The sequence below is a fragment of the Streptomyces sp. NPDC085944 genome (assembly GCF_040686295.1).
Lineage (GTDB): Bacteria > Actinomycetota > Actinomycetes > Streptomycetales > Streptomycetaceae > Streptomyces > Streptomyces salinarius.
Genome location: NZ_JBFBJX010000005.1, coordinates 1 through 57,003, shown reverse-complemented (window position 1 = coordinate 57,003; position 57,003 = coordinate 1). Strand labels below are relative to the sequence as shown.

Below are 57,003 nucleotides of genomic sequence, written 5' to 3'. Positions count from 1 at the left end.
GACCCAGATCGTGTGGTCGAACGGCGAGGTGCCGTCGGGGGCGTCGGGGTCGAACAGGCCGCGTTCGCGGCGGGCGGCCGCCGCCATCCCGACCGCGTTGGCCAGTCCCTGTCCGAGCGGTCCCGTCGTCACCTCCACGCCCGGGGTGTGCCCTCGCTCGGGGTGGGCCGGGGTGAGGCTGCCCTCGCGGCGCAGGGCCTTGAGGTCGTCGAGGCCGAGGGCGTAGCCGGTGAGGTGGAGCTGGATGTACAGGGTGAGGACGGCGTGGCCGCAGGACAGCACGAAGCGGTCCCGGCCGGCCCACTCGGGGTCGGCCGGGTCGTGCCGCAGCAGCCGCTGGAAGAGCAGGTGGGCCGCGGGGGCCAGACTGATGGCCGTGCCGGGGTGGCCGTGCCCCGCGGCCTCCACCGCGTCGGCGGCCAGTGCGCGCGCGACGTCGGCGGCGCGGCGGTCCGCGTCGGTCCATACGGGGGCGGCGGCCAGGGTTTCGTCGTACTCGGTGACGCTTGCGGTCATGGTCTCTTCCTCGGTAGAGACCGCTCGCCCCGTCGGGTGGGGGCGGGCGGCGGCGGTCCGGCGACGGCGGGCCGGCGGTCGGGCAGCAGGGCGGCGGCGTGGGCCGCCGAGGCGAGCGTGATGTGGCGGTGCCAGCCGGCGAAGGACCGGCCGTCGAAGTCGTGCAGGCCGTGACGGCGGCCGGTGACGCAGACGTCCCGGTCGATCTCGTCGGGGGCGGCGGCCAACCGCAGCAGTGCGGTGCTGGGCAGGGTCGTCAGGTCGGTGAGCCAGTACGCGGTGCGCTCCGGGTGGTACGGATCGTGCCGGGCCAGCAGGAGCTGGCGGCGGCGAGGACCCGGCGGCGTGTCGTACGCCCGGCAGGGGACGCGGACCACGTCGTACGGCCCGTCGGCCGCACCGGGCGGGCGCACCCTGCCGTACGAACCGGCCGCCGGGCCCGTCGCCAGCCGGCGGGCGGTGACGACGCGGGCGGCGTCCCGGCCGTCGGCGGCGAGGGGAGTGACGGGGTGCGAGGCGGCGATCCGCAGCAGGTAGGGGAAGCCGCCGGCCTGGAGGCGGGCGGCGACCCGGCCCGCGGGGGCGTGCCGGGCGTCCAGCAGCACCGGCGCGCGGTGCGGCCCGGCGGTGGCGGCGGTCGCGCGGACCATGTCGAGACCGGCCGCGACGGCGTCCACGGCGGCGGCGTCCGCGGGGAGCCGGGCCCGTGCCCGCAGTTCGGGGTCGTCGAGCCAGCGGGGGGTGAGCCAAAGGATCCAGTCGACGGGGCAGGCGCCGTGGTCGGTGACGGCCCACAGGCCCACCGCGCGCCGGGCGTTGACGCGCCGTCCGGTGCGCGGGTCGGTGAACCGCTCGACGCCGACACCGCCTCGGCCCGCCCGGGGCAGTGTGACGGTGTGCACCACCCAGGCCCGGGGCGGGGCGAGGGCGCCGACGTGGTGGGCGAGCGCGGCGCGTACGGGGCGCCAGCGCCAGGTGGAGTCGCTGATGAAGTGGTGCAGCCGTTGCGCGTCGGCGGGGACGCCGGTCTGCGCGGCGATGTTGCGGATGCTCTTGCGGCCGGTCGCGGCGAGCAACCCCCGGATGTACAGCTCGCCGCTGCGCCGTTGATCGCTGCGGGCGAGCGAGCCCAGCACCCGTCGGCACAGCTCCCCGACAAGATCGTCCCCGGCCCCGCCGCCCGGACCGTCGGGGCCGTCGAACACCGCCGGGCGGAAGTCGCCCTCGGCGAAGAGGGCGGCGACGGTGCCGGCCACGGGCGCGGTCCCGGGCCCGGGGGCGATCCGGGCCGCCCCGGGGGTGATCGGGGCGTCGGGCGCGGGGGCCGGCTCCCGGAACGCGACCCGGCCGGTCACGCGCGCCGCCGGGAGCGGCGCCGGGACGGCCGCGTGGGGTCCGGCCCACCCACACCCGGGCCGGACGAACACGAGCCGGACGGCCACGAGCCCGCGGCCCCACCCACACCCAGGCCGGACGAACACGAGCCGGACGGCCACGGGCCCGCGGCCCCACCCACGCCCAGGCCGGACGAGCACGAGCCGGACGGCCACGAGCCCGCGGCCCCACCCACACCCAGGCCGGACGAACACGAGCCAGACGGGCACGAGCCCGCGGCCCCACCCACGCCCAGGCCGGACGAGCACGAGCCGGCGGCGATCCGAAGACGCGCACTCACGACACGGCGCGCAACCCCCGGGTGCGAGCGCGCCGCCCGTCCCGTTCGCGGGGTGGCGGCGGGCCTCATCGGACGGTGAGGTGGGACAGGTAGGCGCGGTGGTTGCGGGCGGTCTCCGGGACGCTGTCGCCGCCGAACTTCTCCAGCGCCGCGTCCGCCAGGACCAGCGCGGTCACCGCCTGGGCGACGACCGCCGCGGCCGGCACCGCACACACGTCGGAACGCTGGTGATGGGCGACGGCCGCCTCACCCGTGGCCGTGTCCACCGTGGCCAGCGCCCTCGGCACCGTGGCGATCGGCTTCATCGCCGCCCGCACCCGCAGCGGCTCCCCGGTCGACATCCCGCCCTCCACACCGCCCGAGCGGGCGGTGGCCCGGCGCACCCCGTTCGCGCCGGGGAGGATCTCGTCGTGGGCGAGGGAGCCGGGCACACCGGCGAGGGCGAACCCCTCCCCCAGTTCCACGCCCTTGATGGCCTGGATGCCCATGAGTGCCCCGGCGAGCCGGGCGTCGAGCCGGCGGTCCCCGTGCACATGCGAACCCAGCCCCGGCGGCAGCCCGTACGCCACCACTTCCACGATCCCGCCGAGCGTGTCGCCGGCGCCGTGCGCGCGGTCCACCTCGGCCACCATGGCCGCCGACGCGCCGGGGTCGAGGCAGCGCACGGGGTCGGCGTCCAGCCGCCCGGTGTCCTCGGGTCCCGGCAGCTCCGGCGAGGTGGAACGTGCCGCGCCGAGCGCCACGACGTGGGCGACGAGCCCGATGCCGTACGCCTGTCGCAGGAACGCCTCGGCGAGGGCGCCCAGCGCCACCCGGGCGGCGGTCTCGCGGGCGCTGGCCCGCTCCAGGACCGGTCGGGCATCGTCGAAGCCGTACTTCTGCATGCCGGCCAGGTCGGCGTGGCCGGGGCGGGGCCGGGTGAGGGGTGCGTTGCGGGCCTGCCCGGCCAGGGCGTCGGCGGGAACCGGGTCGGCGGCCATCACGGTGCGCCACTTGGGCCATTCGCTGTTGGCGATACGGACGGCGACCGGTGACCCGAGGGTCTGGCCGTGCCGTACGCCACCGGCGAAGGCGACCTCGTCGCGTTCGAAGGCCATCCGGGCGCCCCGGCCGTGGCCCAGCCTGCGGCGGGCCAGGGCGTCGGCGACCTCGTCGGTGGAGATCCGCACACCGGAGGGGAGCCCCTCCAGTACGGCGGTCAGGGCGGGCCCGTGGGACTCGCCGGCGGTGAGCCATCGCAGAGCAGACATGCGGATCCTTCGCAGGGAAGCGGGAGCGGACGGCGGTGAGCGACGACCGTTCGACGGTGAACGCGAAAAGGGGAACGGAGAACGGACGGGGAAGAAGGGAGGGGGAGACCGAGAGGCCTCGGCTCAGGCCGCGGTCCGGGCGCCCGTCCGGTCCCGTCGGGCGGCGGGTCCGGTACGGCGGGACGGTGTGCGCGGGGCGGAGTGGTCGGCGACGCGCTGGACCCGCCAGCCGCAGTCCTTCAGCCGCTGCGCCATGCCGAGCGCGGCGGTGGGCGACACCATCAGCTCGACCAGTCCACTCGGCTTGTCCGGGGTGTGGTCGATGGACATGTCCTCGATGTTGATGCCCAGCTCGGAGGCGGTGCCCAGCAGCCTCGCCAGTTCGCCGGGCTGGTCCCCGATCCGGATGCGCACCGGCACGCAGGTCAGGTCGGGCGTCTTGTGCTTCCCGGCGATGGCGCCGCGCCCGGCCAGGCCGCGGGTGAGCAGGTCGGCCAGCCGGGCGGTGCCGCCGGCGCGGGCGCCGGTGTCCTCGCCGGCCAGGGCTCGCAGTGCCGCGACGGTGCCGGCGAGGTCCCCGGCGATCTCCTCCAGCACGTCGGCGACGGCGGTCGCGTTGGACTCCAGGATGTCGCTCCACAGCCGTACGTCGCCGTCGGCGATGCGGGTCACGTCCCGCACGCCCTGCCCGGCCAGCCGCACCGCGTCCGGGGAGAGGTGCTGGAGGCGGGCCGCCATCAGCGCGGCGACCACGTGCGGGGCGTGCGAGACGACGGCGACCGCGCGGTCGTGCGACTCGCTGTCCATCAGCACGGGCACGGCGCCGCAGAGCGCGACCAGTTCCAGCGCCCGGTTGAGGGTGTCGCGGCCGGTGTGCGCGGACGGGCTGAGCACCCAGGTCCGCTCCTCGAACAGGGTGGCGCAGGCGGCCAGCGGCCCGGACCGCTCCCGGCCCGCCATGGGGTGGCCCCCGATGAAGACCGCCGCGTCGGCGCCGGCCGCGGCGACCTCCCGCTCGGGTCCGCCCTTCACGCTCGCCACGTCGGTGTAGCAGCGGGCGAGCCGGCGCCGCTGCTGCTCGGCGAGGACGGCGCCGACCCGAGCGGGCGGCACCGCGAGCACCGCGATGTCGGCCGGCACGGGCGGACCTCCGACCAGTCCGGCGCCGAGCGCCGCCGCCGTACGGGCCGCGGAGACGTCGGCGTCGGCCAGGTACACGGTGACGCCGTGCCGGGTCAGGGCGAGCGCGATGGAAGTGCCGATCAGACCCGTGCCCACCACCGCGGCGGTACGGATCATCCGTCGGCCTCCCTCGCCGCCAGGTCCCGGCGCAGCGCCGCGGCACCGCCCAGGTAGACGTGCTGGATGGCCGGCTTGGGCCGGTCGGTGTCGGCGTGCGCGAGGATGCGCACCACCCGGGGCAGCGCCCCCTCGATGTCCAGTTCCTGCGCGCACATCAACGGCACGTCGGCCAGGCCGAGTTCGCGGACCGCGACGGCGGGGAAGTCGCTGTGCAGGTCGGAGGTGGCGGTGAAGATGACGCTGATCAGGTCGTCGTGGACGAGTCCGTTGGCGTCGAGCATCTGCTGGAACAGGTCTTTCACGCTGTCGCGCAGGTGGAGCCGGTCGTCGCGCTCCAACTGCACCGCGCCGCGCACTGCTCGCATCGTCATGGCGCCTCTCGGTCGGTTCGGGCGGTCAGGCCGCAGTGGCGATCGGGGCGGGCTCGCGCCGCAGCGGGGTGGCGCGCGCCCGGTACAACTCGGCGACCTGGAAGGCGAGGTCGAGGGACTGGTAGCGGTTGAGCCGGGGGTCGCAGGCGGTCTGGTAGCGCTGGTGCAGGTCGCCGACGCCGATCCGGTCGCCGCCGCCGACGCATTCGGTGACGTCGTCGCCGGTCAGTTCGATGTGGATGCCGCCGGGGTGGGTGGCGAGCGCCCGGTGCACCTCGAAGAAGCCCCGCACCTCGTCCAGCACGTCGTCGAAGTGGCGGGTCTTGTGGCCGCTGGACGCCTCGAAGGTGTTGCCGTGCATCGGGTCGCACAGCCAGACCACCTGGGCGCCGGAGCCGGTGACCTTGGCGACCAGTTCGGGCAGCACGTCCCGGACCTTGTCGCGGCCCATGCGGGTGATGAAGGTCAGCCGGCCCGGCTCGCGCTCGGGGTCGAGGCGGTCGATCAGGGCGAGCGCCTCGTCGGCCGTGGTGGTCGGGCCGAGCTTGACGCCGATGGGGTTGCGGACCGTGGAGGCGAACTCGACGTGGGCGCCGTCGAGGCGGCGGGTGCGCTCGCCGATCCAGATCATGTGCGCGGAGACGTCGTAGGCGAGGTTGGTGCGGGAGTCGGTGCGGGTGAGGGCGGTCTCGTAGTCGAGCAGCAGCGCCTCGTGGCTGGAGAAGAACTCCGCGGAGTGGAACTCCCGGGGGTCGGCGCCGCAGGCGGCGAGGAAGGTGAGCGCGTCGTCGATGGCCCGGGCGAGGTCCTCGTAGCGCTCACCGATCGGGGAGCTGGCGACGAAGTCGCGGTTCCACTCGTGGACCTGGCGCAGGTCGGCGTAGCCGCCGGTGATGAAGGCGCGGATCAGGTTCAGGGTGGCGGCGGAGGCGTGGTAGACGCGCTTGAGCCGCTCGGGGTCGGGGGTGCGGGCCTCCGGGGTGAACTCCAGGCCGTTGACCGAGTCGCCCCGGTAGACGGGGAGTTCGACGCCGTCGCGGATCTCGGTGTTCCGGGAGCGGGGCTTGGCGTACTGGCCGGCGATGCGACCGATCTTCACGACCGGCACGGAGGTGGCGTAGGTGAGGACCGCGGACATCTGGAGCAGGGTCTTGATCTTGTCGCGGACCTCTTCGGCGCCGACCGCGTCGAGGGTCTCGGCGCAGTCGCCGCCCTGGAGGACGAACGCCTCGCCGCGGGCGACCCGGGCGAGCCGTTCGCGGAGCAGGTCGCACTCCCCGGCGAAGACGAGCGGCGGGTAGGAGGAGAGTTCCGCGACGACGCCGTTCAGGGCATCGGTGTCGGGCCAGGCGGGCTGCTGGTCGGCCGGCAGCCGGCGCCAGGAGTCCAAGGCGGTCACGGTGTGGTCAGCAAGCATCGGAAGGACCTCGTTCTCGTCCGAAGGGCTCGTGCGGGGCGGAAGGTGCGGGTGCGCGGGGCGCCCGGAGGGCGGGTGCCGGGACCCCGGGTGCGGGGCCGGGCACGGCCCCGGGCGGGCGGTGCGCAGGACCGGAGGGCGGTACGCAGGACCGGGAGGGCGGTGCGCCGGTCACTCGTCCAGGAGGTCGGGCTGCTCGGCGACGATCTCGTTCCACAGGAGCTGGAAGCTGAACCGGCCGAGCTGCTCGTCGCCGAAGCCCTCGCGCGCGGCCAGGGCCTGCTCGTGCGTGAAGGCCTGCGGGGTGCCGGCCGCCTGGGCGAGGAGCTGCACCTGGGCGCAGCCGTCGTAGGTGAAGAACCAGTGCACGGCCTCCTCCAGGGAGCCGCCCACCGTGATCAGTCCGTGGTGGCGCAGGAGCACGGCCCGGTTGTCGCCGAGTCGTTCGGCGATGTCCCGGCCCTGGGCCACGGAGACGGAGGGGCCCTCGTACTCGCCGTAGAGGACCTGACGGCCGTAGAAGGCGGCGGACTCCTGGTCGATGGGCTCCAGCAGCCTGCCGAGCGCGCCCAGTGCGCGGGAGTGCGGGGTGTGGCCGTGGGCGGCGGCGGTGGCGCCGGGGTGGAGTTCGTGGATCTGCGAGTGGATGACGAATGCGCTGGGGTTGACCTTGTGCCGCCCGCTGACGACGCGGCCGGCGGAGTCGACGCAGATCAGGTCGGCGACCCGGACCTGGTTGAAGGAGACGCCGAACGGGTTGACCCAGAACCGGTCCGGGTGCTCGGGGTCCCGCACGGAGATGTGACCGGAGATGCCTTCGCCGAAGCCGTACTTGCCGAACAGGCGCAGCGCGGCGGCGAGCCGCTGCTTGCGGTGGCGCCGGGCGTCCTCGTGGGTGGCGAACTCGGGGTCGCCGGGGATGGGCAGCCCCGTGGCGGTGTCCGCGAGGTAGGCGGGGCGGGCGTCGGTGCTGATGCTCATGCGGTGGCCTTCGCTGTGGAGGGGCGGTCAGGGGATGACGGTGCGCGACGCTGGGGCGCGGTGCGCGACGGCGGGCTCACGCGGCGACGGCCGTGGCCTCCTGCCGCACCGCTTCGACCGTCGAGGAGTGTTCGAGGATCGCGTGGACGATGTCCTGGCTGCGGTCGACCAGCGAGGGGATGCCGAAGGTGAAGAACAGGGCGCCGGCGGCGATGTTGCCGAGCCCGTAGAGGCGCGGGTCGGGGCGTCCGTTGCTGGTCAGCCGGCTGGTGGCGCGGGCGAGGTGCAGTCCGCCGTGCGGGTGCCGGGCGACCGCGCGGGCCTCCACCAGCGAGGTCACCAGGGAGAGCGCGCCGGTCGGGATGCGCCCCTCGGAGGCGTTGATGGCGCTGATCACCCGGTCGGCGCGGAACTGGGTGCCGTCGGCCGCCAGGACGTCGAAGCCGCCCTCCTCGCCGGGGACGACGTCGAGCAGTCCCGAGAACATCTCCAGCTGTCCGGCCTGCACCAGTTCCAGCAGGACGGAGGCGCTGCTCGGCGGCATCGGGCAGCACAGGCTCATGATGGTGCGGTAGTGCGCCCGCAGGATCTGCACCTTGTCCTCCTCGCGCAGCAGCGGCCACACGTCGGGACCGGCCTCGGGGACGGCCCGCTGGAGGATGCGCATGCCCATCTGCGGGGAGTCGACCTCGTCGATCTGGCGGCGCAGCCGGTCCACCGGGTCCTCCAGGTCGACGCGGATGATCTCCTCGACGACCGCGTCGAGGTCGGCGCCCGCGTCGCGGAACTCGGCCCGCAGTACGGCGGCGACGTCCTCCACGGCGAGTTCGGTGCGGTCGCGGGCCGTGGTCCGGATGCGCTCGGGGGTCACGTGGCGCAGGGCGAAATGGACGGGCCGCTGCCGCACGCCGGGCAGCACCCCGCGCCGGGACAGCAGGCTGACGGGGCCCTGGTGGCCGCGGGCGGCCAGGGAGAGAACGATGTCGACGGCGGTCAGGCCGCTGCCGATGACGGCGACGTGCTCGTCCTCGCCGATGTCGTCGAGGGCGCCGGCGACCGGATAGGGGTCGCCGACGAAGCCGGGGGTGCCGCCGAGCCCGTACACGTCCTTGGGGCTGTCGCCGCCGACGCTGAGCACCACGTAGTCGAAGGCGCGGGACTGTCCGGGGCCGGTGCGCAGCAGCACCTGGTTGGGCAGCCGGGCGGCGGAGGTGACGGCCTCGCCGATGATGTCGACGCGCCAGCCGCGGCGGCGCAGCTCCCCGAGGGCCGCGTACGCGGACTCCTCCAGGTACTCGCCGTACTGCGGGCGGGGCGCGAAGCGGGCGCCGGAGATGCGGTCGACGCCGCTCGCGACGCCCGTGACGCGGTCCCGGGTCTCCAGCCAGCGCTCGAAGTGGCCCAGGTCCCCGGCGCGTACGGACATGTCGTCGGGGGTGGCGTTGACCCGCAGCGTCTCGCTGTCCACCTGGTAGGCCCGGCCGCGCCACAGATGGGGCGAGGGCTCGAACACGGTGAGGCTGCCGGGGTCGCCCTCGGTCCGGGCCAGGGCGTCGATCAGACAGACGGCTGCCGCGCCGCCGCCGACGACGCCGATCGAGATTCCAGGGGGCATGAGTCAGTCACCTATCGGTATGCGGAGGCGGACAGGGGGGCGCGTGCGGGGTCCGGGCCGGGGTTCGGGCGGGTCCGGAGGGGCGTGCGGAGTCGGTGCGCGGGGCACTGCGAAACGGGTGCGGAGGGAGCCGTGGGTGCCGGGGGTGCTCCGGAAGCGGCCGGGAGAGGCGCGCCGGGCGCTCCGCATCGGCGGGGGCCGCCGGTCCGCGCAGGCGCGTCAGGTCTGCGGGGGCTCGAAACGGTGGAAGCCGCCCTGGAGGAAGATCAGCGGCGAGCGGGTGCCGCGCACGCCGAGCCCGACGACGTCACCGATGACCATGACGTGGTCGCCGGCGACGACGTGGTCGCGGTAGCGGCACTCCATCCAACCGGCCGCCTCGAAGAGCAGGGCGCCGGTGTGCGGGCCGGGTTCGGCGGGCCGGGTCCGCACCGCCTCGTCGCGTTCGGCGCGCGGGCGGGCGAAGAGCCGGGCCAGCTCCTCCGAGCCGCCGTCGAGGATGGAGATGCCCCAGACGCGGGCCTCCATCAGGTCGGTGAGGAAGCTGGAGTCGCTGCGGAAGCTGACGGACACCAGGGGCGGCTCGAGCGACACCGAGGTGAGGGAGTTGACGGTGACGGCGCTGTGCCGCAGGCCGTCCTCCTGCTGCCGGTGTGTGCTGACGACGCAGACGCCGGTGGCGAAGTGGCGCATGACGGCGCGCAGGTCGTCCGGTGCGTCCACGGCACCCGTCGTGTGATCTGCTGCTGGGGCCTGGCCCATGGTCGATCCTCTCCGGGTCTCGGACATGAGGCGAACGCGAGTCCGAAAGACACGGACAACGGTTCGACAGCAGCGACTCTAGGAACGGGACCGCCCCCGCAATTGCCGTGCAGCGCACCGGCATTGGCGGAATCACGCGCCCCGGTTGGCGCAAGAACCACCATGGACCGGCGGTCGCCCCAAGAGCCCCGCACCCGCCCCACACACAGGCGTCGGCCGGCCCCAGGACGGGGACCGGCCGGCGAGGTGCGCAGGGGCCTGGCACGAGGAGGGCGGCGCCCTCTCCGCTCAGAGCAGGGACGTCGGCTGCCGTTCCCGGTGCCGGCGCGGACGACGGACGGTCTCGGCGACCTCGCGCCGGGCGGTCTCGGTCATCTCGATGATGCGCTCGGCGTGCGGCAGCAGCCGCTGCCCGGCCTCGGTCAAGGTGAGCTGGCGCCGGGTGCGGTCGAACAGCTCGGTACCGACGGCCTCTTCGAGGTTCTTTATCTGCGTCGTCACGGTCGACTGGGCGTAGTGCAGGTTCTTGGCGGCCTGAGTGAAGCTCAACTCGGCCGCCACCTCTCGGAACGCGCGTAACTGCTGGAACTGCATGACAGGGCCCTCCCCTCCGGTCCCCTATAACATACCGGCTTGCGTGTATTTTTCACCGGTCGGTGCGGCGGCTTCCTCAGTCCGCCATCGCCATGGGCGACATCAGATCCCGGGCGATCTGCGGCAGCACCTGGTCGAGGAGTTGGCCCTCCCGCACCGCCCCGTCCGCAGTGCGCGGCACCTCGTCCACGGCCACGGCGTGCGCGTAGTGGGCGGGCAGGTTGCGCAGACAGGCGGCGAGCACGGCCCGCCGCCCGGCGACCTCCTGCTCGGGCGCGAGCGGCACGAACGCCACGACCACCGAGGAACCCAGCTCGGGCAGTTCGGTGGCGACGACCGCGCACTCGCGCACGCAGGCCAGTTCCAGCAGTTCACCCTCGAGCACGAAGAAGTCGCGGGCGAAGCGGGCGTCCCGGGCACCGCCCTCGACACCGCCCTCGGCGGCGGCGCCGGCCCCGGTCTCGGTGACGGTCATGCGGAGATCTCCTGATGCACGGTCTGCTCCAACTGGAGGTTGAGGGTGAGGATCGGGACCACGGCCCGCAGCAGTTCGGCCGTCCTGATCCGCCCGGTCGGGCTGTAGGGGATGTGGTCCACCGCGATGACGTGCGCCGGGATGGACGGCACCCGGCGCGCGCACGCCGTGCGCAGGGCGGCGTACCCGGTGGCCTCGCGGCCGACGGCCACGGCGATGAACGGCACGACGAGGGCGTCGCCGAGCGTGGGCAGGCTCACCCGGACCACGGCGGTGTCGCGCAGGCAGGGCAGGTTGAGGAGGTCGGACTCCAGACGGAACAGCGCGGCGTCGACCGCGCGGTCGCGCACCGCCGCCCTGACGCCGCAGGCCCGCCCGGTCAGGGTGAACCGGCCGTGCTCGTCGAGGACCCCGAGGTCGTCGGTGACGAGGAAGCGGTGCTCCCCCGCGTCCTCGCCGACGGCGGACCCCGCGCCGGTGACCGCGCCGGTGCCGAGGGTGCGGAACTCCGCCTCGCCGTCGAGGTAGCCGTCCATCACGTGCGGGCCCGCGAACGCGAGGCGGCCGGGCCGGCCCGCCGGGAGCACCTCGCCCTCGTCGCCCAGGACGACGACGGTGGTGCCCAGCACCGCCCTCCCCGTCCGCGCCCGCGTGACCTGGGACTCCTCCGGGGTGAGCAGGCCGGCGAGCCCGGTCTCGGGCGAGGTGAGGGCCAGGTGCAGCACCGGCCCCAGTCGCGCCCAGGCGGCGTCCACCGTCCAGCGGCCCAGGTGCCGCCCCGGGGTGATCACGCAGCGCAGGCGGCCGGCGCGGCCCGGCGCCGCGGAGTCCGGGTGGACCAGCAGCCGGCCGAGGGCGCCCGGTTCGATCATGGTGGTGGTGACGTGTTCGGCGGCGATCAGCGCGGCCAGGACCTCGGCGTCGCCGGTGTCGTCGAGTACCAGCGCGGCGCCCACCGTGAGGAGGGTGCGCGCCAGTTGCAGCGAGAGCGGCTGCCACAGCGGGGCGGCCACCAGGTGGGTGTCGTGGGCGTCGAAGCCGAACTCGTCGACCAGGTCGATCAGCGCCCGTCCCTCGGCGGCGGAGCCGCGCACGGTGACGCGCGGCCGGGATCCGCCGGGCACCACGGCGAGGGACTCCTGGTGCAGGGGCTCGGGCAGGCGGCGCGGCGAGTCGCTCGCCAGGAGGTCGTGGAAGGGCCGGACCGGCTCCTCGGGCCCTGGGCCGGGGCGCCCGGCGAACTCCGGCCGCCCCGCGGCGTGGTCCGCGGGCGCCGGGGATGCGGTGGCGCCCGCGGCCCGGGGGGCGTCCACGTGAGCGCCGGGCTCCGGCCGGCCGTTCGGGCCGGCCGCCCCGCCCGCGGTGTCCGCTCCGGAGGGCCGCGTGCTCTCGGCGGGCGGGTCCAGCGGGACACGCAGCAGCTCGCGCGCGCCCGTGCCCAGCGCCGCGTCGAGCACCGGCGCATGCTCCGCGGAGACGATGGCGATCGACGGGCCGAGCAGGTCGAGCGTGCGGGCGAGCCGGTCCGTGTCCTGCGCGGGGTCGAGTCCCGTGCACGGGATGCCGAGCGTCGCACAGGCCGCCAGGAGCACGGCCAGTTCCCAGCGGGGCCCGGACAGGAACACCGCGCGGACCGGGCGGGCCGGGCGCTGCTCGGGCAGCTGCTCCGTCAGGCCGGCCGCGCACCGTCCCACTGCGTCGGCGAAGTCCGTCCAGGAGAGCCGGACCGGACCGTCCACGAGGGCGGTCGCGTCGGGCCGTGCGGTCGCGTGCCGACGGATGTGCTCAATTCTGATCATGTGGCTTCTCCGTGGTCGGTGAGCCGGTGCGGAAACCCATCTCAGCGAAACAAACCCGCATGCGGGTATCAACATCTATCGAGAAGTGTGATGCCAGTGCGCCGGCGTGTCAGGTCGCCCGTCCGCGGGCGCCCCCGCGCGCCGACGATTCGACTGCCGCGCTCCCCGCCCCTCACCCCGGAGGCTCCGTTGACCGACGCCCGGTTCCCCCCGGCCCTGGGCCCCGCCGAGGCGCCCGACCCCGCTCTTGGCCTCGCCCGGTCCCCCGGCCCCACCTTCGCGACCGCTCCGCGCGTGCGTTGCTCGGCGGTGCTGGTGGGCCTGCCCGGAGCGGGAAAGTCGACGGTGGGAAGGCTGATGGCCGACCGTCTCGGCGTCGCCTTCCGGGACACCGACGAGGACGTCGAGCGCGTCACCGGGCGCACCGTGGCGCGGATTTTCGCCGACGAGGGTGAGGACCGGTTCCGGGTACTGGAACGGGCCGCGGTGCGTGCCGCGCTGGACGGGCACGACGGCGTGCTGGCCCTGGGCGGTGGTGCCGTCCTCGATCCGGTCACCCGCTCCTGGCTGACCGGCGGCCCTGTCGTCCACGTCGACGCCGGGGTGGACGAGATACTCGGCCGCCGCGGCGGCGTCACGGGCCGGCCGCTGCTCACCGGCGACACCGCGGGCCGGCTGCGGCTGCTGTCCGAACGGCGGGCGCCGCTCTACCGCGAGGTGGCCCGGGTCACGGTCGCGACCCGGGGCCTCGATGCCGCGGAGGTCACCCGGACGGCACTGCTCGCGCTGGGTCTGGAACCGACCCGCTGAACGTCGTCGGGCGTCCGCCGCCGGCTCCCCATTCCCGCGGCGGACCCGTTCACCCGCCCACCCTCTCCCTCGCGCGGTCGTCGGCCTCCGCCACGACGCGCGCCATGAGCCGCTTGCCGCGGTCGGGAGTGATGTCCAGCTGCGCGACCACCTCCGGGGTGGCCACGGCACGGGCGAGGCCGCGGTAGAGCACCGCGACCCGTTCCTCCAGGTCCTTGCGGTCGCTCATCACCTCGGCCATCAGCTGCACACCGCTGAACGCCCCGACGATCATCTCGGCCGCGTCGTCCAGGTCGGCGCCGGGCAGCAGTTCACCCCGGGCCTCCGCCTCGGCGAGGAGGCTCCTGTGCACGTCGATCCACGCCCGGTAGGGCACCCGGCGGTCGATCTCGTGGCCCTGGTCCACGGCGAGCCGGATGCTGCCCTGGAGCATCCGGTCGAAGGTGAGCCGGTGGCCCACCAGCAGCCCGATGTCCACGACCTCCTGGAACTTGACGGCATCCCCGGTGAACGGGACCTCCAAGTAGGCGATCTGGCCGCTGACCTGCTCGTCGAGCACGGCCTGGGCCAGTTCCACCTTGGAGGAGAAGTGAAAGTAGAAGGCCCCCTTCGTCACCCCGCACCGGGTGTAGACGTCAGAGATCGTAGTCCCCGCGTATCCGTGTTCGGCGAACACCTCTCCGGCTGCGCCCAGGATCGCTTTCCTGGTCCTGACCGCACGCTCCTGTCGCGCCACGCGGCCTCCCCTCTGTACCCGGCCGCTCGGAGGGAACGGCTCCATTTGTCTGTCTTCGCGAGCTTGCGTCATCTCATTGAAAAACAAACCCGCACGCCTGTATCTTACCGACCGCGGGGGGAGATCGGCCATACCCCACGTCGTCCTGCACCTTCACCTTCGACAGAAGAGGCAACGACCTTGCGCGCTATGGCTTCGACGATCCGGGACGTCCACAAAGAGGCGCACCGCGCCACATTCCCGGAGATCACAGCAGGGGGACCGCTCAACGCTCCGGCGCTTCCGGTGGAGAAGACACTCGTCCACCGGGCCCGGCTGCGCGACGTACTGCCCACACAATTGACACGTCATGACGACACGCACTTCACGGTTTCCGCACGCAGACCGCGCACGCACCGGCTGTTCGTGACCGCCGAGGGGCAGAGCACGGCCTCGCTGGTGCTGGAGACGATCCGGCAGAGCACGCTGCTGGTCTCGCACGCGGAGCTGGGGGTGCCGCTCGGCCACCACTTCGTCATGCACGACCTGTGCCACCGGCTCGACACGCGGCTGCTCACCCGCGCCGCGGCCGACGACCTCACCCTCGACGTGCACGTCGCCGGCCTGCGCAGGCGCGGGGCGGTGCCGTCCTATGTACACCTGGAGATGCTGCTGCGGTCGGGGGGCCGGCTCGTGGGTTCGGGCTCGATCCGTTTCCAGCTCACCTCACCCGCCGCCTACACCCGAATACGCGGGCACCTGCCCACCAGCGCGGCGGGTGCGGGCGTCGAGGCGGGCGCACCGGTGGACCCGGGCGGCGTCCACCACACCCAGGCGTGCGACGTCGCGCTCTCCCCGGCCGGGGAGCCGGGCGGCTGGCTGCTGCGCGCCGACCCGGCCAACGAACTCTTCTTCGACCGGGTCAACGACCACGTCCCGGCGATGGTCCTGGTCGAGGCGGCGCAGCAGGCCGCCCATCTCAGCGCCCCCGAGGGGCGGTTCACCCCGTCCTCCTCCGAGATGCGCTTCAGCAGGTACGTCGAGTTCGGCAGCCCCTGCCGGATCACGGCGCACGCCTCGGAGAACGCCGACGGCACGGCCTCGGTAAGCGTCACCGGCCACCAGGACGGCCAGCTCGCCTTCGTGGTGCGATTCGGCGGGAACGCCGCACAGTAGGGCACGCCCTCCGGACCGTCCGGAGCCGCGGAGCGCGGCAGGCCCTCGTCGCAGGCTCTTCGAGCAGGGCTCCCCCCACGCCGCCCCGCCCCGGGTTTCCCTCGGGAGACCGGGCAGCCCGCGCGTCATCGACCGCCGGCCCCGCCCGCACTGGTACCCGCCCCCACCCGGACCCGTCCGGCAGGCGGAAGGGGCATGTCCCCCTTCCCCGTCCGCTTCCCTCTCTCCCCTCTTCCCGGCCCGGTCACCGGACCGTCCACCCGCCGTCCACCGGCAGCGTGGCGCCGATGACGAAGGAGGCCCGGTCGCTGCCGAGCCAGGCCGCGGCCTCGGCGATCTCGTGGGGAGCGGCGATCCGCGGCAGTGGCGCCGCCGCCCGCAGCAACTCCTCCGCCCCGGGGTCCTCTTCGAGCCAGGCATCCACCATCTCGCTGCGCGTCGAACCGGGCGCGAGGGCGTTGATGCGGATGCCGTGCGGGGCGTACTCGGCCGCGGCGGCCTTGGTCAGCCCCAGTACGGCGTGTTTGGAGGCGATGTAGGGGGCGGCCACGGGAGTGGCTACCAGGCCGGCGGTGCTGCTGGTGTTCACGATGGCACCGCCTCGGGGCAGCATTGCCGCGATCTGGTGCCGCATGCAGTTCCACACCCCCCGCACGTTGGTGTCCATGATCGTGTCGTACAGCTCGTCGGCCATCACGTGCAGGGGGACCTGGGCGGCTCCGACCCCGGCGTTGTTGAAGGCGACGTCGAGCCCGCCGAAGCGGGCCAAGGTCCGCCGGACCGCCTCGGCCACCTCGGCGGCACGCCTGACGTCGGCGACGGCGTAGTCGGCCTGGTGGCCCTGGTCCAGCAGTTCGCGGGTGAGGGCGGCCAGTTGGTCCTCGCGGCGGGCCACCAGCATGACGGCCGCACCTTCACGGCAGAACACCTGTGCGGCGGCGGCTCCGATACCACTGCTCGCTCCACTGATGAAGGCGGTTTTACCTGCGAGAAGGCCCTGGTGCGTCATGATCCCAAGCTACTTGGGCGGGGTCCCGGGCCGTCGCTCGGGCAAACAGTTGGCCTGATCCCTCCCGTGTCCCGCGAGCGGGGCACCCCCGCACGCCGGCCGGTGGGTTCCAGCGGCCCGCGCAACGGCGCGACACACCCGGCGTGAGCACGGCGTCCGGCCGCCCTCCCCTGATTACTCGAACTGTCTCGCACATGGCTGAAAGGGACGAGCGACATGGCAGTACCTCGCATTCTGATCACTGGTGGCACGGGCTTCGTCGGCGCCCGTGTCGCCGAGTTCCTCGCCTCCGACGGACCGCGGGCAGACCGGCCCGCGCTGCGGCTGCTCGCCCACCGCTCGTGGCCCGACGCCCTCTCGGGCCGGGCGGAGGTGCGGACCGGCAGCCTGACCGACCCCGCCTCCTTGCGCGGGGTGTGCGACGGCGTCGACACGGTCCTCCATCTGGCCTCGCAGGTCGGCGGCGGCCCCGAGGCGTGCGGGGCGGTCAACGACGCCGGCACCGGCGCGCTGCTCGCCGAGGCGAAGCACGCCGGGGTCCGGCGGATCGTCCAGCTCGGCACCACTGCGGTGTACCGGGACGGCCGGCATTTGGGTTCCGGGGAGGGCGAGTTGGAGGTGGGGCCGACCTCGGCGACGAGCGTCTCCCGGCTCGCCGGGGAGCAGCGGGTGCTGGCGGCGGGCGGTCTGGTGGTGCGTCCGCACCTGGTGTACGGGCCGGGCGACGTGTGGGTCGGCCCGGCGCTGGCGGAGTTCCTCACGGTGCTGCCCCACTGGGTGGACGGCGGACGGGCGCTGATGTCGGTGATCGGCGTGGAGGATCTGGCACGTGTCCTGGCCGCTCTCGCCGTGCGGACCTCGGTGCCCCGGGGCGCGGTGCTGCACGCCGGCCGGCCTGCGCCGGTCCGCGCGCGCGAGCTGATCACCGCCACCGCCCGCGCCCTGGACCTGCCGCTGCCGGCCGGGGAGGTGACGTACGAGCAGGCGCGCGGCTGGCACGGCGCGCAGGGCGACCCGGGCTGGCATCGACGGCTGTCGCTGCTGGCGATGGACCACTGGTACGACACCTCCCGGCTGTGGCGGCTCCTCGGCATCGCACCCGGTGGGAGCTTCGCGGCGGACTTCGCGGCAGGCGCCGACTGGTACCGCGCCCGTCTCGGCACCGGCCCGTCCGTCCGGGTCAGTGGCCCCACACGTACTGCCGCCCCGGCGCGATCCTCAGCATGATCCGCGCCGAGCCGATGTCCTGCGGCGGGTAGGGGCGGCCGTTGTACTTCAGGGACAGTTCGTCGATGTGGGCGCGGGCGGCGGGACCGGTGGTCTCGCCGGTGACGCGGCCGCGCACCTCCACGTACCGGTAGGGGTTGTCCCGCTGCCAGATCATGAGCGTGGCCCGCGGGTCGCGGCGCAGGTTGCGCACCTTCTGCCGTTCCACCTCGCTGTTGACCAGCAGATGGTCGCCGTCGGCCGAGACCCACACGACCTGGGTCTGCGGGGTGCCGTCCGGCATGAGCGTGGTGAGCGCGGCGAAGTGGGGTCCGTCCGCGAGCGCCCTGACCTCCGGGCGCAGCGCGAGCGTCTCGGTCGTCATCGTGGGACTCTCCTTCGTGATCGTGGCAAGGGACGCGATCGTGGTGGAGGCGCGGTCCGCGGGGCGGGGGTGCGCGCCGCCGGGGTGGCGGGTGGGGTGGTGGCCGGGTGCGGTCATCGACCGAGGATCACCTGCGGGTCACCGGTGAACCAGAGGTTGTCGACGGTGATCCGCCGGGCCAGCCAGCGGTCTCCGTCGCGGACCAGCGCGACGTCGTACACGTTCTTCAGCAGCAGGTGCCGGCTGTGGTCGGCGCCGGGCAGGTGCTGCGCCTCGACCAGCGCGGTCAGCAGGGCCTCGTCCCCGGTGATCCGCGCCCGGCAGTTGGTCACGGTGTGCGAGGTGTCCAGGCCGGCCTCGGGGTCCATGACCACCTGGGTGATCACGTCGACGCCGTGCATCACCGGGAACTCCAGTCCGATCCGGGCGCCGACGGGCCGGAAGTCGAACTCGGCGTCGTGGGTGAAGGCGGAGCGGAAGAGGTCCGGGTCCTTCAGATCCCGGCCGAGGGCGAAGCGGTGGAGGACGTCGACGATCTCGTGGCGGTCGGTCAGTTCCCGGACGGCGTCGGCGATGGCCGCGTCCGTGGCTTGATGGCGTTCCGTCAGCTGCATGGTGAGGGCTCCTCGTCGGGCGTGTCGGCGGGACCGGTGTCCCGGGCGGGGATGAGGGCGCGCAGACGGGCGCGCCGGGGCTTTCCGGTGGGAGTGCGGGGGATGTCCGCGAGGTCGAGCGGGACGACGTGGGCGACGTCGACGCCGAACCGGCGGGCGACCGCGGCCCGTACCTCCCGTGCCGCCCGGTCGGCGGAGGCGTCCGGGGCGAGCGAGCAGAACACGGCGAGGGTGCCGTCGGCGGCCGTACAGGCGACGGCAGAGCCGGGCAGCAGGCCGTCGAAGCCGGCCAGGAGGTGTTCGATCTCGTGGCCGTGGCAGGAGGACTCGCCCTGCCGGACCAGGTCGTCGGCGCTGCCGGTGACGGTGAGCGCCCCGTCCGCGACGAAGGCCATGTCGCCGGTGCGCAGCCAGCCGTCGGCGGTGAACGCGGCCCGGGTCTCCTCCTCGGCGCCGAAATATCCGCAGGTCGTGGTGGGGCCGGTGACCTGGAGCCGGCCGAGGGTGCCGGGCGGCACCGTCCGGTCGTCCTCGTCGACGACCCGCACCGAGACGCCGGGGTGCGGGACGCCGACCGGCACCCAGCGCGCGCCCGGGTCGAGGCGCCGCGCGTCGAGCCGGCGGTCGACGACGCCGGAGGCGGTCTCCGACATGCCCCACCCGGGGCGCATCGCGCTCGCACGCAGTCCGTACGGGGCGAGGGCGGCGGCGAAGCGGCGCACCGTGCGCGCCTTGACGGGGGCGCCGCCGTTCATGACGTAGGCCAGGGCGGACAGGTCCCACCTGCGGCCGGCCGCGGTCCCGTCCTCCACCCGCGCGGCGACCCGGTCGAAGAAGGAGTCGGCGGCCCAGGCGACGGAGACGCGGTGGCGGTCGATCACGTCGAGCCAGCGCAGCGGGTCGGCGAGCACCCATTCCTTGCGGGCGTGGATCTGCGTGGCGGCGGCGTACACGTCCCGCACGTGGAACATGACCAGCCCGCTGACGTGGTCCAGCGGCATCCAGTTGAAGGTGACGCACGCGTCGTCGACGCCGTTGGCGAGGGCCGTGCCCGCCGAGCGGCTGATGATGTTGCGGTGACTGAGCATCACCGCCTTGGGCGCGCCGGTGCTGCCGGCGGTCAGGACCAGTACGGCGAGGTCGTCGCCACGGCCGGGGGACGGCGTGACGTCCGCGCCGACCGGGTCGGACAGGTGGGCGGCGCCGCCCAGCCAGTGGGCGCGAGGGCCGTCCGCGAGCGCGGCGCCGGTGGCCTCGTCGGCGACGATCCACGGGCCGCGCAGGGTGTGCCAGGCGGCGGACAGCCCGTCCGGTCCCTCGCGCGAGGCGACCGGGGCGGGGACGAGGCCGCCGAGCACGCAGGCCCAGAAGGCGGTGAGCAACTCCCGTTCGTCGCCCAGGTGCAGCAGCACCCGGTCCCCATGGACCACCCCGGCGCGGCGGAGGCCGCCGAGGAGGCGGGAGGCGTCCGCGAACAGTTCGCCGTAGCCGGTCCAGGCCTCGCGGCCCTCGGCGTCGAGGTGGCAGACGGCCGGGCCGGTGCGGCGTGCCACGGCCCGGCGCAGCACGTCGGCCAGGCTCGCCGGTCCCGGGTCGGTGAGGGGCGGACCGGTCAGCAGCGAAGTGACGGGGGTCGTGGCGGCCGCCGGGCCGCCGCCGGGTCCGGGGCTGCGCGTGCTCTCCAGGGGCCCCAACGGACCTCCTCCTTCGGCTGTTACGACGGACGGCACCGGTGTGCGGACCGGCGGGGCGGTGTGGGCGCGGGTGTGTGGGCGGGGGGTGCGGGGGTGCGGGCGCGGGGGTGCGGGCGGGGAGCCGGGTGCGGCCGGGAACCGGGCGCGGCCGGCGGCGGGACCCCGGGCGGGGCTCCGCCGCCGGCCGGCTCGGGAGCCGGAGGTCAGACGCCCGCCGTCTCCTCGGCGAGCGCCCGTGCGGCGCGCTTGCGGGCGGCGCCGCGCACCGCAGAGACCAGCGCGAACACCATGGTGAGCGCGGAGATGCCGGTGATGACGTACATCCCGTTGTGGAAGCCGTCGAGCTGCTCCGCGGCGGAGGGCCGCTCGCCGCCCGCCATCGTCGCGGTCACGATGGCGAGGACCACCGCCGCGCCCACCTGGTAGCCGGTCTGGAGCACACCGGCGGCGGCGCCCTGCTCGGACTCGTCCACCCCGGTGGTGGCCTGCACGTAGGAGCCGGTGAAGGAGAACGGGAAGGCGATACCGATCAGCAGCATGGTCGGCAGGATCACGGCGGCGTAGCCGGAGGTCTCGCCGATCCGCCAGAACAGCACGTACGCGGCGGTGTAGGCGACGAACCCGGCGAAGATCATCCAGGCGGCGCCGAAGCGGCCGACGAGCTTGCCGGCGCGCGGGGCGACGGTGGCGATGAGCAGCCCGCACGGCAGGAAGGCCATCGCCATCTCCAGCGGCGACCAGTCCCGCAGCGACTGCATGTACAGCGCGCCGACGAACTGGAAGCTCATGTAGGTGCCGAGGATGGCCGCGGCGGCCAGTGACGCGCCGACCAGCGTGCGGTTGGTGAGCAGGCCGAGGCGGATCAGCGGTTCGGGCGTGCGCTTCTCCACCGCGACGAACAGCGCGGCCAGGGCGACGGCCACGGCGAATCCGGCGATCGTCTCGGCGCTCCCCCAGCCCGCCTCGGGGGCCTGGACGATGGTGAAGACCAGCAGCAGCATCGCCAGCGTCACGGTGACGGCGCCGGCCACGTCGTACTTGCGGCGGCCGGTGCCGCGGGCGGGGTCGCGGGGCACCAGGGCGAGCGCGCCGAGGAAGACGCCGACGGCGACCGGCACGGGCAGCAGGAAGGTCCAGCGCCAGCCGATCTCGGTGAGCAGGCCGCCGAAGATCAGGCCCATGGAGAAGCCGGCCGCGCCGCAGGCGGTGTAGATGCTGACCGCCTTGTTGCGCTGCGGTCCCTCCGGGAACGTGGACATGATGATGGCGAGTCCGGCCGGGGCGGTGAAGGCCGCGCTCACGCCCATCACGAAGCGGGCCGCGATGACCAGGGCCCCGTCGGTGGCGAGACCGCCGGCCAGGGAGGCCAGGGCGAACACCGCGACGGCGACCAGCAGGACCTTGCGGCGGCCGAGGAGGTCGGCCATGCGTCCGCCGAGCAGCAGGAAGCCGCCGAAGCCGAGGACGTAGGAGCTGACGACCCACTGCACGGAGGCGGTGGACATGCCCAGGTCGGACTGGATGGGCGGGACGGCGATGCCGACCATCGCGTTGTCCAGGGCGTCGAGGAACATGGCGCCGCACAGCACGATCAGGGTGCCCCACAGGCGCGCGCCCCAGCCGGAGCGGGGTGCGGCGGAGTCGGGCCGGCCGGAGTCGACGTCGTCCTTGAGGAGGGGTGGTTCGGTGGAAGTGGCCATGAGAGCTGGTCCTCGTTGTCGGTGTGGTGTGGCGTGCGGGGGTGGGGGCGCGTCGCGGGGCAGGCCCTAGAGGACGACGCCCACGCTGTAGGCGTTGTGCGGGGCCCCGCCCAGCAGGTGGGCGCCGGCGGACTGGACGACCTGGTCCTGGGCGATGACGTGCTGGCACATGGTGTTGAGGTCGCGCAGGGCGCGGTCCAGCACCGAGGGGCGGTAGACGGCCGAGGTCGCCACCGTGTCGAAGAGGGAGGCGACGACCGAGCGGGCGGTGCGGAAGGCGTTGACCCGGGCGAGGACGGTGGCCACCTGCTCGTCGCGGGTGGGGACGTCGCCGGCCTCCAGGATCTCCCACTGCTCGCGCAGGCTGCCGTAGACGGCGTAGCGGGCGGCGGACAGGTCCATCTCGGCCTGCGCGACGGCGGTCTGCACCCGGTAGTTCTCCGGCCACGGCGTGCCCGTGGTGCGGTCGATGCGGGTGGTGGCCATCTGACGCACGTGGTCGATGGCGGCGCGGGCGGTGCCGAGCGGCACGCCGGGCATGTTGCGCAGCACCGCGTCGGGGGTCGCGGCGGCGCCGGTGACCCGGGGTGCGGCGAAGCTGAAGGTGTACTCCTCGGGCACGAAGAGGTTCTCCGTGCGGTAGTCGCGGCTGCCGGAGCCGGCCAGGCCCGTGGTGTACCAGGTGTCCTGGATCTCGAAGTCCTCGACCGGGGCCACGATCACGCGCCAGTTGCCCTGGGCTCCGGGCGGGCCCGGCTCCAGTTCGCCGCCGCGGGTGACGAGGACGCCGCCGACCACCCAGGTGCTGTGGGTGATGCCGCTGCCGAAGTGCCACTGCCCGGTGACCCGGTAGCCGCCGGGCACCCGCTCGGCGCGGCCCATGGGCATGATCGCCCCGGCGGTGACGGTGTCGGGGTCGGCGAGGAGCCGGCCGGCGACGTCCTCGCCGAGGAAACCGGCGTAGATCGGGGTGTCCATGCCGATCATCGCGCACCAGGCGGCGGAGGCGTCGCCCTGGGCGAGCGCCTCGATCACCTCGGTCTGCTGGACGGCGTCGAGTTCGGGTCCGCCCCAGGCCTTCGGCCGGGCCATGCGGAACACACCGGTGCCACGCAGCAGGGCCACGACGTCGGGCGGCAGTTGGCGGTTGTTCTCCACGTCCTCGGCGCGCTCGCGCAGCCGGGGGGCGACGGCGCGGGCCCGCGCCAGGATCTCCTCGGCGGTGAAGGCGGTCTCCGGCGGGGCGGTGACGGAGTCCAGGGCATCGATCAGGCTCATGCGGCGCTCTCCCAGCGTCCGGGGTGGGCAGGACTGCGGTGGATCGGGTGCGGTGACTCGGTTGTGCGGCGGTGCGGGTCCGGCGTGCCGTACGGGCGGTCGGCGCGTCCGTGTCGGTGCCCGTACTCCGGTCAGGCGTAGCGGCCCGGCGCGATGACCCGATGGGGGTCGACCGCGTCCTTCAGCCGGCGGGCGAAGGCGCGCGCCCCGGTGTCGGGGGCGAGCCGGTCGGCCCAGTCGGTGTGCTCGATGTCGAGGCGGTACGGGATGAACCCCTCCGTGGCGAAGAGCTCGTAGAGCCGGTCCAGGGCCAGGTGGGCGTTGTCCGCCTCCTCGCCCCCGCGGGGGAACTTCATCGTCACGACGCAGTCGACGACGTCGGCGCCGAGCGCGTTGAGGGTGGCCCCGCAGCGCACGCCGGTCTCCACCCGTACCTGCTCCAGGAGGGCGTCGGCGCGGGCCAGGGCCGCCCCGGTGAACGGCACCAGGGGCAGGAAGAACAGGAACCCGCCCTCCTCGTCGAGGCGGACGGCCGGGCGACCCATCTTCGCCTCGAACAGCACGTCGGAGGGGTCCGGGTCGCCCGCGTAGGCGCGTTCCACCCGTACGGCGACGTCGTGGTTGTCCGCCTCGGGGTCCTCGGCGTCGGTGGCGGAGACGGCGCTGAACAGCCCGGAGCGCTCGGCTTCCGCGGTGACGACGCCGGTGAGCGCCGCCACGGACTCCCGGGTCCCGTCGACGCAGACGTGGACCAGGTACTGCCCGGCCGGGCCGCCGTACGCCGCGGCCGCCGCCTCGTTGTAGATCTTCACCACGCCGCGGGCCAGGCCCTGGGCGACCCAGCGGCGTATCTCGGCGGTGGCCGCCTCGACGTCCCGCGGGGCGAAGTTGAGCCGGACCACCCGCAGCGCCTCGGGCCTCGGCAGCAGCCGCACGGTGGCGGCGGTGACGACGCCCAGGTCGGACTGGACGAACAGCTGCACGAGGGAGGGGCCGAGACCGTGGGGGTAGACGGGGGTGGGGCGGGCGGCCTCGGGCCACCAGCCGACGCGGACGGTCTCGCCGTCGGGCAGCACGACCTCCAGGCCCATCAGGTCGTCCACCCGCTGGTGGCGCAGGCCGACCCCGCGGTCGAGGGCGTTGCCGACGACGCTGGTGTGCGCGGAGGAGACGGTGACGTTGAGCATGCGTTCGGTGCCGGCCAGCAGGGTGGCGAGCCGGGCCTGGGTGACGCCGGGCTCGACGACCGCCCAGCCCTGGGCCACGTCGATGTCGCGGATCTGGTCGAGGCCGGAGAGGTCGAGCACCACCGCGCCGTCCGCGGCGGGTTCGCGGGAGCCGAGCCCCCAGTTGCCGCCGGTGCTGAAGGCGTGCAGCCGGGCGCCGGTGGAGCCGTCCGCGAAGAGGGCGACGAGGCGGCTGACCTCGTCGGCGGACTGCGGGCGGACGACGCCGTGCACGGTCCGGGAGCGGTAGAGGCTCACGTTGGGCCCGAGGGGGGTGACGGGCGCGCCGTCGGCCTCCTCGCCGGGGTGGGTGACGCGGTCCGCGCCCACCACGCGGGCGGCGTCGGCGAGGACGGCGCGCAGGGCGGCGCCGGTGGATCCGTGCGGCCCGGTGACGGATTCGGGGAGGACGGTCATCGCGGTACCTCGGTTCCTTCGTCGGCGGGTGGGCGGACGGTCCGGCCGCGTACAGGTCGCTCGCCGGGCGTCGCCACCACGCTAGGAAGGCCGGGGGGTCCGCTCTCCAGGGATCGCGCACGCCTATTGAGGAGTTCGCGCACGGCCGGCGCCGAGGCCGCCGCCCTTCATCCGGCCGACGGACCTCCCGCACGCACGTCCGGGGCGGAAAGAGCGAGTGCGCCCCGCACACGGACGGGACGCACCGGGAAGGGCCGCACACGCGCGGGGCGGCTCGCGGTCGTCATCGTCGAGTGGGGCGGCCCCCGGGGTCCGCCCCACGTCGGTCGGGCCACACCTCAGGCGGTGGTGATCAGGTCGGTGGTACGGGAGTCGTCGAACACCCGGATGCGGATGCCGGCGCCCTCCCGCACGTCGCTGCCGAGGCTGTTGACGGAGTGGTCCACCACCTTGTCGGTGCCCGGCGGGTGGTAGGGGTTCCAGCCGGTGAGCCCGTGTCCGTCGTGGTTGTCGACAGCCACGTGGACTCAGATGCCGTCGCCGTCGTTCTTGGCGTCGTACACCCAGATCTCGTCGCCGTAGGGGTGGAACTCCACCGTGCCGATGAACCAGCCGTCGTCGTAGAGCTCGATCTTCACGGCCTTGCCGCCCGCGTCGTGCTGGAAGTACGTGGCGTCGAACGGGTCGCCGAGACCGCCGCCGCCGCACGGGCAGCCGTCCGTGTCCCGGTGGATGACCGTCGCCGACGGATCGGGGCGGTAGGCCTGCGCGGGTGCCGCGCCTTCCGGGACCGCGACGGCCGCCATCGCCGCCCCCGGGGCGAGGCCGGCCGCCGCCTTGTTCCTCGAACTCGTCGTACTCCTCCCGTTGCCGGGTCCCGGCAGGGCGCCGTGGCCCGGTGCGTGCCGCCGGCCGGAGCGCCGGCGGCACGAGCGACTGTCAACGGGAGGCGAACGGGGCGGAACCTCGAAGTTTCGAGGGTCGCCGGTGCTCAGATGCCGCAGTTCGGGGCCGACCAGTACGGCGACGGGTCGAAGGCCACGTGGGTGTGGTCGTTGTGGCCGGGGTAGCCCGGGCCGAGGATCTCCGAGAAGCCGTGGGTCCTGGCCTGCTGGGCGAGCCGGCAGAAGCTGGGCGAGCCGGTGAGATCGGCGGCGTCGCCGTAGAGGTGGCGGCTGGTGGACGAGCCGCCGACGGCGCTGTTGCAGGAGCGGGAGCGGAAGCCGCTGGAGATCGTGATCGGCACGTCGCCGAGGGCGTGCCGCATCGCCTCCAGCTTCCACATGGTCTTCAGGGCGTTCGACTTGGCGGTGGCGGCGGAGACCGCGCCGCCGGACCAGTCGGAGTTGCACTTGTTGAGTTCCGCGTAGGTGAAGTGGACCGGCGTGCAGTCCCCGTCCTGGAGGGCGTAGATCTTGCTGAAGGTTGCCGGGCCCGCGACGCCGTCCGCCGCCAGCCCGTAGGCGGCCTGGAACTTCTTGACGGCGGCGGCGGTGCGGGCACCGTACTGGCCGTCGTAGGCAAGCCGTTCGCCGGAGGTCACCCAGCCGGCGACGCGGACCTGGAGCTGCGTCACGTCGCTGCCGGAGGAGCCCTGGGAGAGCGTGCGGTTCCAGGTGTAGCAGGAGTCGGCGTGCGCGGCGGTGGCGGTGGCGCCCACGCCGACCGCCATTCCAGCCATGAGCATGACAAATGAGAGAAGCAGGCGTGACACGCGTCTGAACATCCCGGCCTCCCGACCGTCGAGTCGTCGTCCTGAACCGCAGCCCAGCGTGCGGCACCGCGCTACGCGCGTCAATGGCGCCCGGGCGAAGGGAAGTCGACGTTTCCGCCACCGACGGGGATCGCCCGTGTCATCGTGGGGAACAACCAACTCCCGTCCCCCCACAGCTCCTCAGGGAGGCCCCATGCTGCGTGGCATCGACGTCAGCGCCTACCAGTCCTCCAGCTACGACACCGACGGCCTCTCCTTCGTCTTCGTGAAGGCGACGGAGGGCCGTTCTTACGTCAACCCCAAGCTCTCGGCCCAGACGAAGCGGGCCCGCGACGCCGGACTCGTCGTCGGCTTCTACCACTTCCTGTGGCCGGGCAACCTCACCGCCCAGGCCGAGTACTTCGTCTCCAAGGCCCCGGACCGCAAGGGCGACATCCTCGCGGTCGACTGGGAGACGAACGGCGAGGGCACACACCCGAGCAACGCGGAGAAGGACAGCTTCATCAGGAAGGTGAAGGCGCTGCGGCCGGACAACCGGGTCGTCCTCTATGCGAACCGGCACTTCTGGCTCGACATCGACAGCACCTCGTACGCCGGTGACGGCCTCTGGATCGCCGACTACGTCTCGGCCGGCAAGCCGCGCATCCGGGCGAAGTGGCGCTTCCACCAGTACACGGACGACCCGGTCGACACCAACGTGGCGGACTTCGCGAGCAAGGCCGCGCTGAAGGAGTGGGCGCAGAGCGCCTGACGGGCGGGAACGCCGGACGGCAGGTCGGGGACCGGCCGCGACGGGAGCGTGACGACCACGATCCCGTCGCACGTGTCCGGGAGGGGCGCCCGTCCGGGTGACCGGCGGGCGACCCTCCCGGCACGGCGTCGCTACTTGTTCAGGTGGGCCCAGAACTCGTCGAACGACAGCTTCTTGTCACCGTTGAGGTCGCGGCCGGCGATGATCGCCTCGGCCACCGACTCGGTGACGTTCCAGTCGCCGCCCTGGGCGAGCGCGGTCTTGAACTCGGCAGCGGTGATGAGGCCGTCACCGTCCGTGTCGATCCGCTCGAACTGCTTGCGTGCTTCCTCGATGTCGGCCACCGGTCCGCCCCTCGTTTCGTGCATGGGTCCATCTGACGCAGGTCAGATTAACCGGCCGTCCGGGCGCCCAGAGCGGCGACCACCCACCCGAACTGCTCCTCGTGGGCCGACGGCGGCTCCACACCGTTCACGATCGCCGACAACTCCCGGTAGCGGGCGAGCCGGACGTTGGTCACCGCGGTGAGGCGTTCGAGCACGACGGCCGGGTCGGCGTCGCCGATCAGCGCGCGCAGGATTCCGTCGGCCCGCGGCGAGTCCGGTGCCACCCCGTCGCGCAGCGCCTCACCGGCGAGCCGGACCAGGCGGCTCACGAACCAGAGGGAGGAGCCCGTGGGCACGTCCGGTCCCCGGTCCGCCGCGTTGAACTCGATCATCCGGCGCATCGTCGCCCGGAAGTCCGGGTCCTGGACCATCTCGGCCAGCTCCACCCAGGCGTCCACCTGCTCCGAGGTGGGATCGTCGGGCAGGTCGGCCGCGGCGAAGCGCAGGCGGGTGCGGATGTCGGGGTCGGCGGTGTCGATGCCCTCGAACACCTCCGCCATGAAGTCCTCGATGATCCGCCGCCGCTCGGCGGTGGACAGTCTCGCCAGCTTGTTCATGAGTGTCATCTCCTCGGCGGTCGAGCCGCGTCGTGCCACGGTGGACAGCACCGCGCGGGTCACCTTCAGGGCGGCGATCTGCGCGTCCAGCGCGCTCACGTGCGCCGCCGCGACCCGCGCGACCGTGGTCTCGCCGGCCAGCACACGGCGTACGGCGTCCAGGCCGAGGCCCAGTTCGCGCAGGGTGCGGATCAGCTCCAGGCGGGCGACGGACGCGGCGTCGTAGAGCCGGTAGCCGCTCGCGGAGCGGGCGTGCGGGGGCAGGGCGCCCTCGTCGGACCAGTAGCGGATGGTGCGCACCGGGAGTCCGGTGGTCCGCGCCAGCTCGCCGATGGTCATGAGGCCGGTGCCGTCGTCGGTCATGTCTGGGAGTCTGTGCCTTCCAGGGGGTGGAGACTCAAGGAGCGCGGTGTGGCGGAGAGCCTGCGGGACATTCTGGACGCGGCGGCGCGGGGCGTGTTCCCGCCGGCGGACGGCGGGACGAGCGTCGTGCCGCAGCACGGCGGGCGGGACGCGGGCGTGATCGCGTTCACGGCGCACTCGGTCGTCTTCACCGACGACGCGGAGGAGGGGTGGGTCCGCAGGACGCTGGCGTCACCGGGGTGCGATCCCCTGGCCGCCACGATGAACGCCCGGTTCCTGACGGCCTTCGAGGAGCGCACCGGGCGTAGGACGGACACGATCGACGTACTGCTGACCGGGACACCGCTTCCGGGCCAGCCGGAGGTCGGGCTGGCGGAGGTCGCCGATCCCGGGCATCCGCGGGTGGTCGCGGCCCGGCGGCGGCGCGACGGGGTGCGGGTGTGGGCGGCGGAGGGCGGGGTGCTGGTGCTGGGCCGCGGGGTCGGCGGGCGGCTGGAGGCCGCCGTGGAGGTGGCGGAGGGCGCCCGGCACCGGGGGCTGGGGCGGCGGCTGGTGACGGCGGCGCGGCAGCTGGCCGGGGGCGAGGTGGTGTGGGCCGGGCCTGGCTGACACATACCCGTCGTTCGCCCGAAGGGCGGGCTTCGCGGCGTCTGGTGCGTGCGATCGCAAGGCGCCGGAGCGCCCTCGTGGCGGAGCCACGTGGGCGTTTCGGCAACGCGGCGAGCGTGCGTGCCAGACGCCGCGAAGCAGACGGGTATGTGTCAGCCAGGCCCTGGGTTTCGGCGGGGAACGCCCGCAGTCTGCGGGCGTTCCAGGCGGCGGGTTACCGGCCGGTGGGCTCGGAGGCGCTGTTCCTGCGCCCCTGATCCGGGGCGGCCGGTGTCAGTGCCAGGGCTGGTAGTGCGGGTTGCTCTCGCACTCGCTCATGATCTCGGTCTTGGTCTGCCGGTCCACCGGGCAGACGCCGATGACGTACTTCCGCTGGATGCCGCCGGGGAAGGCGACCTCGACCTGGTCGGCCCACTTGTGGGTGTCGCCGATGGTCTTGTTGACGTCGATGCCGCCGGGGGCGTCGATGTAGTAGTTGTAGCCGGACTTGTACCAGGTCTTGTACAGGTCGTGGTCGTAGGTCGTCGAGACGAACGGCGAGGGCTGGTTGACCAGGACGTACTTCTCGACGTCGTACTGGCCGTTCTCGACGTCCTTGGCGTGGAAGCCCTCTTCGAAGACGACCTGGGGGCCGCGGCTGTCGCTGCGGTAGAGGGTGCCGCAGGTGGTGCGCCAGACCGGCTCCGGGGTGATGCGGTCGACGTCGACGCCCCGGTCGGCGGCGGCCTTGGTCTTGTCGTCGAACTGGGGGCAGGCCGGGGCGGCCTGGACGGCGGCCGACGGGGCCGGGGCGGCTCCGGGGGCGGTGGCGGCGGTGGTGGCGAGGACCGCGGCGAGCGACAGGACGGCGGCGGCGGTCCGCCGGCGCAGACGAGTGGTGATCATGCGGATACGATCCCGGCTGCGGAGCGGAGCGTTCCGGATTCTCACCCGTAGGTGGCGTGTCCGGTGAACGGGCTTGCCTTGCGCGACAGATGGGCTCTCAGCGGTCCAGGACGCGCATCTCGAACCACGTGGTCTTGCCGCGCGGCAGCAGGTCCACGCCCCACCGGTCGGACAGCTTGTCGACGAGGAAGAGGCCGCGTCCGCTGATGTCCGTCTCCTGCACCGGCATCAGACAGGGCAGCCCCCGGGACGGGTCGCGGACCTCGACCCGGATCCAGCCGGGGCGGCGGCGCATCCGGAGGCCGAAGACGCGGGCGCCGGTGTGGCGTACGGCGTTGCCGACCAGCTCGGAGACGAGCAGGACGGCGTCCTCCGTGACCTTGGGCCCGAGCTTCCACTGGCGCAGGACGACGACCTGGGCCAGCCGGCGGGCGGTGGCGGCGGACTCGGGACGGGAGGGTAACGGAACTTCACGCTCCGTCGGGTTGCCGAACAGTTCCAGCGCCCTGAGCGCGCGCTCGTCCTCGACCGCCGGCGACCAGCGCGCCGCGGTCGCACGTCCGGCTCCCCGCGGCTGTCCCGTACCATCCAGCCCCGCCATGCCCCCATCATGGCCGCCTCCGGAGGGCTCCGGGGCCGTTCCCGGGGAATAGACCCCTGCGGGGACTGGGCGGGACGACGGTCGATCGACATATGCCACAGGCAGTTCGGGGCCCGAAAGAGACCCACTGACCTGCGGGAACGGCTCGGCCGGAGACAAGCGACGGACTCCCTCGACAAGGCGCGCTTAATGGTGCGTTAAGGCTGCCATAAACCGCCCCATCGAGGGACCCGGATCAGACATCGCGTCAACTGCAAGGGGTGCGACACGACTTCCGGCGGGACGGAGGTCTCCCCGGCGCGAACGTCAGAGGAACTTCGCCTTGCCGGGGCCCTCTTCGACGAAGCTGCGCATCCCGCGCTCGCGGTCCTCCGTGGCGAACAGGCCCGCGAACCAGTTCCGCTCGACGGCGAGGCCGGTCTCGATGTCCGTCTCGAGCCCCGTGTCGATCGCCTCCTTCGCAGCGCGCAGGGCGATGGCGGGACCCTTCGCGAGCCGTGCGGCCCAGGCGTGCGCCTGCTCGTAGACCTCGCCGGCCGGGACCACCCGGTCCACCAGGCCGAGCGCCAGCGCCTCGTCGGCCCGCACCTGGCGGCCGGTGAAGATCAGGTCCTTGGCCTTGGACGGGCCGATCAGCCGGGACAGCCGCTGGGTGCCGCCCGCGCCCGGGATCAGGCCGAGCAGGATCTCGGGCTGGCCGAGCTTGGCGTTCTCCCCGGCGATGCGGAAGTCGGCGCAGAGGGCGAGCTCGCAGCCGCCGCCCAGGGCGTAGCCGGTCACCGCGGCGACCACCGGCTTGGGAATGCGGGCCACCGCGGTGAAGGAGTCCTGGAGGGCACGGGACCGCGCGATCATGGCCGCGTGGTCCATCACCTGCATCTCCTTGATGTCCGCGCCCGCCGCGAACACCTTCTCGCCGCCGTGGATCACCACGGCGCGGACGTCCCCGCGCCGGGTGACCTCCTCGGCCAGCTCCTTCAGCCGGTCCTGGGTGGCGACGTCCAGTGCGTTCATGGGCGGGCGGTCCAGGCGCAGCGTGCCGACGCCTTCGGCGACTTCGAGATGTACGGTCATGCTCCGCAGGTTAGCGGGCGTTCACGCGCCGCGGGGCTGCGGGTGCGTTGTCGGCTTCACGCCGGTGGTGGGTTGCTCGCGCAGTTCCCCGCGCCCCTTGGGGGCGCGGGCTCACCGCCCGACCTGTTACGCCTTCCACTTCTCCCAGGACATGTTCCAGCCGTTGAGGCCGTTGTCCGGGGCGATGGTGGCGTCCTCGGAGTTCTTGACCACGACCACGTCGCCGATGAGCGAGTTCTCGAAGAACCAGCGGGCCGGCGCGTCCTTGTCCCAGCCGCCGCGCACGTCGCGCAGGCCGATGCAGCCGTGACTGGTGTTGCGGTTGCCGAAGGCGTCGCCGCCCCAGTAGTTGCCGTGGATGAAGGTGCCGGAGGTGGACAGCCGCATGGCGTGCGGGACGTCCTTGATGTCGTACTCGCCGCCGTAGCCGACGGTCTCGCCGTTCATACGGGTCACCGCGAGCCGTTCGGTGATGACCATCTGGCCGTTCCAGGTCTCGTAGCCGGGGGCGCCCGTCGTGACGGGGACGGTCTTGACGGTCCTGCCGTCCCGCACGACCTTCATCGTGTGCTTCTTGGCGTCCACGACGGAGACCTGGCTGCGGCCCACGGTGAAGGAGACGGTCTTGGCCTGCTTGCCGTAGACGTCGTCGCGGCCCTCGACACCGTCGAGGTTGAGGTCGACGGTGACCTTGGTGCCGGCCTTCCAGTACTTCTCGGGGCGGAAGTCGAGACGGTCGTTGCCGAACCAGTGGCCCTCGACCTCGACGGCCGGCTCGGTCTTGACGGTGATGGCCTTCTCGACGTCCTCCGGGTTGGTGATGCCCCGGGTGAAGCGGATCGAGAACGGCATGCCGACGCCGACCTTCGAGCCGTCCTCCGGCGTGAAGGTGCCGATGAAGGTGTTCTTCGGCGTCAGGGTGGTGAACCGGGAGTCCTCGGCGGACGTGCGGCCCTCGGCGTCCTTGGCGACCGCGTGCACGGTGTACGTCGTGGAGGCCGCCAGGTGGGTGGACGGCGTCCAGGTGGCGCCGTCCCCGGTTATCTTCCCGTCGACCTTCGTGCCCTTGCCGTCCTTGACGACGACCTCGGTGAGCCTGCCCTTCGTCGCGCCGACCTTCAGGGCGCCGCTGGTGTCCACCGCCTCGGCCCCGTTCTCCGGGGCGATGGTGACGACGGCCTCGGACTGCTTGCTCTGTGCCGCGGTGGAGTCCTCGACCTTCTCCCCCGTGCCGTCCCCGGCCCCCGAGCCACCCCCACCGCATGCGGTGACGGTCAGCATCAGCAGCCCGATCGCCGCCCCCGCTATCGGACGCACCTTCACTTCGTCTCCCCTCGCCGGGCCCGGTCCGGCCCCCGCCCCTGTGCGCTCGCGCACGCACTGGCGCATCGTAACCGCAGGCCAAAGGGTTGCGGGACAGGTGAATTGTCACCGTTCCGTACCGAGTTGGCGGCGGAGGCCGAGAGGGGGTGACGGCGTCACTTCACCGCGCTGCCCGCCTTCCACTGCTTCCACTTCATGTTCCAGCCGCCCAGCCCGTTGTCGGGGGCGACCGTCTTGTCCTTGCTGTGGACCACCTCGACGACGTCGCCGACGAGGCTGCGGTCGAAGAACCAGCCCGCCGGGGTGTCGGACCCGCCGCCCTGGTCGTCGCGGAGTCCGATGCAGCCGTGGCTGACGTTGGCCCGGCCGAAGGTGTCGGCGGGGGCCCAGTAGTTGCCGTGCAGGAAGGTGCCCGAGCTGGTCAGGCGGATGGCGTGCGGGACGTCGGGGATGTCGTACTCGCCGCCGAAGCCCACCGTGCGGCTGTTCATGCGGGTGACCTCGAGCATCTCGGTGATCACCATCCGGCCGTTGTAGGTGGGCGTCGTCGGCGCCCCCGCGGTGATCGGCACGGTGGCCAGCAACGTGCCGTCGCGGCGCACCTCCATGGTCCGCTCCAGGGCGTCGACGCGGGAGACCTGGCTGCGGCCGACGGTGAAGGAGACCTTCTTGTGCTGGAGCCCGTAGACCCCCTTCGCGCCCTCGACGTCCCGCAGCCTCAGATCGACGGTGACCTCGGTGCCGGGCTTCCAGTAGCTCTTGGGGCGGAAGTCGAGGCGGTCCTTGCCGAACCAGTGGGGGCGGATCTCGACGGCGGGCTCCGCGGTGACCGTGACGGCGCGTTCGACGGCGGCGCGGTGGGTGATCCCGCGGTTGAACTCCAGTGAAACGATCATGCCGGTGCCGACGACCGAGCGGTTCTCGGGGGCGACGTAGGCGATGAAGCGTTCCTCGGGGACCTTGGTGGTGAAGGTGGTGTGCCGGGCCGAGCGGTGTCCGCCGCCGTCCAGGGCGACGGCGTCGACCGTGTACTTGGCGGCGAGGGCGAGCCGGTCGTCGTCGGGCCGCCAGCTCAGGCCGTCCTCGGAGATCCGGCCGGGCACCGGGGTCTCCCGCGCGTCCTGCGACCTGACGACCTTCACCGACTCCAGGCGCCCGTCGGGCACCCGTACCGACAGCCTCTTCTCCGGCGGGACGGCCTTGCTCCCGTCGTCCGGGGTGACGCGGATGACGTCCTCGGCGGCGGGTTGTTTGCCGAACATCTCGCCGATGCCCGAGCCGATGCCGGACCCGATGCCGTCGCCGTCCGAGGTGCATCCGGCGGCCCCGGCCAGCAGTCCTGCCCATGTCAGTAGGGCGGCCAGAGCGGCGCCCGCGCGCCGTGCGCGCCCGTGTACGTGCCTCACATTCACCCGTAACGACCGGTCGGCCCTGGGGAAACGTGAGTGCGAGCCACCCGGTGGGCAGAACTGTGGGGAGGACGACGCGACGGGGAGCAGCGGCCGGGACGCCGCACGCCCTCCTGCCGGACGTCGTTCCACGAGCCGTGGGAGGCTGACAGGTGTCCAGCGCAGCCGAGCAGGAGGCGGTGGCCGGTGACCGGCCCGCCGGTGACGTCCGGGCCACCGCGGACGGGCACCCGGCCGTCGTGGTGAACGGCGGGCGGCGGGCCGCCCCGCCGCCCGCCGTGCCGGCCCGGCCGGGCACCCCGGTGCCGCTGGGCGCCCGCTTCCGGGCCGGCCCGGACCAGGTGGCGGGGACCAACTTCGCACTGTGGGCGGGCGGGGCGGAGGCGGTGGAGCTGTGTCTGTTCGACGGGCCGGGCCCCGGTGCCGGCGAGCGTCGGGTGCGGCTGACCGAGCTGACGCACGAGATCTGGCACGGCTTCGTGCCGGGCGTCCTGCCGGGGCAGCGCTACGGCTACCGGGTGGACGGCCGCTGGGACCCGTGGACCGGCGCCCGCTGGAACCCGGCCAAGCTGCTCCTGGACCCGTACGCCCGCGCCGTGGACGGCGACTTCGGCCTGCCGTCCGAGGTCTACGGCCACGTGCGGGACTGGCCCGAGCAGCATGTGGCGGACACCGTCCGCGACGACCGGGACTCGGCGCCGTACGTCCCGAAGGGAGTCGTGGTCCATGACGACGACGACTGGTCGGACGACCGCCGGCCCAAGACGCCGTGGGCGGACTCGGTCATCTACGAGCTGCACGTGCGCGGCTTCACCAGGCTCCACCCGGACGTCCCGCCCGAGCTGCGCGGCACCTACGCGGGCCTCGCGCACCCGGCGGCGATCGCGCACCTGACGCGGCTGGGCGTGACGGCGGTGGAACTGCTGCCGGTCCACCAGTTCGCGCACGAGAGCCATCTGCTGGAGCGCGGCCTGCGCAACTACTGGGGCTACAACTCGGTCGGCTACTTCGCCCCGCACGCCGCCTACGCCGCCTCCGGCACCACCGGTGAGCAGGTCGGCGAGTTCAAGCGGATGGTGCGCGCGCTGCACGCGGCCGGCATCGAGGTGATCCTCGACGTGGTCTACAACCACACGGCGGAGGCGGGCGAGCTGGGCCCGACGCTCTCCCTGAAGGGCATCGACAACCGCGGCTACTACCGCCTCCAGCCGGACGCCCGCCGGTACGCCGACTACACCGGCTGCGGCAACACCCTGCACGTCGTCCAGCCGCACGTGCTGCGCCTGATCACCGACTCGCTGCGGTACTGGGTCACCGAGATGGGCGTGGACGGCTTCCGCTTCGACCTCGCGGCGGCGCTGGCCCGCTCGATGCACGACGTCGACATGCTCTCGCCGTTCCTCGCGGTGATCGCGCAGGACCCGGTGCTGCGCCGGGTGAAGCTGATCGCCGAGCCGTGGGACGTGGGCTCGGGCGGCTACCAGGTGGGCGCCTTCCCGCCGCTGTGGACCGAGTGGAACGACCGGTACCGGAACGCGGTACGGGACTTCTGGCGGCACGCGCTGCCGGACGTGCGGGAGATGGGCTACCGCCTGTCGGGCTCCAGCGACCTGTACGCGTGGGGCGGGCGGCGGCCGTACGCGTCGGTCAACTTCGTCACCGCGCACGACGGCTTCACGCTCCGCGACCTCGTGTCGTACGAGCGCAAGCACAACGAGGCCAACGGCGAGGGCAACCGGGACGGCACGGACGACAACCGGTCCTGGAACTGCGGCGCGGAGGGCGAGACGGGCGACCCGGCCGTGCGGGCGCTGCGCCGCCGCCAGCTCCGCAACCTGCTGACCACGCTGCTGCTGTCGACCGGGGTGCCTATGCTGGTCGCGGGCGACGAGATGGGCCGCACCCAGCGCGGCAGCAACAACGCCTACTGCCAGGACAACGAGATCGGCTGGGTGGACTGGAGCCTGCGGGACGACCCGGAGTGGCGCCCGCTGTTCGAGCTGGCCTCCCGGCTGATCGCCCTGCGCCACCGGCACCCGGTGCTGCGCCGCCGGGCCTTCTTCTCGGGCCGCGCGCACTCCGCGGACGGCCTGCGCGACCTGGCCTGGTTCACCGCGGGCGGCACGGAGATGACGGAACGGGACTGGTACGCCCCCGCGGCCACCCTCGGTATGTATCTGTCCGGGCGGGACATCCCGGGCCGCGACGAGCGCGGCGACCCGATCACCGACGACAGCTTCCTGGCCGTCCTGCACGCGGGCGGGGAACCGGCCGGGTTCGTCCTGCCGGGTGCTCCGTGGGCGGAGCGGTACGAGGTGGTCGTCGACACCGGCCGGGAGGAGCAGGACGAGGCACCGGGCGCCGTGCACCCGGCGGGGGCGGAGATCACGGTGCCGGGGCGGACGGTGCTGCTGCTGCGGGCGGGGTGAGTGCGAAGGGCGGTGCGGCGATCGCGAGCGGGACCGGTCCCGGCCGGCCGTCGCGGCGCGGCTCGTTCAGCCGAGGATGCCGCGCTCGTACGCCGTCGCGACGGCCGCCGCGCGGTCGCTCACGCCGAGTTTGGCGTACAGGTGGGTGAGGTGGGTCTTGACGGTCGCCTCGCTGATGAACAGCTCCCGGGCGATCTCCTTGTTGGAGGTGCCGCGCGCCACCAGGGCGAGCACCTCGCGCTCGCGGGCGGAGAGGGGCTCGCCGCCGGGGGCCTTCGGGGCGCGGACCGCGGAGACCAGGCGGGAGGCGACCGCCGGGGAGAGGACCGTGCGCCCCGCGGCCGCGGCCCGGACCGCGGTGAACAGCTCGGCGCGGGGCGCGTCCTTGAGCAGGTAGCCGGTCGCGCCCGCCTCGATCGCGGGCAGGGTGTCGGAGTCGGTGTCGTAGGTGGTCAGCACGAGCACCCGTGCGCGGGCGCCGCGCCGGGTCAGTTCGCGGATGGCGTCCACGCCCGAACCGCCCGGCATCCGCAGGTCCATGAGGATCACGTCGGGATCGAGCGCGGCGGCCCGGTCCAGTGCCTCGACGCCGCCGGCCGCCTCACCGAGGACGCGGAAGCCGGGCGCGGACTCGAACATGCCGCGCAGGCCGTCGCGGACCACGGGATGGTCGTCGACGACGAGGAGGGTGATCACCGCGTCACCGGTCGCGGCGTCACCGGCCGCGGCGTCACCGGCCGCGGCGTTGTGGAGCGCTGCGTCGTCGATCACTGCGTCGTGCGGCACCGGGTCGTGGGGCACTGCGTCATCGGTCATGGCGGACCAACGGTACGCGAGCGGAGACGGCCGTGCCGTGCCCCGGTTCCGTCTCCACGGTGAGCGAACCGGCGATGCGCTCGGCGCGGGCCCGCATGCCGTCCAGGCCGAAGCCTCCCGCGGAGGTGCGCTGCCGCACGGCCGGCGGGTCGAAGCCCCGGCCGTCGTCGCGGATGTCGAGGGTGACCTCGTCACCCATGAAGGAGAGGGTGACGCCCATCCGGTCGGCGGCGGCGTGCCGGGCCGTGTTGGACAGCGCCTCCTGGGCGATGCGCAGGAGGGTGGCGGCGACCTCGTCGTGGAGCTGCTCGGCGGTGCCGGTGACGGTGAACCGGGCCTGGACGCCGGTGCGTTCGGCCCACTCCGTGACCGTCTTCTTCAACGCGTCCGGCAGCCCGTCGTCGGCCAGCGCGACCGGTGAGAGGTTGTGCACGGAGCGGCGCGCCTCGCCGAGGCTGTGCCGGGCCAGGGCGAGCGCCCGGTCCAGGTGCGCGCGGCCGAGGGCCCGGTCCGGGGTGGCCGCCACGACCTGGAGCTGGGCGATGATGCCGGTCAGCCCCTGGGCGAGGGTGTCGTGGATCTCGGCGGCCAGCCGCCTGCGCTCGTCGGCGACCCCGGCCTCCCGGGCCTGGACGAGGAGCTGGGCGTGCAGCGCGGCGTTCTCGTCGAGGGCCTGCTGCAGGGCGGTGTTGGTGCGCTCGAGTTCGGCGATGGTCTCGACCCGGGCCCGGCTGCGGGCCTCCTCCAGCGCGGCGAAGTGCGCGAAGAGGGCCACCAGCATGCTGTTGACGGTGAGGATCGCGCCGAAGAGCACCCACCCCATGATCCCGTTCGGCGGCAGCCCGCCGGACTGGGAACCGGCGAGGGTGACGGCGGTGGCGAACAGTCCGGCCCGGCACAGCCGGCGCGGCAGCAGGTGCTGGGCGCCGAAGTAGCCGACGACCGCGTAGAAGGCGAAGAGCGGGTTCAGCCAGGTGAGGGCGAACCCGACGGCCCAGCGGACGGCGTAGTAGCAGGTGCCCGCCGGGGACGGGTCGGGGCGGGTGCGCGCCGCCCGGTTCCACCACAGCTGGAGCACGACGGCTACGATGATCAGGACCCCGCTCGCCCGCCGCTCGCCGGTACTCATGCCGATGGCGTCGGCGGCCGACCAGGCGACCAGGGTCCCGACGGCCAGCAGCGCGTACGGGCCCCAGCGGTGGAACGCCGCCCACCGTTCGTCGACCGCCGTCGGCTCCGTCATGGCGTCATTGTCGGACACGCCGTCGCCCTCCCCCGTTCTCATTCCCAGCGGAACCAGCGCGCCGCCGCCGCCGTGAGCAGCACCGTCCAGCCCACCAGTACCGTCAGGTGGGACCAGCCGGGCCAGTCTCCCGCGGCGGCCTCGTTGAGGGCCTGCGCCGCGGCGCCGAAGGGGGTCCAGCCCACGATCCGGGCCAGCAGGTCAGGCATGGCCTGCACCGGCAGCCATACGCCCGCGCAGAACATCGCCGGGAACAGCGCGGCCGAGCCGACCGCGCCGGCGATCTTGGTGGTGCGGGACAGGGCGGAGAGCACGGCACCGAGGGAGAGCGCGGCGAGCACGGCGAGCAGCAGCGCCAGGAGGTAGCCGAGGGGCTGCTCGGGCAGCGCCACGTCGAAGGCGAGCCGGCCGACGGCGAGCGCGAGCAGCGCGGAGACCAGGGCGGCGGCGCCGCACACCACCATCTGCGCGGACAGCAGCGCCGCCGGACGCACCGGCGTGACGGCCATCCGGCGCAGGATGCCGCGCTCCCGGTAGCCGGTGAGGACCTGCGGCATGCCCTGCAGCCCGCCCACGGTCAGGCCCAGCAGCACGGCCACCGGCACATAGGCGTCGACCGGGCGCAGCCCGCCGAAGGAGGCGTCGGCCTCGCGGAAGGAGGGGATGGAACCGAGTATCGCCAGCAGCAGCGTCGGGAACACCAGCATCCAGAACAGGGCGCCCGGTTCGCGCCGGAACAGCCGCAGTTCGGTCCGCAGTACGGCGGTGTCGAAGACGTCGATGGTCGGGCCGGTCTTCATGCGGAGGCCTCCGTGAGGTCGAGGAAGGCGTCGTCCAGCGTGGTGTCGGTGACCCGGAGCTGGTGGGCGGTGACGCGGGTGCGGGCGAGCAGGGTGATGACGGTGTTGACCGTCTCGTCGGTGCCCGACAGGGTGACGCGGCCGTCCTTGACCTCGGCGGAGGCGAGTCCGGGCAGCGCCCGCAGGTCGGCCTCGTCCAGCGGCGCGGACGGGGTGAAGCTGATGACGGTGGCGCCGGCCGAGCGCCGGATCAGTCCGGCCGGGGTGTCGAGGGCGGCCACCCGGCCCCGGTCGATCACCGCGATCCGGTCGCAGAGCCGCTGGGCCTCCTCCATGAAGTGCGTGACCAGCAGGACGGTGACGCCGCCCGCGCGGATGTCCTCGATCAGCTGCCAGGTCTCCCGGCGGGCGCGCGGGTCGAGGCCGGTCGTCAGCTCGTCGAGGACGACCACCCGGGGGTCGCCCACCAGGGCCAGCGCGATGAACAGGCGCTGCTTCTGGCCGCCGGAGAGCTTGCCGAACCGGGTGTTCAGCATCGGGACGAGGCCGAGCCGCTCGGCGAGCGGGCGCCAGTCGGCCGGCTTCCGGTGGAAGGCGGCGTACAGCTCCAGGGCCTCGCGGACGGTGAGCTTGGCCTGCAGTTCGCTCTGCTGCAGCTGGGCGCCGAGCACCTCGGCGACTCGCCGGTGGTCGGCGACGGGGTCGAGCCCGGTGACCCGCACGCGGCCGGCGTCCGGGACTCGCAGCCCCTCGACGCACTCGACGGTGGTGGTCTTGCCGGCTCCGTTGGGGCCGAGGACGCCGAAGATCTGGCCCTCCTCGACGGCGAAGGACACACCGTCGACGACGGGACGGCCCTTGTAGGACTTGCGCAGGTCGGTGACTTCGATGACGGGCATGGCACCAGCGTCCCGGCAGCCGGGGTCCCGGCACATCGGCCGACGCGCTCGAAGGCGCATCAGCCGATCGGTTGATGCGCGGGTACGACCCCCGCAGGGCTCCCGTACGACCCCGGCGAGGCTTCCGTGCGACCCCGGCAAAGCTTCCGTACGACCCCGGACGGGCTCGAAAACTCGGTGGGCAGTGTCAGTGGCGAACCGTAGGCTCGCTGCTGATGCCCACGACACCTGCCCCCGCCCCGGACGCTGCCGAGAAGCGTTCCACCGTACGTGCCCTGCTGCGCCTGTGGCCCTATGTGCGGCCGGTCCGCGCGCGGTTGGGCACGGCCGCGGTGACAGCGATCCTCGCCTCCTGCGTGGGGCTGGTGATCCCGCTCGTCCTGAAGTGGATGGTGGACGGGCCGATCGCCGACGGCGACCCGGCGGGCGTGTGGCTCGGGGCGCTGTACCTGCTGCTCCTCGGAGTGGCGGAGGCGCTGCTGTTCGGGCTGCGGCGGTGGCTGGTGGCCCGGCCGCTGGCGGGGGTCGAGGCGGGGATGCGCGCCGACCTCTACCGGCATCTGCAGCGGCTGCCGGTGGCCTTCCACGACCGCTGGGCCTCGGGGCAGTTGCTGTCGCGCGGGACGACCGACCTGATGCTGCTCCGTTTGTTCCTCGCCTTCCCGCTGACGTTCCTGCTGGTCAACGGCGTCACGATCCTGGTCGGCGTGGGCATCATGCTGGTCCAGGACTGGACGCTGGGGCTGGTCGTCCTCGGGCCCGCCGTCCCGGTGATGATCGTGTGCGGGATCTTCGAGAAGAAGTACTCAGCGGTGGCGCGGCGCGCGCAGGACCAGGTCGGGGATCTGACGACCGTGGTCGAGGAGAGCGTGCTCGGCATCCGGATCATCAAGGGCTTCGGCCGGCACCGCAGCCAGGCCCGCGCCTTCCACGAGCTGTCGCACACCCTGCGGGGCACGGAGCTGCGCAAGGCGCGGCTGCTGGCGGCCATCTGGGCGGTCATCGTGACGCTGCCCGAGGTGGCGATCGGGGCGGCGCTGGTGGTGGGCGCGGTGCAGGTGGCCGACGGGGAGCTGTCGGCGGGGACGCTGGTGGCGTTCCTGTCCACGGCGCTGGCGTTGCGGTGGCCGGTGGAGTCCATCGGCTTCCTCCTGGCGATGAGCCAGGAGGCGGCGACGGCCACGGACCGGTATTTCGAGGTGATGGACGCGGAGGTTGAACCGGACCCAGCTGCGGGCAGTCGTGCCGCTGGGGCGATGGGGGTCCCCCCGCTCGTGCGAAGCCGAGAGTGGGGGAGGGTGGGCGACGGGGGCTCCTCCCAGGCCGTTCAGGCACTGGGGGAGGCACCTTCCGGCGAACAGCGCTCCCTCCCCGACGCCAGCACCAGCGCCGCTCACCCACAAGGCCTGCGGTTCGAGAACGTCCTGTTCCGTTACCCCGACGCCGCCCCCGACTCCCCGCCCCTCCTGACGGACGTCAACCTGCACATCCGCCCCGGCGAGTCCATGGCCCTCGTCGGTGCCACCGGCAGCGGGAAGACGACGCTGACCGCGCTGGTCCCCCGTCTGCACGAGGTGACCGAGGGACGGATCACGCTGGACGGCGAGGACATCACCGCCCTGTCCCGCGAGGAGCTGCGCTCGATGGTCGCCGTCGCCTTCGAGGAGCCCACCCTCTTCTCGGCCACCGTCGGTGAGAACGTGCTGATGGGCGCCGGCGAGGGCGCCGGCGGCGAGGAGCTGGACCGGGCGCTCGCCGTCGCGCAGGCCGACTTCGCGCACGCGCTTCCCGAAGGCACCGGCACCCAGGTCGGCGAGCAGGGCCTGAGCCTCTCCGGCGGCCAGCGTCAGCGCCTCGCGCTCGCGCGGGCGGTGGTCGGCAGGCCGAGGTTCCTGGTCCTGGACGACCCGCTGTCCGCGCTGGACGTGCACACGGAGGCCGCCGTGGAGGCCGCGCTGCGCCACGTCCTCGCGGACACCACCGCGCTGATCGTGGCCCACCGCCCCTCCACCGTCCTGCTCGCCGACCGCGTCGCCCTGCTCTCCGAGGGCCGGATCACCGCCGTCGGCACCCATCACGAACTGCTGCGCACCAGCCCCGAGTACGCCCATCTGATGTCCGGGCTCGACGGGCACGAGAATCCCGAGGGCTTCCAGGAAGGGGACGGCCGATGAGCGCGCCCACGGCCACCGCGCCGAAGAGGGACCAGCCGGAGGACCCCGGGCACGGGAACCCGGCCGGGACCGGCACCGACGGCGGCGACTCGTTCGACCAGGACGTCCTGCCCAGCCCGCCGGGTGCGACCGGTGCCCTGCTGCGCTCCCTGCTGGCGCCGATGAAGGCCCGCGTCGCCCTCACCGGCCTGCTCCTGCTGCTCCAGCAGGCGGCGGTGCAGGCCGGCCCGCTGCTGGTGGCGTACGCCATCGACCGCGCGGTGCCCGCCCTGCGGAACGACCACCACGGCCCGCTGATCGCGGTGGGCGCCGGCTACCTGCTGTGCTCGCTGGCGGCCGGGGCGCTCCAGTACGCCTTCATCGCCGCCGCGGCCCGGGTCAACCAGGACGCGCTGCTGGAGCTGCGCGGGCGGATCTTCCGGCACGCGCAGGCCCTGAGCGTCGACTTCCACGAGCGCTACACCTCGGGCCGTCTCATCTCCCGCTCCACCACGGACGTGGAAGCCCTGCGCGAGCTGCTCGACGAGGGCCTGCAGGAGCTGGTGACGGTCGTCCTGTCCTTCGTCTACATCGCCGCGCTGCTGCTCTGGCTGGACCTGGGCCTGGGCGCCGTCGCGGTGGCGTCGTTCGTGCCGCTGTACGGGTTGGTGCGGCTCTATCAGCGGCGCGCGGGACGGGTGTACCGGCAGCGGTCCACGGCGATCGCGGCGGTGATCGTGAAGTTCGTGGAGACGATGAACGGGATCCGGCCGGTACGCGCCTTCCGCCGGGAGGCCGCCAACGACGCCGACTTCGCGGTCCTGAACCACCGCCACGAGCGGACCAACGGCGACGCGCTGCTGGAGATGGCCCGTTACGTCGTCGGTTCCCGGCTGGTCGCCAACACCGCCGTCGCGGGGATCGTGCTGTGGGGCGCCTACCGGGTCGCCGACGGCACGCTGGCGCTCGGTGTGCTGGCGGCGGCGGTGCTGTACCTGCGCCGGCTGTACGACCCGATCGACCGGCTCGGCATGTTCCTGAACTCCTACCAGTCGGCGGCGGCCTCGCTGGAGAAGATCGCCGGGCTGCTGGCCCAGACGCCGTCGGTGCCCGAGCCCGCCGCGCCCAAGGAGCTGCCGCCGTCGAAGTCGGATCATCCCGGCCGCGAGGTCGTCTTCGAGTCGGTCAGCTTCGGCTACCGCACCGGCGGCGAGGTGCTGCCGCGCTTCGAGCTGACGCTCCCGGCCGGGCAGACGGTCGCCGTCGTCGGCTCGACCGGCGCGGGCAAGTCCACGCTGGCCAAGCTGCTGGCCCGGTTCTACGACCCCTCCGCCGGGCGGGTCCTGCTGGACGGCACCGACCTGCGCGACCTGGCCGTGCCGGAACTGCGGCGCGGGGTGGTGATGGTGACGCAGGAGGCGTTCCTGTTCTCCGGCACGGTCGCCGACAACATCGCCATCGGCCGTCCGGAGGCGACGCGGGAGGAGATCGAGCGGGCCGCGAAGGCGATCGGAGCCCACGACTTCATCGCCGCGCTGCCCGACGGCTACGACACCGACGTCCGCAAGCGGGGCGGCCGGATCTCCGCCGGTCAGCGGCAGCTCGTGGCGTTCGCGCGGGCGCTGCTCGCGGACCCGGCGGTGCTGATCCTGGACGAGGCGACCAGCTCGCTGGACATCCCCGGCGAGCGGGCCGTGCAGCGGGCGATGACGACGGTGCTGAAGGGCCGTACGGCGGTGGTGATCGCGCACCGGCTGTCCACCGTGGAGATCGCCGACCGGGTGCTGGTGATGGAGCACGGCCGCATCGTCGAGGACGGCGCCCCGGACGAACTGATCGCGGGTACGGGCCGGTTCGCGGACCTGCACCGGGCCTGGCGGGACAGCCTGGCGTGAGGATCGACGCGTACGCGGACCCGGGCATCCCCGACCGCCGGGGCGGCTGGCGGTACCTGGCGTGGCTGGTGCGGCGGCAGTGGCCGCGCTGCCTGGCGGGGGCGGTGCTGGCCAGCGTCTGGATGGTGCTGCTGGCGGCGACCCCGTACCTGATGGCCAGGGCCGTCGACCACGGCCTGGAGCCCGGCGACCTGGGCGCGCTGGCGGGCTGGGCGGGCGCCATGGTCGCCGTCGGCGGGGTCAACGCGTGGCTGGGCATGATGCGGCACCGCACGATGACGAAGGTGCGGATGGACGCCAACTTCCGCACCGTCAAGGTGGTCGTCGCCCACGCGACCCGGCTCGGGGCGGCCCTGCGCGCCCAGGTGGGCACGGGCGAGGTCGTCACCATCGGGGTGGGCGACGTGCAGACCATCAGCGGGTCCCTGACGGCGGTGGGACCGGGCGTCGGAGCGGTCGCCGCCTACGCGACGGTCGGCGGACTGATGCTGTCGGTGTCGCCCCGGCTCGCCCTGGTGGTGCTGCTCGGGGTGCCACTGCTCGCGGTGGCCCTCGGCCCGCTGATGGGCCGGCTGCAGGGCAGGGAGACGGAGTACCGGGAGCGGCAGTCCGTGCTGACCGCGCGGATCGGCGACCTGGCGGGCGGGCTGCGGGTCCTGAACGGACTGGGCGGCAAGGGCCTGGTCGCGGACGCCTTCCGCCGGGACTCGGGCCGGCTGCGCGAGCAGGGCTACCGGGTCGGCGCGGTGACCAGCTGGATCCAGGCCCTCGGCATGGGGCTGCCGATGCTGTTCCTGGCCCTGGTGACCTGGATGGGCGCGCGGCTGGCCGCCCAGGGCCGGATCAGCGTGGGTGAACTGGTGTCGGTGTACGGCTATGTCGTCGCACTGGGCTGGCCGGTGGCGTTTCTCATCGAGATGGGTCACCAGCTCAGCCGCGGTGTGGTGGCCGCCCGCCGCGTCGTCGCCTTCCTCCGCCTGGAACCGGCCCCGGACGAGGGCACCCGGGAGGCCCCCGCGGAGCCGGCGGTGCTGTACGACCCGGTCTCGGGTGTACGGATCACCCCCGGCCGCCTGACCGCCCTGGTCACCCCCCGCCCGTCCGACGCCACCGAGATCCTGGACCGCCTGGGGCGCTACACCCCGTCGGACGCGACGTGGGGAGACATCCCGCTGACGGAGATTCCCCTCCCTCAGATCCGCTCCCGCATCCTGGTCGCAGAGGCGGAGGCAGACCTCTTCGCAGGCCCTCTGAGCAAGGTAATCGGCGATGAGGAAACGCCGGTCAGGGGCGCGGGCAGTGTCGATTCGCGGCTCCGCCGCGTGGGCGCGACCAGCCACAACGAACCCGCACCCGCCGAGCAGCAGTCCGGGGCAGACGAGTCGGCGCACTCGAAGGCCATCCACACGGCCGCCGCCGAGGACGTCGTCCGCGCCCTCCCCGACGGCCTCGAAACCCCCATCGAGGCCCAGGCCCGAAACCTGTCCGGCGGCCAACGCCAACGCATCCGCCTCGCCCGCGCCCTCCACGCCGACCCCGAGATCCTCCTCGCCGCGGAACCCACCTCCGCCCTGGACGCCCACACCGAAGCCACCGTGGCCGACCGTCTGAAGCGCGCCCGCAAGGGCCGTACGACCGTACTGGCCGCCACTTCGCCCCTGCTCCTCGACCGCGCGGACGTCGTGCACCACCTGGTCGACGGCAAGGTCGCCGCCACCGGAACGCACCGCGAACTCCTGGACACCGAACCGGGATACCGCGCCCTGGTCGCACGGGACGCCGAAGCGGAGGCCGCCGCGGAGGAGACCGCCACGGAAGAGGCCACCGCAGAAGGGGAGCCCGCCCGATGACACAGCTGCCGGTCGCCGACCGCACCGACGTCCGCCGCGCCGCGGCCGGCCTCGTACGCGCCGACCGGAGGTCCTTCGCCGTCGTCCTCGGCCTCAACGCGCTGGCCGCGCTGGCCGGTCTCGCGGGCCCGTGGCTGCTGGGCCGGATCGTCGACGAGGTGCGCGCCGGGGGCGGGGTCGACGCGGTGGACCGGATGGCCGTCGCCATTCTGGTCTGCTCGCTGGCGCAGTTGCTGCTGGCCCGCTGGGCGCGCTACGTGGGGTACCGGTTCGGGGAACGGACGCTCGCCCGGGTGCGCGAGCGGTACGTGGACCGGACGCTGGCGCTGCCCGCGTCGGTGGTGGAGCGGGCGGGGACCGGGGACCTGACGACGCGCGGCACCGCCGACGTGACCGCCGTCGGCACGACGTTGCGCGACGCGGGCCCGGAGCTGCTGGTCAACGCGGTGCAGGCGCTGTTCCTCACCGCCGCGGTGTTCGTCCTCGACCCGCTGCTCGGTCTGGTCGGGGTGCTGGGGCTGACGCCGGCCTGGCTCGCGCTGCGCTGGTACCTGCGCCGGGCGCGGGCGGCCTATCTCGCCGAGGGCGCGGCCAACTCGGACGTCGCGGAGAGCCTGGCGGCCACGGTGTCGGGGGCCCGCACCGTCGAGGCGTTCGGCCTGGCCGGGCGGCGGGTCACGACGAACCGCGAGGCGCTGGAGGTGTCGCGGCGCGCCCGGTTCCGCACGCTGTTCCTGCGCAGCGTGTTCTTCCCGGCGGTGGACGTCTCCTACGTCCTTCCCGTGGCGGGCGTGCTGCTGCTCGGCGGGGTGCTGCGGGAGCACGGGTCGGCGAGCCTCGGTGCGGTGGTGTCCTGCGCCGTGTACCTGCAGCAGCTCGCCGGGCCGCTGGACGAGGTGCTGCTGCGGGTCGAGCAACTGCAGGCCGGTGCCGCCTCCTTCGCCCGGGTGGAGGGGCTGGCGGGGGCGCCGCGGGCGGGGGCGGACGAGTCGGCGGTGCCGGCGGACGACCGTATCGACGTGTCCGGGGTGCGCTACGCCTACGAGCGGGGCGGGGAGGTGCTGCGCGGGGTGGACCTGACCGTGCGGCCGGGCGAGCGGCTGGCGGTGGTCGGTCCTTCGGGGGCCGGCAAGACCACGCTGAGCCGGCTCCTCGCGGGCGTCGACGCGCCGACGGAGGGTTCCGTGACGGTGGGCGGGGTGCCCGTGGTCGCCCTGGGCCCGGAGCGGCTGCGCCGTCAGGTGGTGCTGGTCACCCAGGAGCACCACGTGTTCCTGGGCACGGTCCGGGACAATCTGCTCATCGCCGAGCCCGCCGCCGCGGACGAGGAGCTGTGGGCGGCGCTCGCCGCGGTGGGCGCCGAGGAGTGGGTGCGGGAGCTGCCCGGGGGCCTCGACGCCGAGCTGGGCGCGAAGGAGGGCGCGCACTCCGCGGACGGTTCGCAGGCCCAGCGGCTCGCGCTGGCCCGGGTGGTGCTGGCCGACCCGCACACGCTGATCCTGGACGAGGCGACCGCCCTGCTGGACCCGACGACGGCCCGGCACACGGAGCAGGCGCTGGCCGCCGTGCTGAAGGGCCGTACGGTCATCGCCATCGCGCACCGCCTGCACACCGCGCACGACGCCGACCGGGTGGCGGTGATGGAGGGCGGTCTGCTGACCGAGCTGGGCACGCACGACGAACTGGTGGCGGCGGGCGGGGCGTACGCGGCCCTGTGGGGTTCCTGGCACGGGGAACCGTCCGCCGGGTACTGACCTGCCGGACAGTACCCGGACCGAAAAGGCGACGATTCCGTTTATCGAACGTGAACGCCCGGTCAACGAACCATTTCCAGCCAACTTAGTGACGCGCTCCTGACAAGTAGCGCTTTCTCCTGCCACTCTTCCGTCGGCCCCTTCACAGTGCCCCCACAGCTTCCCCACGAGCGCTGTGCCGAGGCCAGCTCCTAGCACCAGGTTTCTGCGTACCGCACAGTTCCGCCCGGCCGGCCACCCGCCGACCGGTCTCCCCTGGCCGCGCAACCCGCGGCCACGCAGAAGGAGTCAGTGTTGAGCAGCAGTACTCCCCACAGACGCACCTCCCACACCACCTCCCGCCGCGCCACGCACCGGCGTGCCGCGGCGGTCGCACTGGCCGGTGTCGCCGCGCTGATCGCCACGGCGGTCCAGTCCGGCACCGCCACCGCGGCCCCCGACCCGTCGCCCGCGAAGGGCAACGAGCTGGTGAAGCTCAGCCCGGCCCAGCGCGCCGAGCTGATCCGCGACGCCAACGCCACCAAGGCGAAGACGGCCGACGAACTGGGCCTGGGCGCCAAGGAGAAGCTGGTCGTCCGGGACGTGGCCAAGGACCGCGACGGCACCCTGCACACCCGCTACGAGCGCACCTACGACGGCCTGCCGGTCCTCGGCGGCGACCTCGTGGTGACCAGTGACGCGGGCAAGACCGAGCAGGTCGTCAAGGCCACGGCGAAGGCGATCAAGCCGGCCTCCGTGACGCCCAGGATCTCCGCCGCGAAGGCCGAGTCGCAGGCGGTGTCCGCCGCGAAGGCCGCCGGCGCCGAGCAGCCGGACGCCGACCGCGCCCCGCGCAAGGTGATCTGGGCGGGCAACGGCACTCCGGTCCTGGCGTACGAGACGGTCGTGGGCGGCCTCCAGGAGGACGGCACCCCGAACGAGCTGCACGTCGTCACGGACGCCGCCACCGGCGCCAAGCTGTACGAGTACCAGGCCATCGAGAACGGCACCGGCAACACGATGTACAGCGGCACGGTGACCCTGGGCACCGCGCAGTCGGGTTCCTCGTACACGCTGACCGACACGACGCGCGGCAACCACAAGACGTACAACCTCAACCGCGGCACCTCCGGGACCGGGACGCTCTTCTCCGGGTCCGACGACGTGTGGGGCAACGGATCCGCGTCCAACGCGGAGACCGCCGCCGCCGACGCCCACTACGGGGCCGCGCTGACCTGGGACTACTACAAGAACGTGCACGGCCGCTCGGGCATCCGCGGCGACGGTGTGGGCGCGTACAGCCGGGTGCACTACGGCAGCAACTACGTCAACGCGTTCTGGTCGGACAGCTGCTTCTGCATGACCTACGGCGACGGCTCGGGCAACACCAACCCGCTCACCTCGATCGACGTGGCCGGGCACGAGATGACCCACGGCGTCACGTCCAACACCGCGGGACTCAACTACAGCGGCGAGTCCGGCGGTCTGAACGAGGCCACGTCCGACATCTTCGGCACGTCGGTCGAGTTCTACGCCAACAACTCCTCGGACGTCGGTGACTACCTCATCGGCGAGGAGATCGACATCAACGGCGACGGCACCCCGCTGCGCTACATGGACAAGCCCAGCAAGGACGGCGCGTCCTACGACAACTGGTTCTCGGGCATCGGCAACTCCGACGTGCACTACTCGTCGGGTCCGGCCAACCACTTCTTCTACCTGCTGAGCGAGGGCAGCGGCACCAAGACCATCAACGGTGTCACCTACAACTCGCCCACCTCGGACGGCCTCCCGGTCACCGGCATAGGCCGCGCCAAGGCCGAGAAGATCTGGTTCCGCGCGCTGACCACGAAGTTCACGTCGACCACCAACTACGCGGGCGCCCGCACCGGCACCCTCGCGGCGGCCGGTGAGCTGTACGGCACCAGCAGCGCCGAGTACACCGCGGTGGCGAACGCGTGGGCAGGCATCAACGTCGGCTCGCGGCCCGGTGGCGGCGACCCCGACCCCGGCGACGGCGACACGTTCGAGAACGGCACGAACGTGAACATCCCCGACTACGGGTCGGCGGTCACCTCGTCCATCACGGTCTCCGGACGCACCGGCAACGCGCCGAGCAACCTCCAGGTGGGCGTGGACATCGTGCACAGCTGGCGCGGTGACCTGCGGATCGACCTGGTCGCGCCGGACGGGTCGACGTACCGCCTGAAGAGCAGCGGCTACGACCCGGCGGAGGACGTGCACGAGACCTACACGGTCAACGCCTCCTCGGAGACGGCCAACGGCACCTGGAAGCTCCGCGTCCAGGACCAGGGCCCGGCGGACACCGGCTACATCGACGCCTGGCGGCTCACCTTCCCGTAGGCCGGCCGGCCCCGGTGCACTCCCCGGTGCACCACCCAGGGACAGGGCGCCGCTTCGGAGGTTCGACTCCTCCGGGGCGGCGCCCTCCTCATGTCCTTCACCATTCCTCACCACAGAACCGGCCGACGATTTTCGGCCAACATCATCATGCCCTCCTGACATGTACGCGCCCTCGGTGTCAGTCTTCCGTCACCCGCCGCACAACCTCGCAGTAACCGGCCGGACACCCCACGCCGTCCGGGTCTCCCCACCGAAGGAGCTTGTGTGTCTTCCCTCTTCGCGCGCCACAAGCGCACCACGCTGGCCCTCGCCACCGCGGTCGCAGCCGGGGCGATGCTCACCACCGGTCTGACCGCTGGCGCCGCCGCCGCCGACAGCACCGCACCGTCGGCACTCCCGGGCGCCCCCGTCCTGCTGTCGGACTCCGCCCGCAGCGCGCTCATACGGGAGCAGCAGGCCGGCGCGGCCGACGCCGCCCGGGAACTGGGCCTGGGCGCCAAGGAGAAGCTGGTCGTCAAGGACGTGGTCAAGGACCGTGACGGCAGTGTGCACACCCGCTACGAGCGCACCTACGCCGGTCTGCCCGTCCTCGGCGGCGACCTCGTCGTGCACCGGTCGAGGTCCGGCGCCACCGAGGGCGTCACCAAGGCGACGAAGGCCGCCATCAAGGTCGCCACGGTCACACCGAAGGTCAAGGCGGCCAAGGCCGAGCAGCAGGCGCTGGCCGCGGCCAAGGACGCCGGGTCGTCGAGGCCCGCGGCCGACTCCGCGCCCCGCAAGGTGGTCTGGGCCACCGACGGCAAGCCCGTCCTCGCCTACGAGACCGTGGTCGGCGGCCTCCAGGACGACGGCACCCCCAACGAACTGCACGTCATCACCGACGCGGCCACCGGCGCCAAGCTGTACGAGTACCAGGGCATCGAGACCGGCTCCGGCAAGAGCCTGTACTCGGGCACGGTCGAACTCGGCACCACCCGGTCGGGCTCGTCGTACCAGCTGTACGACACCGGGCGCGGCGGCCACAAGACGTACAACCTGGCCCGCGCCACCTCCGGCACCGGCACCCTGTTCACCGACGCCGACGACGTCTGGGGCACCGGGACCGCCTCCAGCGACCCCCAGGACCAGACCGCCGCCGTCGACGCCGCCTACGGCGCCCAGGTCACCTGGGACTTCTACAAGCAGAGCTTCGGCCGCAACGGCATCAAGAACGACGGCAAGGCGGCCTACTCCCGCGTCCACTACGGCAGCAACTACGTCAACGCCTTCTGGTCGGACAGCTGCTTCTGCATGACCTACGGCGACGGCTCGGGCAACACCAACCCGCTGACCTCGCTGGACGTGGCCGGGCACGAGATGAGCCACGGCGTCACCTCCAACACCGCGGGCCTCAACTACCGCGGCGAGTCCGGCGGCCTCAACGAGGCGACCAGCGACATCTTCGGCACCGGCGTGGAGTACTTCGCGAACAGCACCGCCGACAAGGGCGACTACCTCATCGGCGAGGAAATCGACATCAACGGCGACGGCACCCCGCTGCGCTACATGGACAAGCCCAGCAAGGACGGCGCGTCCAGGGACTACTGGTCCCGCGACCTCGGCCGCGTCGACGTGCACTACTCGTCCGGTCCGGCCAACCACTTCTTCTTCCTGCTGGCCGAGGGCAGCGGGGCGCGGACGGTCGACGGGGTGGCCTACGACTCGCCGACCTACGACGGCTCCACCGTCACCGGCATCGGCCGGGAGAAGGCCCTGCAGATCTGGTACAAGGCGCTGACCGAGTACATGACGTCGAGGACCGACTACGCCGACGCCCGCGCGGCGACCCTGAGCGCGGCGTCCGACCTGTACGGCGCCGACAGCACGGAGTACAGGACGGTGGGCGCGGCCTGGACCGCGATCAACGTGAACTGACGATCCCGCCCGACACGGCCCGCGGCACCCGGAACCGGTGGTTCCCGGGTGCCGCCCTACCCTTGGTGCCCATGTCCTTCACGTACGACGACGTCGGCGCCACCCGCGAGCAGGACCACTGCCCGCCCGGCTTCCGCCCCATGCACGTACGCACCCGCCTCGGGGAGGGCGAACCGGTGTTCCGGCGGGCGGCCGAGGCCCTGCTCACCTGGGAGATGCACCGGGAGATGGGCGTCGGCATCGACGCGAGCGCGGAGCGTGCCGCGCCCGGTGTCGACGTCACCGTCACCCTCGCCGGCATGATCAAGGCGCCCTGCCGGGTGGTGTGGACCCTGGAGGAGCACCGCCGGGCGGGCTGGGCCTACGGCACGCTGCCCGGCCACCCGGAGTCCGGCGAGGAGGCCTTCGTGGTGGACCGCACGGGCGACGGCACGGTCTGGCTCACCGTGCACGCCTTCAGCCGCCCGGCCAAGTGGTACGCCAAGGCCGGCGGACCGGCCGCCCGTGCCTTCCAGCACGCCTACGCCCGCCGCTGCGGCACCGTCCTCAGGCGGCTGAGCGGCGGCGACGAGGAGGACTGAGCCCTCCTCGCCGCCGTCCCCGCGCGGCTGTCGGCGCTCACCGCATCAGCAGCCCCGCCGCCTCCACCAGGTCGCCCGAGGGCACCGCGACCAGACCGGTCTCCACGCCGGACGCCAGCAGCCGGTGCGCGGGCAGGACGCGGACCGTGTAGCCGAACGGACCGGTGCGGTCCAGGGCGAGCGGGCCCTCGTAGGCCCAGCGGCCCTCCAGGTCGGGGCCGCCCACCGGCTTCAGCGGCACCTTCGCCGCGTCGGTGATCCGGTCCTCGGAGTCCACCCGGCCGGAGACCGCCTGCACCTCCACGTCCTCCGGCGCGAGGTCGCCGAGCCTGACCCGCACCCGCAGTGCGAGCGTGGTGCCGAGTTCGGCGCTGGCCGTGGCGGCGGACGTCTCCACGTGGTCGACGCTCACCCCCGGCCAGGCCGCCCGCACCCGCGCCTTCCACTCGGCGAGCCCGCGCGCGGAGTCCGGGTCCATCGCGCGGTGCGCCTCGGCGGCGGGGGCGTAGAGCCGTTCGACGTACTCGCGGACCATGCGGCCGGCCAGCACCTTCGGCCCGAGCAGGCTGAGGGTCCTGCGGACCATCTCCAGCCACCGGTCGGGCAGCCCGCTCGCGCCCCGCTCGTAGAAGCGCGGGGTGATGCGCTGCTCCAGCAGGTCGTAGAGGGCGTTGGCCTCTATGGCGTCGCGCCGGTCCGGGTCGGTCCCGGCGCCGTCGGCGGTGGGGATCGCCCAGCCGAAGTCCGGCTGGTACCACTCGTCCCACCAGCCGTCGAGCACCGACAGGTTGAGGCAGCCGTTGAGCGCCGCCTTCATGCCGGAGGTGCCGCAGGCCTCGAGGGGTCGCAGCGGGTTGTTCAGCCAGATGTCGCAGCCGGGGTAGAGCTTCTGCGCCATCGCCATGCCGTAGTCCGGCAGGAACACGATGCGGTGCCGTACCCGGGGGTCGTCCGCGAACCGGACCAGCTCCTGCACCAGGCGCTTGCCGCCGTCGTCCGCCGGGTGCGCCTTGCCCGCCACGACGATCTGGATCGGCCGCTCGGGATGCAGCAGCAGCTCGGTGAGCCGCTCCCGGTCGCGCAGCATCAGCGTGAGCCTCTTGTACGACGGGACACGGCGCGCGAAGCCGATGGTGAGCACGTCCGGGTCGAGGGCGTCGTCGATCCAGCCCAGTTCGGCCGTCCCGGCGCCGCGCTGCCGCCAGGAGGCGCGCAGCCGCTCGCGCACCTCCTCGACGAGCTGGGCGCGCAGGGTGCGGCGCAGCTCCCAGATGTCCTGGTCGGGGATGTCGGCGACCGAGTCCCAGCGGTCCGAGCCGCCGACCGTCAGCGCGTCCTCGGCCCGCTGCACACCGATCTGCCGGGCACCGAGCCGGAACACCTCGGGGGCCACCCAGGTCGGGGCGTGCACGCCGTTGGTGACGGAGGTGATGGGCACCTCCTCGGCGTCGAAGCCGGGCCACAGTCCGGCGAACATCCCCCGGCTGACCCCGCCGTGCAGCAGGGAGACGCCGTTGGCGCGCTGGGCCAGGCGCAGGCCCATCACGGCCATGTTGAAGAGGTTCGGCTCGCCGCCGGGATAGGTCTCCATGCCGAGCCGCAGGACGCGTTCGACGTCGATGCGCGGGAGTTCGGTGTCGGGGCCGAAGTGGCGGGCGACCAGCTCGCGGTCGAAGCGGTCGATGCCGGCCGGGACCGGGGTGTGCGTGGTGAAGACGGTGCCGGCCCGCACCGCTTCCAGGGCCGGACCGAACTCCATTCCCCGGTCGCACAGTTCGGCGATGCGTTCCAGCCCCAGGAACCCGGCGTGACCCTCGTTGGTGTGGAACACCTCCGGCGCGGCGTGGCCGGTGAGCCGGCAGTACGTGCGCACCGCCCGGACACCTCCTATGCCGAGCAGCATCTCCTGGAGGAGCCGGTGTTCGCTGCCGCCGCCGTAGAGCCGGTCGGTGACGCCTCGTTCGCCCGGGTCGTTCTCCTCGACGTCGGAGTCGAGCAGCAGCAGCGGCACCCGGCCGACCTGGGCCAGCCAGATGCGGGCCCGCAGCTCCCGGCCGCCGGGCAGCGCGAGCGCGACGTGCGCGGGGGTGCCGTCGGCTTCCTTGAGGGGCGCCAGCGGCAGCTCGTGGGGGTCGAGGACGGGGTAGTGCTCCTGCTGCCAGCCGTCCCGGGACAGGGACTGCCGGAAGTAGCCGTGCCGGTAGAGCAGGCCCACGCCGATCAGGGGTACCCCCAGGTCGCTGGCCGCCTTGAGGTGGTCGCCGGCCAGGATGCCGAGGCCGCCGGAGTACTGGGGCAGCGCGGCGGTGATACCGAATTCGGGCGAGAAGTAGGCGACGGCGGCGGGCAGTCGGCCCGGCTGCGCCTGGTACCAGCGGTCGCCGGTCATGTAGTGGTCGAGGTCGTCGGCCACCGCGGTCAGCCGGCGCCGGAAGCGCCGGTCCTCGGCCAGCTCCGCGAGGCGCGCGGGCGGCACGGTGCCGAGCAGCCGTACCGGGTCGCGGCCGGACGCGGTCCAGCACTCGGGGTCGACGGACTGGAAGAGGTCGCGGGTCTCCGGGTGCCAGGACCAGCGCAGATTGCGGGCCAGATCACTGAGCGGCCGGAGGGGGTCGGGGAGTACGGGACGGACGGTCAGTCGACGGATCGCCTTCACCCTGACGACGTTACCGCGCGATGTGTCCCGTGTTGGACCCTTCGACCCGTTCCGCCGGACGGGCCGTGACCGCACGGCGTGTCGATATGGCCGGATCTTTCCCCCTCGGCCTTCTTGTGGCACTTCGGCACGCGAGGAAAGCTGCACATGTCGCGACGCACCCTGATTGCGGGAGCGACATCCGGGAAAGCGACGGTCAGATCGCCGTGTGTGTCGCGTTGTCGACATACGCGCGAGTAGTTAACAAAGTGCCGGATTGCCCACCGGAAGAGTGTGGGAAGGCTCCTGCGGTACGTCCCGCACGCACCTCGCAGGACCCACCTCCCCAGCAGTCATCCGCCCACCCAGTTGACGCGGACAGGAGCGGTCATGCCCGCCACGCACCACTCGTCAGCATCCCCCGCATCCCCGGCTGCCGGCACCTCCCCGGCGTCCTCCGCAAAGCCCACCACCGTCGTCGGGCGCATCCCCGTCCTGGACGTCCGTCCGGTCGTCCAGCAGGGACGCAGGCCGGCCAAGGCCGTCACCGGCGAGTCGTTCGAGGTCTCCGCCACCGTCTTCCGCGAGGGACACGACGCGGTCGCCGCCAACGTCGTCCTGAGAGATCCGCGGGGCCGGCCGGGCCCCTGGACGCCGATGCGGGAGCTGGCCCCGGGCACCGACCGCTGGGGTGCCACCGTCACCGCGGGCGAGACCGGACTGTGGTCCTACGCCGTGGAGGCCTGGAGCGATCCGGTCACCACGTGGCGGCACCACGCACGGATCAAGATTCCGGCCGGGATGGACACCGACCTCGTGCTGGAGGAGGGCGCCCGGCTGTACGAGCGGGCCGCCGCCGACGTGCCCGGGAGAGCGGACCGGCGTGCGCTGCTGGCCGCCGTCGACGCGCTGCGGGACGAGGACAGGCCGGCCGCGTCCCGGCTGGCGGCGGCGTTGACGCCGGAGGTGGACGCGGTCCTGGCCCGGCATCCGCTGCGGGACCTGGTCACCTCCTCCGAGCCCCTCCCGCTG

49 protein-coding genes and 1 pseudogene (1 of these 50 only partly in view) are annotated in these 57,003 nt (G+C 73.4%); 15 read left to right on the top strand and 35 right to left on the bottom strand.

Annotation, left to right across the window (positions count from 1 at the left end; genetic code table 11):
• The 12 genes from tkt to AB0P07_RS11040 form a co-directional block, all read right to left on the bottom strand.
• On the bottom strand, positions 1–516 hold the 5' portion of the coding sequence (gene tkt / locus AB0P07_RS11095) for a transketolase (RefSeq protein WP_365548304.1). It extends 1,620 nt beyond the left edge of the window; only the first 516 of its 2,136 coding nucleotides appear in the window; it begins with the start codon at positions 514–516; its stop codon lies off the left edge, out of view.
• Entirely contained in the window at positions 513–1,871 is a 1,359-nt protein-coding gene (locus AB0P07_RS11090) for a transposase (protein WP_365548302.1), read from the bottom strand. Before AB0P07_RS11090 ends, tkt begins: the two co-directional genes overlap by 4 nt.
• Before the next feature lie 385 nt (positions 1,872–2,256).
• Positions 2,257–3,441 (bottom strand): chorismate synthase, encoded by a 1,185-nt coding sequence (gene aroC / locus AB0P07_RS11085; RefSeq protein WP_365548299.1) that lies wholly within the window; start codon positions 3,439–3,441, stop codon positions 2,257–2,259.
• A gap of 123 nt (positions 3,442–3,564) precedes the next feature.
• On the bottom strand, positions 3,565–4,737 hold the full coding sequence (locus AB0P07_RS11080) for a prephenate dehydrogenase (RefSeq protein WP_365549257.1): 1,173 nt from the start codon (positions 4,735–4,737) through the stop codon (positions 3,565–3,567).
• Complete coding sequence (aroH, locus tag AB0P07_RS11075; protein WP_365548296.1) at positions 4,737–5,114, bottom strand: chorismate mutase; 378 nt, start codon at positions 5,112–5,114, stop codon at positions 4,737–4,739. Before aroH ends, AB0P07_RS11080 begins: the two co-directional genes overlap by 1 nt.
• Before the next feature lie 25 nt (positions 5,115–5,139).
• Positions 5,140–6,531 (bottom strand): class II 3-deoxy-7-phosphoheptulonate synthase, encoded by a 1,392-nt coding sequence (locus AB0P07_RS11070; protein ID WP_365548293.1) that lies wholly within the window; start codon positions 6,529–6,531, stop codon positions 5,140–5,142.
• A 171-nt stretch (positions 6,532–6,702) separates the two neighbouring features.
• Positions 6,703–7,512, bottom strand: a complete 810-nt coding sequence (locus AB0P07_RS11065; RefSeq protein WP_365548290.1) for a class II aldolase/adducin family protein — start codon at positions 7,510–7,512, stop codon at positions 6,703–6,705.
• 76 nt (positions 7,513–7,588) lie between these two features.
• The gene (locus AB0P07_RS11060; RefSeq protein ID WP_365548288.1) at positions 7,589–9,127 is read right to left on the bottom strand and encodes an FAD/NAD(P)-binding protein; all 1,539 of its coding nucleotides are present in this window, start codon (positions 9,125–9,127) and stop codon (positions 7,589–7,591) included.
• A 219-nt stretch (positions 9,128–9,346) separates the two neighbouring features.
• The gene (locus AB0P07_RS11055; RefSeq protein WP_365548285.1) at positions 9,347–9,850 is read right to left on the bottom strand and encodes a flavin reductase family protein; all 504 of its coding nucleotides are present in this window, start codon (positions 9,848–9,850) and stop codon (positions 9,347–9,349) included.
• Between the two features lie 327 nt (positions 9,851–10,177).
• The gene (locus AB0P07_RS11050; protein WP_365548282.1) at positions 10,178–10,483 is read right to left on the bottom strand and encodes a LysR family transcriptional regulator; all 306 of its coding nucleotides are present in this window, start codon (positions 10,481–10,483) and stop codon (positions 10,178–10,180) included.
• 76 nt (positions 10,484–10,559) lie between these two features.
• On the bottom strand, positions 10,560–10,958 hold the full coding sequence (locus tag AB0P07_RS11045; protein ID WP_365548279.1) for a hypothetical protein: 399 nt from the start codon (positions 10,956–10,958) through the stop codon (positions 10,560–10,562).
• Positions 10,955–12,757, bottom strand: a complete 1,803-nt coding sequence (locus AB0P07_RS11040; protein ID WP_365548276.1) for a class I adenylate-forming enzyme family protein — start codon at positions 12,755–12,757, stop codon at positions 10,955–10,957. The genes AB0P07_RS11045 and AB0P07_RS11040 overlap by 4 nt, the downstream gene beginning before the upstream one ends.
• Positions 12,758–12,946: 189 nt before the next feature.
• On the opposite strand from AB0P07_RS11040, the gene AB0P07_RS11035 reads away from it, so the two are divergent.
• The gene (locus tag AB0P07_RS11035; RefSeq protein WP_365548273.1) at positions 12,947–13,567 is read left to right on the top strand and encodes a shikimate kinase; all 621 of its coding nucleotides are present in this window, start codon (positions 12,947–12,949) and stop codon (positions 13,565–13,567) included.
• Between the two features lie 49 nt (positions 13,568–13,616).
• Here AB0P07_RS11035 and AB0P07_RS11030 read toward each other — a convergent pair whose 3' ends face one another.
• A complete protein-coding gene (locus AB0P07_RS11030; protein ID WP_365548270.1) occupies positions 13,617–14,348 on the bottom strand; it encodes a ScbR family autoregulator-binding transcription factor in 732 nt (243 codons plus the stop codon).
• A 144-nt stretch (positions 14,349–14,492) separates the two neighbouring features.
• On the opposite strand from AB0P07_RS11030, the gene AB0P07_RS11025 reads away from it, so the two are divergent.
• A complete protein-coding gene (locus AB0P07_RS11025; RefSeq protein WP_365548267.1) occupies positions 14,493–15,458 on the top strand; it encodes a ScbA/BarX family gamma-butyrolactone biosynthesis protein in 966 nt (321 codons plus the stop codon).
• A 244-nt stretch (positions 15,459–15,702) separates the two neighbouring features.
• Here AB0P07_RS11025 and AB0P07_RS11020 read toward each other — a convergent pair whose 3' ends face one another.
• Positions 15,703–16,467 (bottom strand): glucose 1-dehydrogenase, encoded by a 765-nt coding sequence (locus tag AB0P07_RS11020; protein ID WP_365548264.1) that lies wholly within the window; start codon positions 16,465–16,467, stop codon positions 15,703–15,705.
• A 216-nt stretch (positions 16,468–16,683) separates the two neighbouring features.
• Between AB0P07_RS11020 and AB0P07_RS11015 the strand changes: the two genes are divergently transcribed.
• A complete protein-coding gene (locus AB0P07_RS11015; protein WP_365548262.1) occupies positions 16,684–17,694 on the top strand; it encodes an NAD(P)-dependent oxidoreductase in 1,011 nt (336 codons plus the stop codon).
• Here the strand turns inward: AB0P07_RS11015 and AB0P07_RS11010 are convergent.
• From AB0P07_RS11010 to AB0P07_RS10970, 9 genes are all read right to left on the bottom strand, one after another.
• A complete protein-coding gene (locus AB0P07_RS11010) occupies positions 17,648–18,175 on the bottom strand; it encodes a PPOX class F420-dependent oxidoreductase (protein WP_365548259.1) in 528 nt (175 codons plus the stop codon). The genes AB0P07_RS11015 and AB0P07_RS11010 overlap by 47 nt on opposite strands.
• The gene (locus AB0P07_RS11005) at positions 18,172–18,672 is read right to left on the bottom strand and encodes a nuclear transport factor 2 family protein (RefSeq protein WP_365548256.1); all 501 of its coding nucleotides are present in this window, start codon (positions 18,670–18,672) and stop codon (positions 18,172–18,174) included. Before AB0P07_RS11005 ends, AB0P07_RS11010 begins: the two co-directional genes overlap by 4 nt.
• Positions 18,663–20,366, bottom strand: a complete 1,704-nt coding sequence (locus tag AB0P07_RS11000; RefSeq protein WP_365548253.1) for an AMP-binding protein — start codon at positions 20,364–20,366, stop codon at positions 18,663–18,665. Before AB0P07_RS11000 ends, AB0P07_RS11005 begins: the two co-directional genes overlap by 10 nt.
• Positions 20,367–20,569: 203 nt before the next feature.
• Complete coding sequence (locus AB0P07_RS10995) at positions 20,570–22,066, bottom strand: MFS transporter (RefSeq protein ID WP_365548250.1); 1,497 nt, start codon at positions 22,064–22,066, stop codon at positions 20,570–20,572.
• Positions 22,067–22,132: 66 nt separating this feature from the next.
• Entirely contained in the window at positions 22,133–23,344 is a 1,212-nt protein-coding gene (locus tag AB0P07_RS10990) for an acyl-CoA dehydrogenase family protein (protein WP_365548247.1), read from the bottom strand.
• A gap of 131 nt (positions 23,345–23,475) precedes the next feature.
• Positions 23,476–24,987 carry an FAD-binding oxidoreductase gene (locus AB0P07_RS10985; RefSeq protein ID WP_365548244.1) on the bottom strand — a complete coding sequence of 504 codons (1,512 nt, stop codon included), beginning with the start codon at positions 24,985–24,987 and terminating at the stop codon, positions 23,476–23,478.
• A 338-nt stretch (positions 24,988–25,325) separates the two neighbouring features.
• Positions 25,326–25,508 carry a hypothetical protein gene (locus tag AB0P07_RS10980; RefSeq protein ID WP_365548241.1) on the bottom strand — a complete coding sequence of 61 codons (183 nt, stop codon included), beginning with the start codon at positions 25,506–25,508 and terminating at the stop codon, positions 25,326–25,328.
• A gap of 6 nt (positions 25,509–25,514) precedes the next feature.
• Complete coding sequence (locus tag AB0P07_RS10975) at positions 25,515–25,793, bottom strand: hypothetical protein (RefSeq protein ID WP_365548238.1); 279 nt, start codon at positions 25,791–25,793, stop codon at positions 25,515–25,517.
• 185 nt (positions 25,794–25,978) lie between these two features.
• Positions 25,979–26,713, bottom strand: a complete 735-nt coding sequence (locus AB0P07_RS10970; protein WP_365548235.1) for a D-Ala-D-Ala carboxypeptidase family metallohydrolase — start codon at positions 26,711–26,713, stop codon at positions 25,979–25,981.
• Between the two features lie 181 nt (positions 26,714–26,894).
• Here AB0P07_RS10970 and AB0P07_RS10965 point away from each other — a divergent pair, with 181 nt between their 5' ends.
• Positions 26,895–27,452, top strand: a complete 558-nt coding sequence (locus AB0P07_RS10965) for a glycoside hydrolase family 25 protein (protein WP_365548232.1) — start codon at positions 26,895–26,897, stop codon at positions 27,450–27,452.
• 131 nt (positions 27,453–27,583) lie between these two features.
• On the opposite strand, the gene AB0P07_RS10960 is transcribed toward AB0P07_RS10965, so the two are convergent.
• Together AB0P07_RS10960 and AB0P07_RS10955 are read right to left on the bottom strand one after the other, a co-directional pair.
• Entirely contained in the window at positions 27,584–27,796 is a 213-nt protein-coding gene (locus AB0P07_RS10960) for an EF-hand domain-containing protein (protein ID WP_365549254.1), read from the bottom strand.
• 47 nt (positions 27,797–27,843) lie between these two features.
• Entirely contained in the window at positions 27,844–28,758 is a 915-nt protein-coding gene (locus tag AB0P07_RS10955; RefSeq protein ID WP_365548229.1) for a MerR family transcriptional regulator, read from the bottom strand.
• A 48-nt stretch (positions 28,759–28,806) separates the two neighbouring features.
• Between AB0P07_RS10955 and AB0P07_RS10950 the strand changes: the two genes are divergently transcribed.
• Both AB0P07_RS10950 and AB0P07_RS10945 read left to right on the top strand, forming a co-directional pair.
• The gene (locus AB0P07_RS10950; RefSeq protein WP_365548226.1) at positions 28,807–29,367 is read left to right on the top strand and encodes a GNAT family N-acetyltransferase; all 561 of its coding nucleotides are present in this window, start codon (positions 28,807–28,809) and stop codon (positions 29,365–29,367) included.
• Positions 29,368–29,537: 170 nt separating this feature from the next.
• Positions 29,538–29,624, top strand: a pseudogene (locus tag AB0P07_RS10945) (GNAT family N-acetyltransferase); the annotation flags it as partial.
• Positions 29,625–29,640: 16 nt separating this feature from the next.
• Here AB0P07_RS10945 and AB0P07_RS10940 read toward each other — a convergent pair.
• The 5 genes from AB0P07_RS10940 to AB0P07_RS10920 form a co-directional block, all read right to left on the bottom strand.
• Entirely contained in the window at positions 29,641–30,252 is a 612-nt protein-coding gene (locus AB0P07_RS10940; protein WP_365548223.1) for an ADP-ribosyltransferase, read from the bottom strand.
• A gap of 97 nt (positions 30,253–30,349) precedes the next feature.
• Entirely contained in the window at positions 30,350–30,853 is a 504-nt protein-coding gene (locus AB0P07_RS10935; protein WP_365548220.1) for an ATP-binding protein, read from the bottom strand.
• A 306-nt stretch (positions 30,854–31,159) separates the two neighbouring features.
• On the bottom strand, positions 31,160–31,927 hold the full coding sequence (locus AB0P07_RS10930) for an enoyl-CoA hydratase-related protein (RefSeq protein WP_365548213.1): 768 nt from the start codon (positions 31,925–31,927) through the stop codon (positions 31,160–31,162).
• A gap of 126 nt (positions 31,928–32,053) precedes the next feature.
• Positions 32,054–33,208: an Ig-like domain-containing protein gene (locus AB0P07_RS10925; protein ID WP_365549251.1), complete on the bottom strand. Its 1,155-nt coding sequence runs from the start codon at positions 33,206–33,208 to the stop codon at positions 32,054–32,056.
• Positions 33,209–33,405: 197 nt separating this feature from the next.
• On the bottom strand, positions 33,406–34,656 hold the full coding sequence (locus AB0P07_RS10920) for an Ig-like domain-containing protein (protein ID WP_365548210.1): 1,251 nt from the start codon (positions 34,654–34,656) through the stop codon (positions 33,406–33,408).
• 155 nt (positions 34,657–34,811) lie between these two features.
• Between AB0P07_RS10920 and glgX the strand changes: the two genes are divergently transcribed.
• Positions 34,812–37,088, top strand: coding sequence for a glycogen debranching protein GlgX (gene glgX, locus AB0P07_RS10915; RefSeq protein WP_365548207.1), 2,277 nt, complete (start codon positions 34,812–34,814; stop codon positions 37,086–37,088).
• A gap of 66 nt (positions 37,089–37,154) precedes the next feature.
• On the opposite strand, the gene AB0P07_RS10910 is transcribed toward glgX, so the two are convergent.
• From AB0P07_RS10910 to AB0P07_RS10895, 4 genes are read right to left on the bottom strand one after another with little or no spacing between them, the layout of a single operon-like run.
• Positions 37,155–37,904: a response regulator transcription factor gene (locus AB0P07_RS10910; RefSeq protein ID WP_365548204.1), complete on the bottom strand. Its 750-nt coding sequence runs from the start codon at positions 37,902–37,904 to the stop codon at positions 37,155–37,157.
• Positions 37,894–39,147: a sensor histidine kinase gene (locus AB0P07_RS10905; protein ID WP_365548201.1), complete on the bottom strand. Its 1,254-nt coding sequence runs from the start codon at positions 39,145–39,147 to the stop codon at positions 37,894–37,896. Before AB0P07_RS10905 ends, AB0P07_RS10910 begins: the two co-directional genes overlap by 11 nt.
• 38 nt (positions 39,148–39,185) lie before the next feature.
• Positions 39,186–39,947: an ABC transporter permease gene (locus AB0P07_RS10900; RefSeq protein WP_365548198.1), complete on the bottom strand. Its 762-nt coding sequence runs from the start codon at positions 39,945–39,947 to the stop codon at positions 39,186–39,188.
• Entirely contained in the window at positions 39,944–40,846 is a 903-nt protein-coding gene (locus AB0P07_RS10895) for an ABC transporter ATP-binding protein (RefSeq protein WP_365548195.1), read from the bottom strand. The genes AB0P07_RS10900 and AB0P07_RS10895 overlap by 4 nt, the downstream gene beginning before the upstream one ends.
• Positions 40,847–41,061: 215 nt before the next feature.
• Here AB0P07_RS10895 and AB0P07_RS10890 point away from each other — a divergent pair, with 215 nt between their 5' ends.
• The 7 genes from AB0P07_RS10890 (at position 41,062) to AB0P07_RS10860 (ending at position 53,336) form a co-directional block, all read left to right on the top strand.
• Positions 41,062–43,020 (top strand): ABC transporter ATP-binding protein, encoded by a 1,959-nt coding sequence (locus AB0P07_RS10890; protein WP_365548192.1) that lies wholly within the window; start codon positions 41,062–41,064, stop codon positions 43,018–43,020.
• Entirely contained in the window at positions 43,017–44,894 is a 1,878-nt protein-coding gene (locus AB0P07_RS10885) for an ABC transporter ATP-binding protein (protein ID WP_365548189.1), read from the top strand. Before AB0P07_RS10890 ends, AB0P07_RS10885 begins: the two co-directional genes overlap by 4 nt.
• Positions 44,891–46,744, top strand: a complete 1,854-nt coding sequence (locus AB0P07_RS10880; protein ID WP_365548186.1) for an ABC transporter ATP-binding protein — start codon at positions 44,891–44,893, stop codon at positions 46,742–46,744. Before AB0P07_RS10885 ends, AB0P07_RS10880 begins: the two co-directional genes overlap by 4 nt.
• Positions 46,741–48,498: an ABC transporter ATP-binding protein gene (locus tag AB0P07_RS10875; protein ID WP_365548183.1), complete on the top strand. Its 1,758-nt coding sequence runs from the start codon at positions 46,741–46,743 to the stop codon at positions 48,496–48,498. The genes AB0P07_RS10880 and AB0P07_RS10875 overlap by 4 nt, the downstream gene beginning before the upstream one ends.
• A gap of 294 nt (positions 48,499–48,792) precedes the next feature.
• Entirely contained in the window at positions 48,793–50,841 is a 2,049-nt protein-coding gene (locus AB0P07_RS10870) for a M4 family metallopeptidase (RefSeq protein ID WP_365548180.1), read from the top strand.
• Between the two features lie 264 nt (positions 50,842–51,105).
• Positions 51,106–52,755 carry a M4 family metallopeptidase gene (locus tag AB0P07_RS10865; RefSeq protein ID WP_365548177.1) on the top strand — a complete coding sequence of 550 codons (1,650 nt, stop codon included), beginning with the start codon at positions 51,106–51,108 and terminating at the stop codon, positions 52,753–52,755.
• A 71-nt stretch (positions 52,756–52,826) separates the two neighbouring features.
• A complete protein-coding gene (locus tag AB0P07_RS10860; RefSeq protein WP_102928392.1) occupies positions 52,827–53,336 on the top strand; it encodes a DUF1990 family protein in 510 nt (169 codons plus the stop codon).
• 37 nt (positions 53,337–53,373) lie between these two features.
• Here the strand turns inward: AB0P07_RS10860 and AB0P07_RS10855 are convergent, their stop codons facing one another.
• Positions 53,374–55,992: a glycosyltransferase family 1 protein gene (locus tag AB0P07_RS10855; RefSeq protein ID WP_365548175.1), complete on the bottom strand. Its 2,619-nt coding sequence runs from the start codon at positions 55,990–55,992 to the stop codon at positions 53,374–53,376.
• A gap of 369 nt (positions 55,993–56,361) precedes the next feature.
• Here AB0P07_RS10855 and AB0P07_RS10850 point away from each other — a divergent pair.
• Positions 56,362–57,003, top strand: a 642-nt coding sequence (locus AB0P07_RS10850) for a maltotransferase domain-containing protein (RefSeq protein WP_365548172.1), incomplete at its 3' end; no start/stop codon positions are given.

Bases quoted from the DNA above. Each gene is read 5' to 3' on its own strand.
- AB0P07_RS10990 (WP_365548247.1), bottom strand. From the start codon at position 23,344: ATGAGCCTGATCGATGCCCTGGACTCCGTCACCGCCCCGCCGGAGACC.
- AB0P07_RS10940 (WP_365548223.1), bottom strand. From the start codon at position 30,252: ATGATCACCACTCGTCTGCGCCGGCGGACCGCCGCCGCCGTCCTGTCG.
- AB0P07_RS11010 (WP_365548259.1), bottom strand. From the start codon at position 18,175: ATGACCGCACCCGGCCACCACCCCACCCGCCACCCCGGCGGCGCGCAC.
- AB0P07_RS11020 (WP_365548264.1), bottom strand. From the start codon at position 16,467: ATGACGCACCAGGGCCTTCTCGCAGGTAAAACCGCCTTCATCAGTGGA.
- AB0P07_RS11065 (WP_365548290.1), bottom strand. From the start codon at position 7,512: ATGAGCATCAGCACCGACGCCCGCCCCGCCTACCTCGCGGACACCGCC.
- AB0P07_RS10935 (WP_365548220.1), bottom strand. From the start codon at position 30,853: ATGGCGGGGCTGGATGGTACGGGACAGCCGCGGGGAGCCGGACGTGCG.
- AB0P07_RS10890 (WP_365548192.1), top strand. From the start codon at position 41,062: ATGCCCACGACACCTGCCCCCGCCCCGGACGCTGCCGAGAAGCGTTCC.
- AB0P07_RS10905 (WP_365548201.1), bottom strand. From the start codon at position 39,147: ATGACGGAGCCGACGGCGGTCGACGAACGGTGGGCGGCGTTCCACCGC.
- AB0P07_RS10970 (WP_365548235.1), bottom strand. From the start codon at position 26,713: ATGTTCAGACGCGTGTCACGCCTGCTTCTCTCATTTGTCATGCTCATG.
- AB0P07_RS10875 (WP_365548183.1), top strand. From the start codon at position 46,741: ATGACACAGCTGCCGGTCGCCGACCGCACCGACGTCCGCCGCGCCGCG.
- AB0P07_RS10900 (WP_365548198.1), bottom strand. From the start codon at position 39,947: ATGAAGACCGGCCCGACCATCGACGTCTTCGACACCGCCGTACTGCGG.
- AB0P07_RS11030 (WP_365548270.1), bottom strand. From the start codon at position 14,348: ATGGAGCCGTTCCCTCCGAGCGGCCGGGTACAGAGGGGAGGCCGCGTG.
- AB0P07_RS10910 (WP_365548204.1), bottom strand. From the start codon at position 37,904: ATGACCGATGACGCAGTGCCCCACGACCCGGTGCCGCACGACGCAGTG.
- aroH (WP_365548296.1), bottom strand. From the start codon at position 5,114: ATGACGATGCGAGCAGTGCGCGGCGCGGTGCAGTTGGAGCGCGACGAC.
- AB0P07_RS10995 (WP_365548250.1), bottom strand. From the start codon at position 22,066: ATGGCCACTTCCACCGAACCACCCCTCCTCAAGGACGACGTCGACTCC.
- AB0P07_RS11045 (WP_365548279.1), bottom strand. From the start codon at position 10,958: ATGACCGTCACCGAGACCGGGGCCGGCGCCGCCGCCGAGGGCGGTGTC.
- AB0P07_RS11015 (WP_365548262.1), top strand. From the start codon at position 16,684: ATGGCAGTACCTCGCATTCTGATCACTGGTGGCACGGGCTTCGTCGGC.
- AB0P07_RS11005 (WP_365548256.1), bottom strand. From the start codon at position 18,672: ATGCAGCTGACGGAACGCCATCAAGCCACGGACGCGGCCATCGCCGAC.
- AB0P07_RS10925 (WP_365549251.1), bottom strand. From the start codon at position 33,208: ATGCTGACCGTCACCGCATGCGGTGGGGGTGGCTCGGGGGCCGGGGAC.
- AB0P07_RS11050 (WP_365548282.1), bottom strand. From the start codon at position 10,483: ATGCAGTTCCAGCAGTTACGCGCGTTCCGAGAGGTGGCGGCCGAGTTG.
- AB0P07_RS10930 (WP_365548213.1), bottom strand. From the start codon at position 31,927: ATGACCGTACATCTCGAAGTCGCCGAAGGCGTCGGCACGCTGCGCCTG.
- AB0P07_RS10860 (WP_102928392.1), top strand. From the start codon at position 52,827: ATGTCCTTCACGTACGACGACGTCGGCGCCACCCGCGAGCAGGACCAC.
- AB0P07_RS10895 (WP_365548195.1), bottom strand. From the start codon at position 40,846: ATGCCCGTCATCGAAGTCACCGACCTGCGCAAGTCCTACAAGGGCCGT.
- AB0P07_RS10965 (WP_365548232.1), top strand. From the start codon at position 26,895: ATGCTGCGTGGCATCGACGTCAGCGCCTACCAGTCCTCCAGCTACGAC.
- aroC (WP_365548299.1), bottom strand. From the start codon at position 3,441: ATGTCTGCTCTGCGATGGCTCACCGCCGGCGAGTCCCACGGGCCCGCC.
- AB0P07_RS11040 (WP_365548276.1), bottom strand. From the start codon at position 12,757: ATGATCAGAATTGAGCACATCCGTCGGCACGCGACCGCACGGCCCGAC.
- AB0P07_RS10955 (WP_365548229.1), bottom strand. From the start codon at position 28,758: ATGACCGACGACGGCACCGGCCTCATGACCATCGGCGAGCTGGCGCGG.
- AB0P07_RS10975 (WP_365548238.1), bottom strand. From the start codon at position 25,793: ATGGCGGCCGTCGCGGTCCCGGAAGGCGCGGCACCCGCGCAGGCCTAC.
- AB0P07_RS11060 (WP_365548288.1), bottom strand. From the start codon at position 9,127: ATGCCCCCTGGAATCTCGATCGGCGTCGTCGGCGGCGGCGCGGCAGCC.
- AB0P07_RS11025 (WP_365548267.1), top strand. From the start codon at position 14,493: ATGGCTTCGACGATCCGGGACGTCCACAAAGAGGCGCACCGCGCCACA.
- AB0P07_RS11070 (WP_365548293.1), bottom strand. From the start codon at position 6,531: ATGCTTGCTGACCACACCGTGACCGCCTTGGACTCCTGGCGCCGGCTG.
- AB0P07_RS10985 (WP_365548244.1), bottom strand. From the start codon at position 24,987: ATGACCGTCCTCCCCGAATCCGTCACCGGGCCGCACGGATCCACCGGC.
- AB0P07_RS10885 (WP_365548189.1), top strand. From the start codon at position 43,017: ATGAGCGCGCCCACGGCCACCGCGCCGAAGAGGGACCAGCCGGAGGAC.